64 protein-coding genes and 2 pseudogenes (1 of these 66 running past the window's edge) are annotated in these 54,035 nt (G+C 55.0%); 44 read left to right on the top strand and 22 right to left on the bottom strand.

The window, feature by feature from the left end; all coding sequences use genetic code 11:
- Together AC2FEE_RS22210 and AC2FEE_RS22205 are read left to right on the top strand one after the other, a co-directional pair.
- On the top strand, positions 1–1,298 hold the 3' portion of the coding sequence (locus tag AC2FEE_RS22210) for a trimethylamine methyltransferase family protein (protein WP_496867568.1). It extends 265 nt beyond the left edge of the window; only the last 1,298 of its 1,563 coding nucleotides appear in the window; the start codon falls outside the window, past its left edge; its stop codon occupies positions 1,296–1,298.
- 12 nt (positions 1,299–1,310) lie between these two features.
- The gene (locus tag AC2FEE_RS22205; RefSeq protein WP_496867567.1) at positions 1,311–2,402 is read left to right on the top strand and encodes an aminomethyl transferase family protein; all 1,092 of its coding nucleotides are present in this window, start codon (positions 1,311–1,313) and stop codon (positions 2,400–2,402) included.
- A 512-nt stretch (positions 2,403–2,914) separates the two neighbouring features.
- Here the strand turns inward: AC2FEE_RS22205 and hflC are convergent.
- From hflC to AC2FEE_RS22175, 6 genes are all read right to left on the bottom strand, one after another.
- Positions 2,915–3,934, bottom strand: a complete 1,020-nt coding sequence (hflC, locus tag AC2FEE_RS22200) for a protease modulator HflC (protein ID WP_496832988.1) — start codon at positions 3,932–3,934, stop codon at positions 2,915–2,917.
- The gene (gene hflK / locus AC2FEE_RS22195; RefSeq protein ID WP_282121195.1) at positions 3,931–4,998 is read right to left on the bottom strand and encodes an FtsH protease activity modulator HflK; all 1,068 of its coding nucleotides are present in this window, start codon (positions 4,996–4,998) and stop codon (positions 3,931–3,933) included. Before hflK ends, hflC begins: the two co-directional genes overlap by 4 nt.
- A 75-nt stretch (positions 4,999–5,073) precedes the next feature.
- Positions 5,074–5,565, bottom strand: a complete 492-nt coding sequence (locus AC2FEE_RS22190; RefSeq protein WP_496867565.1) for a hypothetical protein — start codon at positions 5,563–5,565, stop codon at positions 5,074–5,076.
- Positions 5,566–5,581: 16 nt separating this feature from the next.
- Positions 5,582–6,040 (bottom strand): hypothetical protein, encoded by a 459-nt coding sequence (locus AC2FEE_RS22185; protein WP_496867564.1) that lies wholly within the window; start codon positions 6,038–6,040, stop codon positions 5,582–5,584.
- A gap of 8 nt (positions 6,041–6,048) precedes the next feature.
- Positions 6,049–6,435: a hypothetical protein gene (locus tag AC2FEE_RS22180; RefSeq protein WP_496867563.1), complete on the bottom strand. Its 387-nt coding sequence runs from the start codon at positions 6,433–6,435 to the stop codon at positions 6,049–6,051.
- A gap of 38 nt (positions 6,436–6,473) precedes the next feature.
- Positions 6,474–6,740, bottom strand: a complete 267-nt coding sequence (locus AC2FEE_RS22175) for a hypothetical protein (RefSeq protein WP_496867561.1) — start codon at positions 6,738–6,740, stop codon at positions 6,474–6,476.
- A 245-nt stretch (positions 6,741–6,985) separates the two neighbouring features.
- Here AC2FEE_RS22175 and AC2FEE_RS22170 point away from each other — a divergent pair, with 245 nt between their 5' ends.
- From AC2FEE_RS22170 to AC2FEE_RS22160, 3 genes are all read left to right on the top strand, one after another.
- A complete protein-coding gene (locus AC2FEE_RS22170) occupies positions 6,986–7,510 on the top strand; it encodes a hypothetical protein (protein WP_496747800.1) in 525 nt (174 codons plus the stop codon).
- The gene (locus AC2FEE_RS22165; RefSeq protein WP_496867560.1) at positions 7,507–7,905 is read left to right on the top strand and encodes a hypothetical protein; all 399 of its coding nucleotides are present in this window, start codon (positions 7,507–7,509) and stop codon (positions 7,903–7,905) included. Before AC2FEE_RS22170 ends, AC2FEE_RS22165 begins: the two co-directional genes overlap by 4 nt.
- A 324-nt stretch (positions 7,906–8,229) precedes the next feature.
- Complete coding sequence (locus AC2FEE_RS22160; RefSeq protein ID WP_113788272.1) at positions 8,230–8,418, top strand: hypothetical protein; 189 nt, start codon at positions 8,230–8,232, stop codon at positions 8,416–8,418.
- A 78-nt stretch (positions 8,419–8,496) separates the two neighbouring features.
- Here AC2FEE_RS22160 and AC2FEE_RS22155 read toward each other — a convergent pair whose 3' ends face one another.
- Entirely contained in the window at positions 8,497–9,231 is a 735-nt protein-coding gene (locus AC2FEE_RS22155) for a Crp/Fnr family transcriptional regulator (protein WP_496867559.1), read from the bottom strand.
- A 100-nt stretch (positions 9,232–9,331) separates the two neighbouring features.
- Between AC2FEE_RS22155 and AC2FEE_RS22150 the strand changes: the two genes are divergently transcribed.
- The 10 genes from AC2FEE_RS22150 (at position 9,332) to argE (ending at position 18,839) form a co-directional block, all read left to right on the top strand.
- On the top strand, positions 9,332–10,012 hold the full coding sequence (locus AC2FEE_RS22150) for an IS6 family transposase (protein ID WP_496684685.1): 681 nt from the start codon (positions 9,332–9,334) through the stop codon (positions 10,010–10,012).
- Between the two features lie 55 nt (positions 10,013–10,067).
- On the top strand, positions 10,068–10,862 hold the full coding sequence (locus AC2FEE_RS22145) for a C45 family autoproteolytic acyltransferase/hydrolase (RefSeq protein WP_496867558.1): 795 nt from the start codon (positions 10,068–10,070) through the stop codon (positions 10,860–10,862).
- Positions 10,863–11,439: 577 nt separating this feature from the next.
- Positions 11,440–12,360: a LysR substrate-binding domain-containing protein gene (locus AC2FEE_RS22140; RefSeq protein WP_496867556.1), complete on the top strand. Its 921-nt coding sequence runs from the start codon at positions 11,440–11,442 to the stop codon at positions 12,358–12,360.
- Between the two features lie 237 nt (positions 12,361–12,597).
- Positions 12,598–13,641 (top strand): threonine aldolase family protein, encoded by a 1,044-nt coding sequence (locus AC2FEE_RS22135; RefSeq protein ID WP_496867555.1) that lies wholly within the window; start codon positions 12,598–12,600, stop codon positions 13,639–13,641.
- 1 nt (position 13,642) lies between these two features.
- Positions 13,643–14,413, top strand: a complete 771-nt coding sequence (locus AC2FEE_RS22130; RefSeq protein WP_496867554.1) for an amino acid ABC transporter ATP-binding protein — start codon at positions 13,643–13,645, stop codon at positions 14,411–14,413.
- A 29-nt stretch (positions 14,414–14,442) separates the two neighbouring features.
- Positions 14,443–15,243 carry an ABC transporter substrate-binding protein gene (locus AC2FEE_RS22125; protein ID WP_496867553.1) on the top strand — a complete coding sequence of 267 codons (801 nt, stop codon included), beginning with the start codon at positions 14,443–14,445 and terminating at the stop codon, positions 15,241–15,243.
- Between the two features lie 59 nt (positions 15,244–15,302).
- On the top strand, positions 15,303–15,992 hold the full coding sequence (locus AC2FEE_RS22120) for an amino acid ABC transporter permease (protein ID WP_298855859.1): 690 nt from the start codon (positions 15,303–15,305) through the stop codon (positions 15,990–15,992).
- A 9-nt stretch (positions 15,993–16,001) separates the two neighbouring features.
- The gene (locus tag AC2FEE_RS22115) at positions 16,002–16,691 is read left to right on the top strand and encodes an amino acid ABC transporter permease (RefSeq protein ID WP_496703902.1); all 690 of its coding nucleotides are present in this window, start codon (positions 16,002–16,004) and stop codon (positions 16,689–16,691) included.
- Between the two features lie 131 nt (positions 16,692–16,822).
- On the top strand, positions 16,823–17,626 hold the full coding sequence (proC, locus tag AC2FEE_RS22110; protein ID WP_496867551.1) for a pyrroline-5-carboxylate reductase: 804 nt from the start codon (positions 16,823–16,825) through the stop codon (positions 17,624–17,626).
- A gap of 58 nt (positions 17,627–17,684) precedes the next feature.
- Positions 17,685–18,839: an acetylornithine deacetylase gene (argE, locus tag AC2FEE_RS22105; protein ID WP_496867549.1), complete on the top strand. Its 1,155-nt coding sequence runs from the start codon at positions 17,685–17,687 to the stop codon at positions 18,837–18,839.
- 161 nt (positions 18,840–19,000) lie between these two features.
- Here the strand turns inward: argE and AC2FEE_RS22100 are convergent.
- The 3 genes and pseudogenes from AC2FEE_RS22100 to putA form a co-directional block, all read right to left on the bottom strand.
- Positions 19,001–19,168 (bottom strand): annotated as a pseudogene (locus tag AC2FEE_RS22100) (IS6 family transposase); the annotation flags it as partial.
- Positions 19,169–19,376: 208 nt separating this feature from the next.
- The gene (locus AC2FEE_RS22095) at positions 19,377–20,816 is read right to left on the bottom strand and encodes a Glu/Leu/Phe/Val family dehydrogenase (protein WP_496867547.1); all 1,440 of its coding nucleotides are present in this window, start codon (positions 20,814–20,816) and stop codon (positions 19,377–19,379) included.
- Entirely contained in the window at positions 20,816–24,289 is a 3,474-nt protein-coding gene (putA, locus tag AC2FEE_RS22090) for a bifunctional proline dehydrogenase/L-glutamate gamma-semialdehyde dehydrogenase PutA (RefSeq protein WP_496867545.1), read from the bottom strand. Before putA ends, AC2FEE_RS22095 begins: the two co-directional genes overlap by 1 nt.
- A gap of 133 nt (positions 24,290–24,422) precedes the next feature.
- On the opposite strand from putA, the gene AC2FEE_RS22085 reads away from it, so the two are divergent.
- Positions 24,423–24,896 carry an Lrp/AsnC family transcriptional regulator gene (locus tag AC2FEE_RS22085; RefSeq protein ID WP_496867543.1) on the top strand — a complete coding sequence of 158 codons (474 nt, stop codon included), beginning with the start codon at positions 24,423–24,425 and terminating at the stop codon, positions 24,894–24,896.
- Between the two features lie 13 nt (positions 24,897–24,909).
- Here the strand turns inward: AC2FEE_RS22085 and AC2FEE_RS22080 are convergent, their stop codons facing one another.
- Positions 24,910–25,110, bottom strand: a complete 201-nt coding sequence (locus AC2FEE_RS22080; protein ID WP_496867542.1) for a hypothetical protein — start codon at positions 25,108–25,110, stop codon at positions 24,910–24,912.
- Positions 25,111–25,128: 18 nt separating this feature from the next.
- Here AC2FEE_RS22080 and AC2FEE_RS22075 point away from each other — a divergent pair, with 18 nt between their 5' ends.
- Positions 25,129–25,626: a LysR substrate-binding domain-containing protein gene (locus AC2FEE_RS22075; RefSeq protein ID WP_496867541.1), complete on the top strand. Its 498-nt coding sequence runs from the start codon at positions 25,129–25,131 to the stop codon at positions 25,624–25,626.
- Between the two features lie 173 nt (positions 25,627–25,799).
- Here the strand turns inward: AC2FEE_RS22075 and AC2FEE_RS22070 are convergent, their stop codons facing one another.
- Complete coding sequence (locus tag AC2FEE_RS22070) at positions 25,800–26,306, bottom strand: MarR family winged helix-turn-helix transcriptional regulator (RefSeq protein ID WP_496867574.1); 507 nt, start codon at positions 26,304–26,306, stop codon at positions 25,800–25,802.
- A gap of 96 nt (positions 26,307–26,402) precedes the next feature.
- Here AC2FEE_RS22070 and AC2FEE_RS22065 point away from each other — a divergent pair, with 96 nt between their 5' ends.
- The 10 genes from AC2FEE_RS22065 to AC2FEE_RS22020 all read left to right on the top strand — a co-directional run bounded on the left by AC2FEE_RS22065 (position 26,403) and on the right by AC2FEE_RS22020 (position 33,463).
- A complete protein-coding gene (locus AC2FEE_RS22065; protein ID WP_496867539.1) occupies positions 26,403–27,359 on the top strand; it encodes a catalase in 957 nt (318 codons plus the stop codon).
- A gap of 127 nt (positions 27,360–27,486) precedes the next feature.
- Positions 27,487–28,398 (top strand): catalase, encoded by a 912-nt coding sequence (locus tag AC2FEE_RS22060; protein WP_496867537.1) that lies wholly within the window; start codon positions 27,487–27,489, stop codon positions 28,396–28,398.
- Between the two features lie 92 nt (positions 28,399–28,490).
- Positions 28,491–28,910, top strand: coding sequence for a group III truncated hemoglobin (locus tag AC2FEE_RS22055; RefSeq protein ID WP_496867536.1), 420 nt, complete (start codon positions 28,491–28,493; stop codon positions 28,908–28,910).
- Positions 28,907–29,647 carry a DUF2189 domain-containing protein gene (locus AC2FEE_RS22050; RefSeq protein ID WP_496867534.1) on the top strand — a complete coding sequence of 247 codons (741 nt, stop codon included), beginning with the start codon at positions 28,907–28,909 and terminating at the stop codon, positions 29,645–29,647. Before AC2FEE_RS22055 ends, AC2FEE_RS22050 begins: the two co-directional genes overlap by 4 nt.
- The gene (locus AC2FEE_RS22045; protein WP_496867532.1) at positions 29,648–29,938 is read left to right on the top strand and encodes a TehB-like domain-containing protein; all 291 of its coding nucleotides are present in this window, start codon (positions 29,648–29,650) and stop codon (positions 29,936–29,938) included.
- Positions 29,928–31,547, top strand: coding sequence for a cytochrome-c oxidase, cbb3-type subunit I (gene ccoN / locus AC2FEE_RS22040; protein ID WP_496867531.1), 1,620 nt, complete (start codon positions 29,928–29,930; stop codon positions 31,545–31,547). Before AC2FEE_RS22045 ends, ccoN begins: the two co-directional genes overlap by 11 nt.
- Positions 31,548–31,553: 6 nt before the next feature.
- A complete protein-coding gene (ccoO, locus tag AC2FEE_RS22035) occupies positions 31,554–32,285 on the top strand; it encodes a cytochrome-c oxidase, cbb3-type subunit II (RefSeq protein ID WP_496867529.1) in 732 nt (243 codons plus the stop codon).
- The gene (locus AC2FEE_RS22030) at positions 32,282–32,449 is read left to right on the top strand and encodes a cbb3-type cytochrome c oxidase subunit 3 (RefSeq protein WP_226689158.1); all 168 of its coding nucleotides are present in this window, start codon (positions 32,282–32,284) and stop codon (positions 32,447–32,449) included. Before ccoO ends, AC2FEE_RS22030 begins: the two co-directional genes overlap by 4 nt.
- Positions 32,440–33,312, top strand: coding sequence for a cytochrome-c oxidase, cbb3-type subunit III (ccoP, locus tag AC2FEE_RS22025; protein WP_496867528.1), 873 nt, complete (start codon positions 32,440–32,442; stop codon positions 33,310–33,312). The genes AC2FEE_RS22030 and ccoP overlap by 10 nt, the downstream gene beginning before the upstream one ends.
- A gap of 25 nt (positions 33,313–33,337) precedes the next feature.
- A complete protein-coding gene (locus AC2FEE_RS22020; protein WP_496867526.1) occupies positions 33,338–33,463 on the top strand; it encodes a hypothetical protein in 126 nt (41 codons plus the stop codon).
- A 32-nt stretch (positions 33,464–33,495) separates the two neighbouring features.
- Here AC2FEE_RS22020 and AC2FEE_RS22015 read toward each other — a convergent pair whose 3' ends face one another.
- Positions 33,496–33,960: an RrF2 family transcriptional regulator gene (locus tag AC2FEE_RS22015; RefSeq protein ID WP_496867524.1), complete on the bottom strand. Its 465-nt coding sequence runs from the start codon at positions 33,958–33,960 to the stop codon at positions 33,496–33,498.
- 105 nt (positions 33,961–34,065) lie between these two features.
- Here AC2FEE_RS22015 and AC2FEE_RS22010 point away from each other — a divergent pair, with 105 nt between their 5' ends.
- The 7 genes from AC2FEE_RS22010 (at position 34,066) to AC2FEE_RS21980 (ending at position 38,960) form a co-directional block, all read left to right on the top strand.
- Positions 34,066–34,575: a cupredoxin domain-containing protein gene (locus AC2FEE_RS22010; protein WP_496867523.1), complete on the top strand. Its 510-nt coding sequence runs from the start codon at positions 34,066–34,068 to the stop codon at positions 34,573–34,575.
- The gene (locus tag AC2FEE_RS22005) at positions 34,576–36,036 is read left to right on the top strand and encodes a cbb3-type cytochrome c oxidase subunit I (RefSeq protein ID WP_496867522.1); all 1,461 of its coding nucleotides are present in this window, start codon (positions 34,576–34,578) and stop codon (positions 36,034–36,036) included.
- Positions 36,036–36,635, top strand: a complete 600-nt coding sequence (locus AC2FEE_RS22000; protein WP_496867521.1) for an SCO family protein — start codon at positions 36,036–36,038, stop codon at positions 36,633–36,635. Before AC2FEE_RS22005 ends, AC2FEE_RS22000 begins: the two co-directional genes overlap by 1 nt.
- A complete protein-coding gene (locus tag AC2FEE_RS21995; protein WP_496867520.1) occupies positions 36,632–37,192 on the top strand; it encodes a hypothetical protein in 561 nt (186 codons plus the stop codon). The genes AC2FEE_RS22000 and AC2FEE_RS21995 overlap by 4 nt, the downstream gene beginning before the upstream one ends.
- A 6-nt stretch (positions 37,193–37,198) precedes the next feature.
- Positions 37,199–38,014 carry a formate/nitrite transporter family protein gene (locus AC2FEE_RS21990; protein ID WP_496867518.1) on the top strand — a complete coding sequence of 272 codons (816 nt, stop codon included), beginning with the start codon at positions 37,199–37,201 and terminating at the stop codon, positions 38,012–38,014.
- A gap of 13 nt (positions 38,015–38,027) precedes the next feature.
- Complete coding sequence (locus AC2FEE_RS21985) at positions 38,028–38,555, top strand: hypothetical protein (protein ID WP_496867517.1); 528 nt, start codon at positions 38,028–38,030, stop codon at positions 38,553–38,555.
- 69 nt (positions 38,556–38,624) lie between these two features.
- Positions 38,625–38,960, top strand: coding sequence for a c-type cytochrome (locus AC2FEE_RS21980; RefSeq protein WP_496867515.1), 336 nt, complete (start codon positions 38,625–38,627; stop codon positions 38,958–38,960).
- Positions 38,961–40,136: 1,176 nt separating this feature from the next.
- Here AC2FEE_RS21980 and AC2FEE_RS21975 read toward each other — a convergent pair.
- The gene (locus tag AC2FEE_RS21975) at positions 40,137–40,994 is read right to left on the bottom strand and encodes a LysR family transcriptional regulator (RefSeq protein WP_496867513.1); all 858 of its coding nucleotides are present in this window, start codon (positions 40,992–40,994) and stop codon (positions 40,137–40,139) included.
- A gap of 258 nt (positions 40,995–41,252) precedes the next feature.
- On the opposite strand from AC2FEE_RS21975, the gene AC2FEE_RS21970 reads away from it, so the two are divergent.
- Positions 41,253–41,501, top strand: coding sequence for an EF-hand domain-containing protein (locus AC2FEE_RS21970; protein WP_496867511.1), 249 nt, complete (start codon positions 41,253–41,255; stop codon positions 41,499–41,501).
- An 18-nt stretch (positions 41,502–41,519) separates the two neighbouring features.
- A complete protein-coding gene (locus AC2FEE_RS21965) occupies positions 41,520–41,885 on the top strand; it encodes an SPW repeat domain-containing protein (RefSeq protein ID WP_496867510.1) in 366 nt (121 codons plus the stop codon).
- 47 nt (positions 41,886–41,932) lie between these two features.
- Here the strand turns inward: AC2FEE_RS21965 and AC2FEE_RS21960 are convergent, their stop codons facing one another.
- From AC2FEE_RS21960 to AC2FEE_RS21945, 4 genes are read right to left on the bottom strand one after another with little or no spacing between them, the layout of a single operon-like run.
- Positions 41,933–42,967: a succinylglutamate desuccinylase/aspartoacylase family protein gene (locus tag AC2FEE_RS21960; RefSeq protein WP_496867508.1), complete on the bottom strand. Its 1,035-nt coding sequence runs from the start codon at positions 42,965–42,967 to the stop codon at positions 41,933–41,935.
- Between the two features lie 5 nt (positions 42,968–42,972).
- Positions 42,973–43,878 carry a 30S ribosomal protein S6--L-glutamate ligase gene (gene rimK, locus AC2FEE_RS21955; RefSeq protein ID WP_496867507.1) on the bottom strand — a complete coding sequence of 302 codons (906 nt, stop codon included), beginning with the start codon at positions 43,876–43,878 and terminating at the stop codon, positions 42,973–42,975.
- Positions 43,875–44,375, bottom strand: a complete 501-nt coding sequence (locus tag AC2FEE_RS21950) for an ATP-dependent zinc protease family protein (protein WP_496867506.1) — start codon at positions 44,373–44,375, stop codon at positions 43,875–43,877. The genes rimK and AC2FEE_RS21950 overlap by 4 nt, the downstream gene beginning before the upstream one ends.
- Positions 44,376–44,380: 5 nt before the next feature.
- The gene (locus AC2FEE_RS21945) at positions 44,381–44,620 is read right to left on the bottom strand and encodes a hypothetical protein (protein WP_496867504.1); all 240 of its coding nucleotides are present in this window, start codon (positions 44,618–44,620) and stop codon (positions 44,381–44,383) included.
- Between the two features lie 135 nt (positions 44,621–44,755).
- On the opposite strand from AC2FEE_RS21945, the gene mgtE reads away from it, so the two are divergent.
- The 5 genes from mgtE to AC2FEE_RS21920 all read left to right on the top strand — a co-directional run bounded on the left by mgtE (position 44,756) and on the right by AC2FEE_RS21920 (position 49,331).
- Positions 44,756–46,120, top strand: a complete 1,365-nt coding sequence (gene mgtE / locus AC2FEE_RS21940; protein ID WP_496867502.1) for a magnesium transporter — start codon at positions 44,756–44,758, stop codon at positions 46,118–46,120.
- Between the two features lie 63 nt (positions 46,121–46,183).
- The gene (locus AC2FEE_RS21935; RefSeq protein WP_496867501.1) at positions 46,184–46,633 is read left to right on the top strand and encodes a CBS domain-containing protein; all 450 of its coding nucleotides are present in this window, start codon (positions 46,184–46,186) and stop codon (positions 46,631–46,633) included.
- A gap of 21 nt (positions 46,634–46,654) precedes the next feature.
- Positions 46,655–47,128, top strand: coding sequence for an NUDIX hydrolase (locus tag AC2FEE_RS21930; RefSeq protein ID WP_496867499.1), 474 nt, complete (start codon positions 46,655–46,657; stop codon positions 47,126–47,128).
- A 175-nt stretch (positions 47,129–47,303) separates the two neighbouring features.
- Positions 47,304–48,278 (top strand): alpha/beta hydrolase, encoded by a 975-nt coding sequence (locus AC2FEE_RS21925; protein ID WP_496867498.1) that lies wholly within the window; start codon positions 47,304–47,306, stop codon positions 48,276–48,278.
- A gap of 78 nt (positions 48,279–48,356) precedes the next feature.
- Positions 48,357–49,331: a zinc transporter ZntB gene (locus AC2FEE_RS21920; protein WP_496867497.1), complete on the top strand. Its 975-nt coding sequence runs from the start codon at positions 48,357–48,359 to the stop codon at positions 49,329–49,331.
- 27 nt (positions 49,332–49,358) lie between these two features.
- On the opposite strand, the gene AC2FEE_RS21915 is transcribed toward AC2FEE_RS21920, so the two are convergent.
- The 4 genes and pseudogenes from AC2FEE_RS21915 to AC2FEE_RS21900 form a co-directional block, all read right to left on the bottom strand.
- Positions 49,359–50,618, bottom strand: a complete 1,260-nt coding sequence (locus tag AC2FEE_RS21915) for an MFS transporter (RefSeq protein ID WP_496867496.1) — start codon at positions 50,616–50,618, stop codon at positions 49,359–49,361.
- A 114-nt stretch (positions 50,619–50,732) separates the two neighbouring features.
- Positions 50,733–50,927, bottom strand: a pseudogene (locus AC2FEE_RS21910) (mechanosensitive ion channel family protein); the annotation flags it as partial.
- 297 nt (positions 50,928–51,224) lie between these two features.
- Complete coding sequence (locus AC2FEE_RS21905; RefSeq protein ID WP_496867495.1) at positions 51,225–51,413, bottom strand: hypothetical protein; 189 nt, start codon at positions 51,411–51,413, stop codon at positions 51,225–51,227.
- Positions 51,414–51,431: 18 nt separating this feature from the next.
- Positions 51,432–51,878 carry a hypothetical protein gene (locus AC2FEE_RS21900; protein WP_496867494.1) on the bottom strand — a complete coding sequence of 149 codons (447 nt, stop codon included), beginning with the start codon at positions 51,876–51,878 and terminating at the stop codon, positions 51,432–51,434.
- Positions 51,879–52,183: 305 nt separating this feature from the next.
- On the opposite strand from AC2FEE_RS21900, the gene AC2FEE_RS21895 reads away from it, so the two are divergent.
- The 3 genes from AC2FEE_RS21895 to AC2FEE_RS21885 all read left to right on the top strand — a co-directional run.
- A complete protein-coding gene (locus AC2FEE_RS21895; RefSeq protein WP_496867492.1) occupies positions 52,184–52,735 on the top strand; it encodes a 2OG-Fe(II) oxygenase in 552 nt (183 codons plus the stop codon).
- A gap of 297 nt (positions 52,736–53,032) precedes the next feature.
- Complete coding sequence (gene groES / locus AC2FEE_RS21890; RefSeq protein ID WP_496867491.1) at positions 53,033–53,344, top strand: co-chaperone GroES; 312 nt, start codon at positions 53,033–53,035, stop codon at positions 53,342–53,344.
- 50 nt (positions 53,345–53,394) lie between these two features.
- The coding region (locus AC2FEE_RS21885; protein ID WP_496867489.1) for a TCP-1/cpn60 chaperonin family protein at positions 53,395–54,035 on the top strand (641 nt) is incomplete at its 3' end.

The following is a 54,035-nucleotide window of genomic DNA, read 5'->3' as shown; positions in this document are numbered from 1 at the left end:
ACGGGGAGCGGGTCCGGTTTGAACCGGGCCATGCGCGCGCGCTTTGCGCCACGGCGCCGTTGGAGTTCAAATTGCACAGCCGGGATCCGGCCAGAACCGTGACCCTCGGCGGCGACAATATTGTTCTGATGCCGGGATACGGGTCACCCTTTGTCAGCGATCTGACCAATGGTCGACGGTACGCGACGCTCGAAGACTTCCGCAACTTTGTAAAACTCACCTACAGCTCCCCTGCGCTGCATCATTCCGGCGGCACGGTGGTCGAGCCAACGGATGTGCCGGTGAACAAGCGGCATCTGGACATGTTGTTGGCCCACCTCACCCTGTCGACCAAACCCTTCATGGGGTCGGTCACTGCACCTGACCGCGCTCATGACAGTATCGAAATGGCGCGATTGGTCTTTGGACGCGACTTCATGAACCGCAACGCCGTCATGCAGGCCAATATCAACGTCAACTCTCCGCTCGTGTTCGATGACACCATGTCCTCCGCGCTCCGCATCTATGCCAAAGCAAACCAGAGCGTGTGCGTCTCTCCGGCGATTTTCGCTGGGGCCATGGGGCCGCTCTCGCCTGCGGCAGTGGCAGCCCAAACGCTGGCCGAAGCGATGGTCGGCATCGCCCTGACACAGCTTGTCCGCCCCGGTTGCCCGGTTGTCATGGGGTCGTTTCATTCCAGCATGAACCTGCGCACGGGTGCGCTGACCTTCGGATCGGCAGAAGCGAACATGGTCACCATGGCACTGTCGCAACTGGGGCGCAGGCTCCGCGTTCCGGTGCGTTCAGGCGGCGGACAAATCACAGCATCCAACGCACCCGACGGGCAGGCGATGCAGGACAGTACGGGGGCCATGTGGTCCACCCTTCTGTCCGGTGCGCATCAGGTCTGGCATGCGGCGGGTTGGCTCGAAGGCGGGTTGGTCATGTCCTACGAGAAGTTCATCATGGACGTAGATCACTGCGGCGCGATGCTGAAACTGTTGCAGGGTTTTGAAGTCGACGACGAAGCCTTCGGCCGCGATGCCTATCTCGAAACCGGCCCGGGCGAGAATTTCCTCTCTTCCAGCCACACGCTGCGCCACTACAGATCGGCGAATTTTGAACCGCAAATCCCGGATGCCGGCCCTTTCGAGACCTGGACGGAGAACGGCGCGCTCACGTCAGACCAACGCGCCACGACGCGGTGGCGCCAGATGTTGGACGACTATCAACAGCCCGACATGGACCCCAGCACAAAAGCAACGCTTGAAGACTTCGTGTCTGAACGCAAAGCACGGATGCCGGACGAATGGTACTAGAAAGGAAGACTCATGACCGAAGAACTTAGCCGCACATCCGCCCTTGCATCGCGCCATACCGCGCTTGGCTCCGGGTTGGAGGACTGGAACGGCATGGGTACGGCCTGGACCTATAACTCCGATCCCAATGATGAGCACGATGCGGTCCGAGAACGGGCAGGTATGTTCGATATGTCTCCCCTGAAGAAAGTGTTCGTTCGAGGCCTAGATGCCCAGGTGGTGCTGGATCATCTGACCACGCGCGATCTGACCAAAGTCGGACCGGGCAAGGCTGCCTACCTCTGCGTTCTGAACGATGACGGCGGGATCGCCGACGATGCGATCGTGTCGAACAATGGTGGCAACGAATGGATGATCGTGCACGGCTCCGGCGACACCATGGCGCTGCTGGAAGCCTCGGCGGCTGGGCGTGACGTTCAGATCAATTTTACCGACGAACTGCATAACTTGTCGGTGCAGGGCCCTGCCTCTTTGGAGATTCTGAACGCCCACACGGATATCGACCTGTCCGAAATGGCCTATTTCGAACACGCGCCTGCGGTTCTGTTCGGCCATTCCTGTCGTATCTCACGCACGGGCTATTCCGGCGAACGCGGTTATGAGATTTTCGCAGATGGGACAGTGATTACGGATATCTGGGACAAGCTCGTGCAGGAGGGCGTTATGCCCTGTTCTTTTACTGCTCTGGACAAGGTGCGGATCGAGGCCGGGCTCTTGTTTTATGGCTATGACATGACCGAGGACAACACCCCATGGGAGGATGGCTTAGGCTTTACCGTCAGCACAACCAAGGCCGATTATCGCGGAAAAGCGACCGTCGTGGCGGCAAAGGGGGCCGAAAAAATAAACAATGTGTGCCTGGATATAAATCACCCCGACATTGTGGCCGGTGGTGAAATGCTGTCGTTGGATGGTGAACCTGTCGGCGTAATCAACAGCCCCTGCTACTCACACCGGATGGGTAAATCCCTTGCCCTTGCGCATGTTGTTCCAGGACTGGCCGTTGGAACGACGCTGGCCGTGTCAAGCGATGGTCTGAACACGCAAGCAACCATCGCAGCAAACCCCATCTACGATCCAAAGAAACAGCGCACACACGAATAAAGAGATCGTTGCGGGTTGCTGTAGAGCGCGGCCCATTCCTGCCGTTGGCCACGGTAATTCGATGCTGCGGTCGCAGCCCAATTTTCGGACATTCGGCGCAGGTGCAAAACGTCGAAGTCAGCGAACTCACGATTTGCGGGCCAATCCGCTATTCGCGGGACAGTCGGTCAAATTCCGCCACAAGGCGCAACGTTTTTCTTTATTGGCCCAACTGACCCGAGCGTGCATATTTGGGCGTCATGAAAAAAAATAGTGAACATGTAAACCAGTTGCCATTCGTTGTGCCCTATGCGAACCGATAAGACGCGGACAAACTGGACTTTTGCGTTTGCGGCGGATGCACGTGCCGAAAACCCAAATCTTTGAACCTATTAAACGCGGATGGAGTGGATGGCGTCTGCTCCCAAACACCGCGTTTGCGGCAACGGGTGTCGGTCGCAATCTGGCGTTCGGCGCTTCGCCTTTCGTCTAAATCCACCGGTCCTTCCGTCATCTCTTTGTCCTCCGATTCATCAGCGTTCGGCCGCAGCCGTCAGGCCGGGAGGGAGAGGAGACGTGCTCTCGACCGGCTCTCCGGCCTCCATTCCTCTCAGAAACCTGAAAAGTTCGCTGTCCGTTGTCAGGACCAGCGTCGTTCCGCCTGAAATCATGTCCTTGTAGGCCTGCATTGTCCGGGTAAACGCATAGAATTCGGCTGCTTGGGCGTTGATGTTGTAGGCTTCCGCGTAGATCGCAGCCGCCGAGGCGTCAGCCACACCGCGGATTTCCTCGACGGCGCGATACGCTTCGGATTGTATCTTGTTCAGATCGCGAACCCGATTGCCGCGAATTCGAGCGGCTTCGCCATTGCCTTCGGAAAGAAAACGTTCAGCGATCTGGCGGCGCTCGGAGATCATGCGGTCGTAGATCTTCGGACGCACACTCTCATTGTAGTTGATCCGCTTGAAACGGATATCGAGAAGCTCGATCCCAAAAACACGAACCTTCTCTGAGGCGGCTGCGAAAATCTCTTGTTCCACAAGTGCGCGGCCTTTCTGGATAGGAACCAGAGAACCTATGTCCTGCGCACGCTCCTCATCGGTTAGAAGCGTGTCCCGCAACGGGATCCGGCCCTTCGTGGTCCGGATGATCTCTATCAACTCGTGTTTGGCGACGGCATTGCGGGTTTCGCTGCCGAGAATATCGTCCAGACGGGATTGCGCGCTGCGCTCATCGCGCAGCCGCAGGAAATATTGCAACGGGTCGGTGATTTTCCAGCGGGCGAACAGATCGACGGAAATGTAGAGCTTGTCCTTAGTGGGCATGTCGGACGGATTGCCATCCCACTCAAGAACCCGGCGGTCGATCCGGTTGACTTCCTGAACGATGGGCAGCTTTAGCTTTAAACCGGCCGTTATGACTGGTTCTCCCACGGGTTTGCCGAATTGGGTGATAATGGCCTGTTCGACTTCGCCAACTGTGTAGAGGGAACCGGAGGCAATCACGCCAACTGCAGCCGCAATCCCTGCAATGAGACCCAGTCTGATGTTCATGACGGATCCTCCTGAAGCCTGTCGAGGTTCAAAAGCGGCAGGATGCTCGCAGTCGATCCTTCGACAATGATTTTTGACAGGATTGTGGGCAGAACATCCTGGAGGGTTTCTATGTATATCCGCCGTCTCGTGACCTCAGGCGCCTTGACGTATTCGGCCAAAAGCGCGGTGAACCGCGCAGCGTCGCCTTCCGCCTCGTTGATGCGTTTCAGGCGATAACCGTCAGCCTCGCGGATACGCTGATCTTTCTCGCCCTCGGCCAGCGGAATGACTTTGTTATATTCGCGGCGCGCCTCATTGATCAGGCGCTCCTTTTCCTGCTGGGCCTGGTTGACCTCATTAAACGACGCCTGAACGGGTCCCGGCGGGTTGATGTTTTTCAGCTGCACCTGGTCGATGCTGATGCCCATGGCGTATTTCGTGGACAGAGCCTGCATCTTAAAAAGTGCCTCGCTCTCGATCTCTTGCCGGCCGATGGTGATGACCTCGTCAACCGTGCGGTCTCCGACGACCTCGCGCATCACCGACTCAGAGACGTAGCGCAAAGTCGCGCTTGGCTCGCGTACCTCGAACAGGAACTTCAGGGGGTCCGAGATCCGATACTGCACCACCCATTCCACAAGCGCGGCGTTCAGATCTCCCGTAACCATTTCGGTTTCACGTCGGCCGTCAGACGGGCTTTGGAAGGGATCACTCCTGCCCGGCGTGGTGAATCCGAATTCCTGCTTCAGCTGCCGTTTCACGGGCACCAGTGTGGCAACGTCGATGCCAAACGGGAATTTGAAATGCAGGCCAGGCGGAACCTCAGCAATGTATTTGCCGAAACGCTGGACAACGGCGACCGAGTCGCTCGGGACTGTGTAATAAGAAGACCAGGCTGCAACCGCCGCCAAGACTATCGCTCCTGCAACCAGTACCCCTCTCAGAGGCGGCCGCCCTTCAGGGAGTAATCCGCTCAGGCGGTCGCGGCCTTGACGAAGAAGATCGTCAATCTCGGGAGGATTGCTCTTCTGTTTGCTTTGCCATGGCCCACGGTCTTCCGGGCCGCCGTTCTGGTCGGGCATATCGTTTTCTCCCTTGCTCGTGCGAACCGGCACCCGGCGCAGACCTTGGCGGTCGGCGGGGTGGATCCAAGTGTCTTATTCCCTCTGTGTCGGCATTCCTTCGTTCTCCGCAGCCTGTATTTGTGAGTTTTCTTGTGGCGATGTACCTGTTGTATCCGCATCCCGTGCCTCTTTGTCCGCCTGAGATGCGCGCCCGCCCGCGTAGAGATGCCGAAGCTGCATCTCGGAAACACCGTCGGCCTCCATCACCAGCCGAACCATCGGGTCTGCCAGCATTTCTTCGAGGAAAATTTCGGCCAGATCTTTTCCGGTCAGCTTGTCCTTTGCTAGGGCGTCATCGAGGTCGGCCAGTGAAACGGTCAAGGTTCTCGCCAGGCTGGGGTGGGATGCCCGAGAATGCAGCCTCACCGCTACAGATGCTTTCCAGACTTCCGGGTGCAGCTGGTCGGGCGGTGAACACAGTTCCGTTTCAATGTCATACTCTCCTGCCGGAAGCCTCTCGTCGAAGTCAGGCACACTGAAAGGCCGGGCGAAAACCGCAATGGACTTTCTGACTAACTCGTTCATAGGAGATGTCCTTTCTTTAAAGCGACAAGCGGGCCAAGGCTGCGGCTGCCAGAGCATTGCCCTTGTCGTGGTAGTCCCCGTGGAATACGCCATCCACCTTGACCTCCCAGATCCCATTCCTCTCTCTGACACGGACACGATCAGCTTGCGCAGTGGGATAATAGGGGTGTGCCGAAGTTTGTCTCTTTTCCGGTTGGTGCAATGGCTTAACGAGTACGCTGGAGCTCGCCGCCTTTGGCAATTGCGTTTCTCCAAGGGCCATCACGGCGCGAATAAACTCCTCCGCGTAGTCATCCGCGTTCCGGTGGTCATGCTCGTGCCGCACCATGGCCATCGGCTCAACAAAACGCTTCTTCAGGTGCTCAAGAAAACGCGGTTCCGTGTACGACATGTAAGCAATGAGCGACTGGAGAACCCGTTCATGGGCTAGAACGCGCCGTTCAAGATCGGTTGTTTCAGGCAGAGGTGGTGACATGGCGCTGCTCATCCTTCATTGATCGTGTTTTCCGGACGCTCCGGTGACTTGTTTACGTCAAGGGCTGCAAGGCAGGCTTGCGCGATGTCCCGGTTCGGGGTCTCTGTGCCTGGTACCGTCGCCCAGCCAGCCGCCATAAGGGCCTCTCGCTGCCGGAAGGTAGAGGCTGCCCGGATCGCCGCCATCTTGGCAGCCCGTTCCGGATCGGATCGGGCCATGTCCAGACAGACAGGCACCAATGCGGTGGCAACATGTTCACGGGCCATAGCCACGGACCTGTCGTTCGAGGTTCGGCCGGTTACCCAGCCGCCCCAAGAAAATCCAGCTACACTAACAAGTACCGCGCCGATGACGGCGCCGTAGAGGCCGGGTTTAAGCCATTCGGGAGTGTCCATTGTAGTTCCTCCAGCGGCAACGCGCCGCCTCGCTATCTTCAGATGTCATATTGAATGCCGCGGCCAAGTGCCGTTTCCAGGTCGGTCCAGGAAATTGGTCGCATTTCTGTTTGGCCCAGCGAACGCCCTTTGCCGTTTATGGTCAGGAAAATCGCTGTTCTGCGGTATTCCGTGAAACTCAGCGTCTCGATAAGTTCTTCCTCAACCAATACTTCGTATTCACCGGCAGGCAGCTCGTCCGAATATCCGGATAGGGTAAACGGGCGCGGGAAGGTCACGGTGGATCTGATTGAACGCAGCGCCATCTCCGGTCTCCGCGATGTATACGTGCCTTCCGCGCTGCAAGGGCTGCGGTATCCTGATTGCTGAGAGGTAGCCTGCATTTGCGGTCATCATACATTATCCCAGAACCGGGCGATGCGCGCTGACCCATGTTAGCGCCGCTGGGACCCGGGCCGTGCGAGCGAACCTTGGAGCTGCCCTGATGCTTGACTTCAGAGGTTTGGACACCGGCTGATCTGCGTCAGCGCGTGCTCCAGGCGATGCGGGTATGATCGAAACAATCCGAAACATTTTGATCTTGCCAGAGGAGACCCCGGTCAGTCGGCACGTTCGCTCCCAAGATCCAAAAAACATTGAAAAGGAGGAAGTGGTGATGCCCGCAGGTGGCATTCTTTACCCGCATAGCCCTGAGTTCGATCGGTTTTTGCAAGCCTTCGTTGGTGAGGACCGGAAAGGCAATGCTGTTACGGTACTTTCGGCCCTTGCAAGGCTAGAACTCGAACCTTGGGAAGAGGCAGCCGCGCTTGCCGCTTTGGAGGAAGAGGCCGCTGGTTCGCGACTGGAGATGCTGTTGTCGCAATTCCGTGACGTGCCTGAACTCAAACAGGATTACAGATCGGTCGCGCGGGAACTGACCCGTCTTCTTCCCAAACGCCGCAAGCGTTTAAGGGCTGTTTCTGGTGGCGCGGAAAACCGGCCGGCAAATTTACCTGGATTGATATGGGCGGTACTGACGATCTTCTTTCTGATTGTGCAATTAATACTCGCTGGCACTCCGGGAACGGGCCAATGACCTTGGGCAAAGCACAAGACGGCGACTGCAGGCAGGGCGGTCTACCCGGTCATGACAATGCGATCCTCTGGGATCTGGAGGCGCGGCACTGGACCAGCGGCGCGGACAGCGCTCGCACGGTGACTGCAACAAATGCAGTGATGATACTTCCCTATCCGCCAGGCATCCTTCAGGGCGGACAGATCCTGGAGCATATGAAGAAAAACACGGGCTGGCGAACCGTGGAAATGAGAGACCGCAGCCAAATCAGGCAAGGAGCCATTGCCGTGCTCGCCTATCGCGTATTCGCTGAAAAGTCGGGTTCACCAATCTATGAGGCGCTCTGCGCGTCCACATATTTCCTGGACAACGGTCGGTGGCTGCGGCTGTCACATCAGCAAACCCCCACCACCTGACTCCAGCAGGGTGAATCTTCACCTTGGGGCGAAACCTCTAACGAACTTATTGACATGTGAACCGGCCCCTGGGGTCTGGATTCAGAACCAGAACTTGACCACTACAGCCGATACCCAAGCGGACAGTACAACTTTCGAGTGTCCCAGGCTAACCTGCGTCAGTGCAGCGGAGCGGAGAAGATGAGTACATCGCTTCGTGCCTGCCGAATCTCCGGCGGCACTCATTTCCGAGCAAAATAGAAGCGCGTGAAGCGTGCGGTTCTTGAAACGAGCCGCATTGCCCAGCGTTTCCTATTCTCGGAATGTCCAGGAAAGGACATTCTAATGACGCCTGAACAAACCAATGTCACCGAGAAGATGACCTCGGTCAAAGCAGCTTGTGACAAAGCGCCTGCCGGTCCCAGAAAGGATCGGGCGCTGGAACACTACCAGGCTGCCGAGAAAGCGCACGAGGCGAATAACTACGACGAGACGGACAGAGAACTCAACGCGGCTGCAGAAGAGATTATCTGACTTATCTCGTCTTATTACTGACTTATCTCGTCTTAGAAGAAAATCAGGCCGCCCAAGTTTAGCGAAGGGCGGCCTCCTTCATTTCAAAAGTGGGCCGGTCTGATCCAGATACGCCGTATCGAAACCTGAAATGGCCACCAATCCGTCATAGTCGTCGAACGTCACGCAGCCGTCCCGAAAGGTCAGCAGCCGTTTTTCGCGAAGCTGCCTCAAAACACGGTTCACATGGATGGCGCTTAAGCCGAGTGCATCAGCAAGATGGTACTGCGTCAAAGGGCAAGCGAATCCTTTCTTGCTCCCCATTCCGACCAGCCTCAGCCGTTCCGCCAGTTCCAAGAAGAAATGCGCCATGCGCGCATCTGCGGCGCGTCGGCCAACCCCAACGAGGTGCTCGACGACCATGGCTTCGTCCCGTGATGCTGCCCAGAGAACGGCTGCCGCCAGGCGAGGCGTTTTCTCGAATGCTTCCAGAAGGTCGTCCTCCAGAACCTCCACCGCCTGAATGTCCGTGACCGGCTCGAAACTGTGGTCGGAGGTGCGCAGCAGGACGCTGCGCAATCCAAGAAAATCCCCTGGTATCTGGAAGTCTACGATCTGTCGGGTTCCGTCCGGCTGAAGCTTGTAGGAACACACCCAGCCGGCGGCCAGAATGTAAGCGGCCTGATCAGATTGCCCCTGATGTACAAGATCACGCCCCGCCGTGAAGGACCGGCGGCGCAGATGCAGACGCTTCAAAACATCCAATTCATCTTCAGACAAGGCGAGGAAGACTTGTAACTTCTTTGTAAGCGGGCTTTCTAAGATATCCGTCATCGGGGCCTCACAAGCGGATCTGTTGCAAACTTTTGACCATTGACCTTTGTGGTGCTAGCGCCTGGGTAGCGAACGGCATTACCCAGTTGAAGGTTAGTTTATGATTTCTTTCAAAGGTGCACAGTATCCGAAAGACGTGATCCTGTTCGCAGTGTTCTTTTACGTTCGCTACGGTGTCTCCTATCGAGACCTGGAAGAAATCATGGCCGAGCGCGGTGTTTCAGTGGACCACACTACGCTGAACCGATGGGTAACACGGTATTCTGGTGCAATCGCTGAAGCAGCACGTCGCCGCAAAGGGCCATGCGACCTTTCTTGGAGGATGGACGAAACGTATATCAAGATTAAAGGCGCGTGGGTTTACCTCTATCGAGCTGTCGACAAACACGGCAAAACCCTTGATTTCATGCTTTCACGACGTCGAAACAAACCTGCAGCCACAAGGTTCTTCGCCAGGATGTTGGAGACAAATGGATTGCCGAGGAAGATTGTGATCGACAAGAGCGGTGCCAACACCGCTGGCATCAAGGCCATCAACAAAATGCTCAAAGGCTTTGGCTGCCCGATCCCAATTGAGATGGTGAGGCGGAAATACTTGAACAATATCATCGAACAGGATCACCGTTTCATCAAAAGGCGTATCCGGCCGATGCTGGGGTTCAAAGCCTTCACTTCAGCAGCGGCAACGTTGGACGGCATCGAAGTTGCTCACATGATCCGCAAAGGTCAATTCACGCCCGGACTCTGTCCATTTCTACAATTCGCAGAACTGGCCGCCTAACCCATCGGCGCAAAAGCAGGATTCCGAACAACCACAAATTTTTGCAACGGAACCGGTGGTTGAACTTGTGGGTGGCAGCGACAGCCAGGCACGGTTCCTCAGCTTTTACTGCCCACCCAAATACCTGTCTGGCTGCAGTCAAGCGATCTGGCGCGGCAAGACACCAATATTAGTGCGCAACTATGACTATCACCCAAGAACATTTGACGCCGCCTTGTTGAAAACCCGATGGGACGGGCGCGGTGTGATCGGGATGAGTGACGGAGTTCTGGGCCTGCTTGATGGGATCAACGATGCTGGTCTGACCGTCTCGCTGACCTTCGGCGGTCGGCCCGAGGTGGGCGACGGGTTCGGCGTGCCGTTGATCCTGCGTTATGTGTTGCAAACCTGCGAAACCACAGCCGAGGCCGTCGATTGCCTGTGTCGCATCCCTTGCCACATGAGCTATAACGTCACTGTTTTGGACGCTAAGTACAACCACAGTACGGTGTACCTTGCCCCCGACCGGCATCCGCAGATCTCGGACGTGCCAGTGGCTACGAACCATCAGGGCCACGTCGAATGGTCCAGGCACGCTCGGTTTACCGCGACAGTGGAACGAGAGCGCTTTCTGCTGAACCGCCTCAATCATCACCCGGAGAGCGAACAGCGCTTCATTGATGCTTTTCTGCGTCCTCCGCTTTATTCAACTGCATTTAAGTCAGGGTTCGGTACACTCTACACTGCCGCCTACCGACCAGCCAAAAGACAACTTGAGCTATTGTGGCCAGGTGCAAGTTGGAATTTCTCGTTCGATAGTTTCAGTGAAAGTGAACGCAGTATTCGGCTACCTGAACAGGAACTACTGTAAGAGTAGCAGTGTCCGTCATCAGGGTTTTTGCGACGCAACCGTTAAAACCGCTAGGAGTTCCGCGATTTCTCGCCAGCCTAGTGTCACCGCGAGCTTCAAAGCCCGGAAGTTGTTGGTGTTCGACCTATGCCCAACCGTAGCGATTGTGAAAATTGGGTTCAATCGTTCAGCAGTTTGTTGCAACCAAGCAGAATCCTATGATCAGAGGTATGTTAATACTTAACTCAAGTAATGCCTCGTTTTCCTTAACCATCCGTTGTTCAAAAAAAATCGGAGATCAAACTAATATCCGTCAATCTGCCAATGTGACAGCATCAGAACCCATCGTAAGAATCTTACGACCATCCGAGGTCGGCTCTGAGCCCAGTTCGCGGATGCTGCATTATTATGGAACGACTACAGCGCATTACGAAGCTGACATTGACGTAAGCATCTTACGCAGGCATCGTTCACTCCGTGGTTGCAACTGGTCTTGAGCGGTTTAGTTGCTTTTCTAGGATCTGATTAGCCTACCAAAGCGGTGCCATGCTTGTGGGCGCTCAAATAACTAACGAGATTACATGGTTGGGCTCGACACATGCAACTGAATTCACGTCTTCTCGAGTGTTTCCACGCTACGATGACAGTAGGCACAGTAACAGGTGCTGCCGAACTGCTTAACAGTTCCCAACCTGCGGTAAGCAGATCGTTGAAGCAACTGGAAGATGCAACCAGGATGACGCTGTTTGTTCGAACCGGCAACCGGGTTACGCCCACTCGTGAGGCGCAGTTGCTGTATGAAGAAGTCGACCGATCGTTTCGCGGCCTTAAACGCATCAGCCGGGCGGCTGATGAAATTCGAAACCTGCAACAGGGGAAAATCCACATCGCCTGCGCACCTGCTTTTTCTCAGGGCTTTCTGGTCGATACAGTCAAAGCATTTCGTAAAAGCAGGCCTGGGGTGCAAACCGTGGTCACGACCCGCATGACGCCGACAATTGCGGAACTGGCTACGTCACAGCAATGCGACCTAGGGCTGGCGGCTTACGCAATTGAACCAGAGGGTACTGAATTCGAAACCTTCACCGATTCCCCGGAAATCTGCATTCTGCCTGTTGGGCACCACCTGTGCAAAAAAAGCGTCATTTCTCCCGAGGATCTGCATGGTGTGGATTTTGTCTCACTCGGGCAGATTGATCCTTATTCGCAACGCCTTCAACGGTTGTTAGAAGAAGAAGACGTAACAACCTTAAACGTGATGGAAGTTCAAAATTCTCTGATGGCAGGTGAGGCGGTCGCGGAAGGTCTGGGCGTCACGATCATTAACCCGTTCTCCGCGCTCAGTTTCCGGCATCGTGCAATTGTGTTTCGACGCTTTTCCGTGAAACTCCCTTTTGCCACCACGTTACTGCGCTCCAAGTTTCGACCGGTAAGCGCGCTGATCGGCGAATTTGAAAAATGCCTGGCTGAGACCCGTAACCGCTATCTCGATGTGCTTGAAGATCTTCTGAACAAGTAGCCACTCGCCAGAGCACGGAGCCAAATCTAAAGCAACAAAACTGATGAATTGGGGGAAGCTATGGCCACCCCAACCAACTTGGAATTCGAAGTAGCTTATTCCCAGCATATCAAAAATGAATACTAGATATCATTAATTATATTTTTTACATGCTCACCGGCATGACATGACTCCCCCTACACAACTTGTAACGCGCCCGGCATCAAAGCTTCGACGGGCCTAGGGGAGAAGACCGCGATGTACGATTTCTACGCTGACACGAAGACCAAACCGACGCCCGAGATGCGCCGGACCGTGTTGGATTGTGTCGTAGGGGACGAACAAAAGGATGAAGATCCCACAACGACCGAGCTTTGCGCTCGGGTTGCAAAGCTTCTAGGGAAAGAGGCAGCTGTCTTTCTACCATCAGGTACGATGTGCAACGAGATTGCGATCAAAGTGCACACTAACCCGGGTGATGAAATCATCTGTGAGCAATCCTGCCACATCATCAATTTCGAAACCGGCGGACCCGCAGCAATTAGCAGCGTGATGATTAAGGCATTGCATGGTCGCAATGGCATGTTCACACCCGATCAGCTGCTGGGCGCCATTCGTCCGGATTCTCGATACATGCCACAAAGCACCCTGCTTTGTGTTGAGCAAACGGCGAACATGGGCGGTGGTGCTATCTGGCCGCTTGAACAATTGCAGGCCGTTTCCGCTGTCGCGAAAGACGCCGGATTGGCCACGCATATGGACGGAGCACGGCTGATGAACGCCGTTGTCAAAACGGGCATTCCTGCTGCCACCTATGCCGAAGGCTTCGACACCGTTTGGATCGATTTCACCAAGGGGCTTGCCGCACCGGTGGGGGCCGTGCTGGCCGGATCACACGAGTTTATAGCAAAAGCGTGGCGCCTGAAGCAGCAGATCGGCGGTGCGATGCGCCAATCCGGTATTGTTGCGTCTATGTGCCTCTATGCGCTGGATCATCATGTGGACCGCCTGGCCGACGATCATACGCTTGCGTCGAACCTGGGGGATCAGATTTCGCAGCTTGCCCTGGTCAAGGAAGTCCTGCCGGTCGAGACTAACATCGTCATTTTTGACCTGAAGGATGCGGCACCTACTGCCGCGGAAATAGTCGCGCGGCTTCGCGCCGACGGAATTCTGGCGGGTGCGTTTGGGACACGCCGCATTCGCATTGTCACCCATATCGACGTCAACGCCACCGCAGGTGAAGCGCTGATGGAGTTATTGAAAAAATATCTTGGCACAGACGCAAGGGAGGTCGCGTGATATGGACAACGGCTCTGCACAAAAAGGTGATGTACTGGTCAAGGTGGAAGGCCTGTCGAAGATCTTCAAAACCACCGACGGGCGTATAATCAACGCGCTGACAGATGTGAACACAACCGTGGATCGTGGCGAGGTTGTTGCCATCATCGGGCCCAGTGGCTCGGGCAAAAGCACACTGCTGCGGACCTTCAATGGGCTCGAGACGATCTCGAAGGGTCACATCTATATCGATGGGATCGACCTTGCGGACAAGAAAACCGACATGAATGCATTGCGCGCTGATGTTGGCATGGTCTTTCAGCACTTCAATCTGTTCCAACACAAGACATCTCTTGAAAACATTACGCTGCCGCAAACCCTGGTGCGCAATTGCACGAGTGCCCAAGCGGATCAGATCGCAATGGATCTTTTACGTCAGTTGGGGCTCGATCATCTGGCCAACAACTATCCGTCGCAGCTCTCTGGTGGTCAGCAGCAACGGATCGCGATCGCGCGAGCTCTGGCGATGCAGCCCAAACTAATGCTTTTTGACGAGGCGACGTCTGCGCTCGACCCGGAAATGGTTGGCGAGGTGCTTGATCTCATGAAGGGTCTTGCGACCGACGGCATGACGATGTGCATCGTGACGCACGAAATGAACTTTGCCCGGGAGGTTTGTGACCGGGTGATCTTCATGGATGCCGGTGAACTGGTGGAAACCGGTCAACCTGCGGAATTTTTCCAGAATCCGTCCACGGACCGCGCCAAGCAGTTCCTGGACAAAGTTCTCTAATCATCATCAACCAAAGGGAGAAGCCTCTGATGAATTTCTTGAAAACCCTCGCTGTCGGGGCGGTAGCATTTGCAGCTGCCCACACAGTAACACCGGCCCCTGCCAGTGCCGATACGGTGCAGGACATCGTGAACAGCGGCACACTGAACGTCGCTGTGCAAACTCAAGGCCCGCCGTTCAGCTTTGTCGACAAACATGGGGAGCGCACTGGTTTTGCCGTTGAAGTTGTCAAACTGATCGCACAGGACATGGGCGTTGAAATCGAATTCCACGATTACGAGTGGAAGGGCCTGATCCCATCGCTGCTGGCGGAAAAGGTTGATTTCATCGCCGCCGACATGACCCCCACACCCCAGCGCGCGTTGCAGTTGGTCTTCACCGAACCCTTCTACTATAGCGACGTGGTCGCCTATGTTGCTGGCGGGTCAGATGCGGCCAAATGGGAAGACCTGAACGTCGAAGGCGTCAACATCGGCGTTCCGCAAGCCAGCTCGCACGTCAAGTTCGTCCGCGACAACATGCCCAATGCCACAGTTGTCGAACTCTCTGGCGGCAGCCCTGCCGTGGCGCAGGCTCTTTCGGTTGGACGTGTAGATGCAGGTGTCACGTCGCGCGAAATCGCGACGCAGTTTACAGCCGAATTTGAGGGCGTGCGGCTTCTGGATGGAACCATCGTGCAATCGCCGCTCAGCTTTCCTGTCCGTCCCACCGATACGCATCTTGAGGCGTGGCTGAACAACTGGTTCCGCATCAAGAAAGCAGATCGGACAATCGAGCGTATGCTGGAGTATTGGGTGCATACCAAAGCCTGGGAAGCAGATCACAAATAATAAATGTAGGCCGTGAGGGACTATACCTCTCACGGCCAGCCTAACAAGGGAGGTGTACCATGAGATTGATAGAATTTTATAACTACAGGGTTGTTCTACAATACCTGCCCGAATTCGCCTGGGGGCTGTGGGCGACGCTCTGGATTTCTTTTGTCTGTCTTGTCGGTTCGCTTATCCTTGGCACTCTTGTCACCGTCGCGCGTCGATCTCAAAAGCGTTGGATATCAACCCCAGTGGCGGCCTATGTCGAAGCAGTACGCAGCACGCCATTGCTGGTTCAGCTTTACATTGTCTACTACGGGCTTTCGCAAATCCCGGTTCTGAATGTTCCGGTTCCGGCGCTTGCCTGCGGTATCTTTGCACTGACAATCCACACTGCCGCTTACATGAGCGAAATCATTCGCGGCGGCATCGAAGCTGTAGATCGTGGCCAATTCGAAGGCGCTAAAGCAGTCGGAATGAGTGAGCGGCAGACGATGATCCACATCATCTATCCGCAGGCCTTCGCGAAAATCATCCCGTCGCTTCTTGGACAGGCGGCGGTGCTTGTGAAAGACAGCTCCATCCTCAGCTTTATCGCTGTCTTTGAACTACTTGGTGCCGGGTTGATCATACTCTCCGACCGCGTCATGCCGACCGAGGCGTTCATGACCGCGGCCTTTGGGTATCTGCTGATCTATCTGCTGATGCTGGTGGCGTCGAATAAGATTCAAAAGAAGCTGTCGGGCAATGCCTGGAACAGCAGGTAGGAGGTCACAATGCTTGAACTCACGCTACAAACCATGCCCTTCTTGCTTGAGGGTTTTCTCAACACGATCCTGATTTCGCTTGTCGCGATCTCATTGGGCAGTTTCGTAGGCCTTGTGCTTGGACTTGGCCGCACGGTCGGGCCTAGGCTGGTTTACAACATCATCGGACTTTACGTGCACCTGGTGCGGGCGACACCATTCCTGGTGCAGATCTACATCGTCTACTACGTACTGCCGACGACGAAACTGCCGATTTTTGACTTCTCGAACTTCACGGCAGCCGTGATTGCACTGACAATCTATACATCATCCTACACGGCCGAGATTGTGCGCGGCTCATTGGAAGCCGTACCAAAAGGGCAATGGGAAGCGGCCGCAGCAGTTGGCATGAATATGCGCCAGCGTCTTCTGAACGTGATCCTTCCCCAGGCTTGGAAACTCACCTTGCCGCCCCTTGCCGGGGTTTATGTTCTGGTCATCAAGGGCACGTCGATCCTGACCGTTATCGGCGTGGTGGAACTTATGCGCCAAGGCGAAGACGCCATTCACCGGCATCCGGCGCACATCATGTGGATCCTCTTTCTCGTCGCGAGCCTCTATTTTATCTACTGTTTCCCGATCTTGCGCGGCATCAAACACATGGAAAAGCGGATTGCGGCCAAAGGTGCACGAAGCGTTGCCGGAGACGCTCAGTGGTAAGGCAAAACGTCACATGACTTTGATAGAGCAGCATCCTAGATGCTGCTCTACCACAATGAACCCTCCCTGTGAGGCAATAATATGGGCGGCCTGTCGAGCAGGCAAACCAATCAACTACGGGATCTAGAGCCATGACAAAGACAGTAGATAAAACCCTGTTTATCGGCGGCGGCAACATGGGGCGTGCTATCCTAAGAGGGTACAAAACTGATGGCGGCGACATGTCGAAAATCTCGATTATCGACCCCTTCATGGATGCGCAAGACGCCTCTGAACTCGGGATCGGAGCGCTCCACAGGGCGTATGACGACATTCCCAGCGACCTGAAATTCGCAACAATTGTTCTTGCCACCAAGCCACAGGTTTTCGAGGACGCCAGCCGCCCGGTGGCCAATGTCCTAAGTGAAGATGCACTTGTTATTTCCATCATGGCCGGCGTGACCAGCGCCAGAATCATTCAGAATATTGGCAGACAAGTACCTGTCGTGCGTTGCATGCCTAACATGGCCGCAGCGGTTCAGAAATCCGTCAACGTGGCCTTTGCGACGGATGCGTCCCGCAAAGACCAGTTTGAAGCGCTATTTGCTGGGTCTGGCCCAGTCAGTTGGGTCGACGACGAAGATCATATACACGCAACAACAGCCGTTTCGGGAAGTGGCCCGGCCTATTTCTTCGCCTTTGTCGAGGCCATGGGGAAAGCCGGAGAACATGCAGGATTGGATCCCCAATTCGCTTTGGACCTTGCTACCGACACGCTGATTGGAGCCGCCGAACTTCTGAAACAGGACCGCGTGCCATCTAAGTTGCGAGAAAGCGTGACCTCAAAGGGTGGGACAACTGCAGCGGCGTTAGAGCAATTTGCCCTGAACAACAACCTGAATGCGATTGTGTTGGAGGCCGTCAAGGCAGCACAAAGCAGATCGAAAGCGCTTTGAAGTAGTAAGGCTTAGATTTTTCAAATTGTCAGCCTGATGCTTTTTGCGGTGGTGCACAATGCAAGATATTCTGACTATCCTTGACCGGCTCTGCGCTTTTGATACGACCAGTCACAAATCCAATCTGGAGTGCATAGATTATTGTCGTCATCTGCTGGTGTCCGCAGGGTTCGATGTCACCATTCTGCCCAATGCTGACGGCACAAAGGCGAACCTGCATGCTGTCGCGGGTCCAATCGACGGTCCTGCTCTGGTCTTCGCAGGGCATACTGATGTTGTCCCTGTTGACGGTCAGAATTGGTCAACGGATCCGTTCAAACTGACGCGAAGGGATGGCAACCTCTTCGCTCGCGGCACAACGGATATGAAGGGGTTTGTCGCGGTCGCCCTTTCCACCGCGACAAATCTGGATCTGCACGCGCTTGGGCTCTCGCTGCATCTTGTTCTGACCTATGACGAAGAAACCGGATGTTTCGGCGCGCGGGATATCTCCGAATATCTGCGATCGGCGGTTCCCCCAGGGAGTTTCTGCATGGTTGGGGAACCCACAGATCTGCGGCCCATCGTGGCGCACAAGGGCATCATCGGCCTGCGGGCAACGGTGACCGGTTCCGAAGGGCATGCTGCCACCATCGCGACCAAAGCCAACGCCATTCACTTTGCATCCGATCTGGTGCAGTACCTGTTGCAACAGGCTCAGGTCTATGCAACCAAACCCAACAAAAATGACTACGTCACACCCTTTTCAACGATCCAGATCGGCCTGATAAACGGAGGTCAGGCGCGTAACATGATCGCGAAACAGTGCGATTTGGAGTTTGAATTCCGGCACGTGCCGGATGATCTAAGCGTCGAATTTTTGGAGGACCTAGAGGCGTTCCTGTCGTCAGACCTGAGGCCGAGAATGATCAGGAATGATGAACTCTCATCGATTCACATCAAAAAGATGTCGCATGTTCCCGCATTCAGAGCCAGTAAGAACAGCCCTTTCCTCAGCGCTTTGAAAGCAAATCTGGGGTCGGCCGACATAGGGTTCTGGGATGGTGTAACCGAGGCCGGGTACTATCTGGATGCTGGCCTGGATACCATCGTGTGTGGACCCGGAACCATTTCTCAGGCGCACCAGCCGAACGAGTGCGTTTCAGTGAGTGCCCTGAACGAGTGTAAAGATCTCCTGCGCCGTTTGACTTCCCAATTAGCTGCTGCTTCATAGGAAAGACCGGACATTGCGAAAGCAACAACGAGCTCACAGTTTGTCCGCATTTTGATTGTTGATGACGGTTGCAGCGAACGGTAGCTCCTCGTCAATTTGATGCAAAAAGCAGTTCTGTCCCAGATTTTTGGAGAGTAGCAAAACCGGAGCTTTTGAGCCGATTAACCTGCCAATCGGACGAACTGCTGAAATGGAGTGAGACTGGGCGTGAACTGACATTTGCGGATCATGTTGACCAGTTCAACGCCAGCCAGGGCAGAAGCAGCTGACTCAAAAGGCTTGAACCCCAACATGGGCCTGATCCGACGTTTGATGAACCCGTTATCTTGCTAAACCGGGACCGTCCACACATGGCAATGCCATCAACCGTCTTACAATCATTAAAATAGAGATGCGAAGGCGCCTGGGAGGGAGCAGAGGGTTGGCGCCTTCGCAGTTTAACTGGCTTGCTTTTCGTCCACTTGGGGTGAACATGTGACGACCATGTCAGCACGATTTCAATGAATATTCGGCTGCATGCCCTTTTGGATTGGCCAGTTAAATTCCTTTTGCCCTGTACGCCAAAGCCACCTCTTCGATCGCTATGGCATAGGCTGCGGTTCTAAGATCATCGATCTTGTTGTTGGGATCGTTGCGCAAATTTGACATTTTGGCATAGGCGTTGCGCATCATTTCATCCAATCCCGATCGCACCAGATCAATTTCCTGCCGAACGGCCAAGAACGCATCGGAATGCTCAGATGGGAAGTTTTGTCCGGTCATTTTTTCCATTGATTGTGCCATCAACAGATGATCGCTTTCATGATAGCGCCTCTCCATCAACCCAAATGGAATATGCGTAAGGTTCTTCACCCATTCGAAGTAACTGACCACGACACCGCCCGCATTGGCAAAGAGGTCCGGGATGATTTCGATACCTCGGTTTTTCAGGATCTTATCGGCAGAATAGGTCGTGGGACCGTTTGCTGCCTCGACGACAAGACGCGCCTGAATGCGCTCGGCGTTTGCCGCCGTTATCGCACCTTCGCCTGCTGCAGGGATTAGAATGTCACAAGGAAGCTCTAAAGCTGACAGGTTGTTTTCAATGTAATCGCCACCCTGATATCGTTTAAGCCCGCCGGAGTTGCTTAGATGGTCTTTCAGCGCTTCGATATCCAAACCGTCTTTATTATACACCGCGCCATCGCGTTCTGCCACGGCGACAATCCGACAGCGGTGTTCTTTCTCAAGAAACAGAGCAGCATGGAAGCCAACATTGCCAAGGCCCTGCAAGATCACCTTGCGATCCTTGAGTTCAGGCGTCTCAAATCCTGCTCTTTGATAATCTGTCGGCGTTCTGAAGAAGGCATTGATCGCATATACAATACCTCGGCCCGTCGCCTCGGTTCTGCCTTCGATCCCGCCGCCGCCAATGGGTTTGCCTGTGACACAGCCAAGCGCGTTGATATCCTGAGGTCGCTGACGGCGATATTCGTCGGCGATCCACATCATATTCAATTCATTGGTGCCCATGTCCGGGGCAGGGACGTTCATGGCGGGGCTAAGGAAGTTGTGTTTGATGAGTTCCTGGGCGAACCGGCGCGTGATCTTCTCCATCTCCGCTTCGGTCCACTCTGATGGGTCGATTGCCAGAGCGCCTTTTGAACCCCCGAAAGGCAAGCGCATCAAAGCACATTTGAAGGTCATCAAAGCGGCAAGCGCTTCAACTTCTCCTACATTCGCATCTGATGAGAACCGAATACCGCCCTTGGAGGGGTTGGTGTGGTCCGAATGTACCGAGCGCCAGCCTTCGAAAGTGAATAACCGATCCCGCAGACGCACCCCAAAGCGAGTTGTGTAGGTCGAATTACAGACTCTTATTTTTTCAGCAACGCCTTCGGGAAGGTCGCAATGCCCGACCGCTTTGTCGAACATTGCATTCACATTCTCTAAGAAGGTGGAGTTTCGCCCCTTTGTTTCAGGGTTCTGGACCAGCATCAGCTCGCCTCCGCCAACAGGCTGGCGTTGCCACCCGCGGCAGTTGTGTCGACGCAGACATGGCGTTCCATCATGCAGCGTTCTCCAAAGTCTTCCTCGGTTACCAGCGGGATAAGGGCGCCATCACGATCAGCCAGAGCTTTTCTGACAGCGCGCTGTTGTGTTTCCGATCCCCAGAACACAGCGAGGTCAAAGCCATTAAGCGAAGTCAGCGAAGCCGGATCCAGAACGCCGTCTACCGCGCCGGCCCCCTGTGCCCCTGGAGCGACCGTGATTGCGGCGCAGCCATGGGCACGTGCAATTGACGCTTGCTGAAGAGCGGCGGCAAGATTTGGTCCCAGACAAAGAACCTTACCGCGACCGTAGGTCGACAGAACGTTGGATTCTCCGGTCGGCCCCGGCAGTTCAGACGTGCTAAGTGCCAGCCGTTCAGGCGCGGCTGTTTCGTCAATCGCCTTCTGCACATCGGCCAGCGAGGCCACGGTACCCGTTTCCGCCGAAAACTGGCTGGAGGTTCCTTGAGTAAAGCGCTTTACATAAGAAGGACCGCCTGCTTTTGGCCCGGTTCCCGAAAGACCCTCGCCCCCGAACGGCTGCGACCCAACGATTGCGCCAATCTGGTTGCGGTTGATGTACATGTTGCCGGCATTCACCCGCGATGTGACCTGCTGAATCCGGTCATCAATCCGCGAATGCATGCCGAAGGTCAGTCCGAACCCGGTTTGGTTGATCGCGTCGACCACCTGATCCATCTCGGAGGCTTTGAAGGTCGCGACATGCATGACCGGGCCGAAGACCTCTTTCTCCATGTCGCCGATACCCGACACGCGCAGCACGGTTGGTGGAACAAATGTGCCGGTGTCAGGTACAGCAAGCTGTTTCAGGACACGGCCCTGACCGCGGGCAACCTCGATATAGTCCAGGATTTCCTTTTGAGCGCCACCCTCAATGACCGGGCCGACATCGGTGCGCAGATCCCATGGGTTGCCGATGACCAGTTCATCCATCGCGCCATAGAGCATCTCCAGAACCGTATCTGCGACATCTTCCTGAACATAGAGGATACGCAGGGCCGAACAGCGCTGACCAGCAGACTGGAACGCCGATGCGACGATGTCCTTGATTGCTTGCTCGGGAAGCGCTGTGGAGTCGACGATCATTGCGTTCAATCCGCCGGTTTCTGCGATCAGCGGTGCTCCGGGTTCGATCTCCCGGCTCATCGCACGGTTGATGGTCTGGGCCGTAAAAGTCGATCCCGTGAAACACACGCCGTTAACGCGGGGGTCAGACGTCATTTTGGCACCGACAACGGAACCGCGACCGGGGATCAGTTGCAGGCTGCTGAGGGGTACACCCGCCTGATGCATCATGCGCACGCCGATTGTTGCGATGATCGCCGTCGGCTCGGCAGGTTTAGCAATCACGCCGTTACCGGCTGCAAGTGCCGCAGCAATCTGACCAGAGAATATCGCCAGAGGGAAGTTCCAGGGCGAAATACACGCAATCACACCGCGCGCCGGACGGTTCAATTCCAAAGCGCGCGCCGCATAGTAGCGCAGGAAATCGACGGCTTCGCGCAACTCGGCGATGGCGTCCATCGGGGTTTTACCTGCCTCCCGGGTCAGGGCCGCGAAGATCTCACCGAAGTTTTCTTCGTAGAGATCAGCAGCCTTTTGCAAAACATCGGCGCGCGTTTGGGCGTCGGCGCTCCAGGCCTTTGCCGCACTCAGCGCCGTTTCCATGTCTTCTGCGGCTGCCTGCTTTGCAGTTCCCAGCTTGTCCGAGTGATCCGCGGGGTTGATCACGTCAAGGTCGCGATCACCAACAACCTCGCCTTCGATGATCGGACCGACATTCCAAACTTTGCTCTGGAACGGGGACCGGGCCTGTTCGATATCTGCCAGATCGGTTGTGTCATGCAGATCCCAACCGCGCGAGTTCGGCCGTTCGTTCCCGTAGAGGGCAACAGGCATCACGACAGACGGATTACGGTCCGGGGTAACGATCGTTTCAAACGGATCGGTGGCGATGGCTTCTGGCGGGACGTTCTCATCGACGATCTGGTTCACGAAAGAAGAGTTCGCTCCGTTCTCCAGCAATCTGCGGACGAGATAGGCCAGCAGGTCGCGGTGTGCGCCAACCGGGGCGTAGATCCGGCAGCGAGTTCCTTCGCCCTCAAGCACTATATCGTGCAGCGAATCACCCATGCCGTGCAGGCGCTGGAACTCAAATGCCCGCTTGTCATTGGCCATTTCCAGAATGGCCGCGACGGAATGCGCATTGTGCGTCGCAAACTGCGGATAAATCCGATCGGTCATTTCAAGCAGTTTCTTGGCACAGCAGATATAGGAAACGTCGGTCGCTGCTTTCCGGGTAAACAGTGGAAACCCGCCAAGGCCTTCGACCTGTGCCCGCTTGATTTCCGTATCCCAATAGGCGCCTTTGACTAGACGGACCATGATCTTGCGGTCCAATTCGGTCGCCAGTGTGTGCAGCCAGTCCAGAACAAGCGATGCGCGTTTTCCGTAGGCCTGAACCACAACGCCAAAGCCATCCCAGGCTGCCAAAGAAGGATCACGCAAGACGGCCTCAATCACGTCGAGCGACAAGTCCAGCCTGTCAGCCTCTTCGGCGTCGACATTCAGGCCCATGCCCGCGTCTTTGGCCTGTTGCGCAAGTTTCAGGGTCAAAGGCACCAACTCTTCCATTACGCGATCTTTTTGTCCAACTTCGTAACGAGGGTGCAGCGCGGACAATTTGATCGAGATGCCCGGGTTCTCACGAATGTCCTTGGACCGGCACTCGGCGGCCAGAGCTGCGATCGCATCCTGGTAGGCAACAAAGAAGCCTTTAGCATCTGCAGCAGTCAGCGCCGCCTCACCCAACATGTCATAAGAATAGGTGTAGCCCTGCGCTTCTTTCTTTTTGCCACGCTTGACCGCCTCTTCGATGGTCTGGCCAAGAACGAACTGAGCGCCCATTTCTTTCATCGCTCGGCCGACGGCAGCACGGATGACGGGCTCGCCAAGCCGTTTGACTGCGCCCTTCAGGGTAGCAACAAGCCCGCTGCCTTCCTGAAGAACCTTGCCGGTCAGCATCAAGGCCCAGGTCGATGCATTGACCAGGGAGGAAGAAGAGTTGCCAAGGTGTTGGCCCCAGGCCGAAGGTGCAATCTTGTCCTCGATCAGGGCGTCAATCGTATCCGCATCCGGCACACGCAACAACGCCTCTGCAAGACACATCAGGGCAACGCCTTCGCTGGTAGACAGACCGTATTCGGCCAGGAACACTTCCATCAGGCCGGGTTTGTCGTCCGCCCTGATTGTTTTAACCAGTGTAACAGCGCGGTTACGCGTCGCCGCTCGATCAGACGCTGTGAGTGCTGCATTCGTCGTGAGTTCCCTCAAAACCTCGGTTTCGTCGCGTAAGTGGTTTTTGCGGATTCTGTTCCTGATAACAGCTAGCTCTGGCATGGCAGCTCTCCTCCGTTTCCCTAGCCTTTATGCTTGCGGCGTATGCTAGCAAACTTGGGTATTTCATGTTGCCTAAAAAATTGGAAACTGGTAATCAGAAGAACCTTATTATTGCATTTTTGAGGTCAAAATATTGGATAAGATAGATTCTGATAGGCAACTGGACCGATACGATCGCGAGATACTTACGATTCTCAGCCGTGAAGGCCGGATACCTGTGACAGAACTGTCTGGGCGTGTTGGCTTATCTAAGACCCCTTGCCAGGTCCGGCTCAAAAGATTGCAAGAGGAAGAATTTATTTTGGGGTTTCAGGCAGTGATAAACCCGGCAAAGCTGGATTTGGAGCAAGTGGCTTTTGTTGAGGTCAAACTATCTGACACCACTGAACCCGCTCTGTCTGCGTTCAATACTGCCGCCAGAAAAGTTCCCGAAGTTGAGCAGTGCCACATGATTGCTGGCGCGTTTGACTATCTTATCAAGATTCGCACCTCGAATATGAGGACCTTTCGCGCGGTTTTGGGAAAGACAATTTCAACCCTTCCTTATGTAGCCAGCACGTCGACACACGTATCTATGCAATCCGTCAAAGATCGTGAAACTGTCTAGATGTGATCATACTTCAGTTCTTCGTATTCTGGTAAACTGTGCCGCATGCGAACCCGTGCGGGTACCCGCCGATCAGCGCCTCAAGTTGCGTTTGTTTGACCACCGCATCGACCATAGTTTGCGGCATCAGCGCAGACCCAGAAGCCAAAAGGTGGGTGGTATTTTGTACCCCAGGTGTTTCGTCGCTGACTTTTTCAAGATCAATTGAACCCAAGGCTCCGCCCCTGCTTGCTTGTTTGTTCCTAACAGTGACGGTGCGGCAGATTTTTACTTCGACTATCTCTTCCGTCACTCTAACTGTCGCGCTAAAACCCACCGGTTTGAACAAAGAGAACAATTATCTCTGGTAGATCTTGCCGAAGAGGCGCTGATCGTATTTCCGCCTCATGACCCTTACGGGAAGAGGTTGGATGAAGCGTTCGAGACTCTGGGTCTGGAACCCTTCTATCGCATCGAAACGCCAATGTCCGAGACCGTCGCGGCGATGGTTTCGAATGAGCTAGGTGTTGCGATCATCAACCCGTTCACTGCGATGAGTTTCCCGGGGCATCACAAGCTGGGTGTTCGTACAATATCAAATGCCGGGACATTCACGGTAAAGCTGTGGCAACCGCTACACCGGCCAACCTCTTCAATTGTAAAGTCATTTTCCAGTTACTTGGTTGAATGCCGGGATGCATGCCTAAAACAGCTTGAGAAGGAAATTGGAATACCATCGCGCAGTGATTGACCAGGCTTCCCCTTTCAATGAGATGAAGGCCAACTTTGCGGGCTTTCCAGGTCTCAAATCCTGAACGGGATGGGCAGAGCGTGGCGCCAGTTTGCCGCCGCTGAACCGGTTTTGCGCCGCTCTGTAAGTGCCTGCAAGCCGAAAGCCTTTGTCTTGATGAACTCCGGGGGCATTCAATGGCGGTTGCATGCGGGTATTTTCTGCGCCGGTTGCAAAGGTTGCTTGTCCGCTATCTTTTTGCAGATCCGAATAATCTCATCTGCTTCGCGTTGGGTTAGTCCGATCTGGGAAAAGACTTCAGACGAAATCCCGCAGCTCTTGATCCAGATTCCGCGCCCGGCTTCGGTCAGGGTCACGATCTTTTGACGCTCATTTCCGTCCTGCACTTCCCGCCGCAGTAGCTCTTTTTCCTCAAGGCGCCTCAAAATCGGCGTCATCGTCGCGCCTGAAACGTCCAGACGCCTTGCCAGATGGGAAATCGAAACGCCGTCTTCCTCGGACAATGCCATCAGGACAAGATACTGGGTATAAGTAAGCCCCTGAGCCTTCAGGAGTGTTTGGTAGTGCTGCTCGATCTTGTGCGATGCGGCATAAACGGCAAAGCACAGTTGATTGTCCAGCCGGACATCCGGTGAGTTCTTTGAGTTTTTGGTTCTGGGCAAGGTCACGCCTTCCTTCATCAGGGTCACTCTTTCACTAGCATCAAAAGTTTTACTTGCAAATAATAAGGTACCTAAGTATTAGGCAGGCAATAGTTATGACCGAAGGAGAAATCAATGACTAAACCCAGCCTAATGGCACTGTGTTTCTCAGTTGCGGCGTTTCCAGTAGCTGCCGAGGATGATTTTGACTTTGAAAGCGGCTTCGCAGCCTTCGAGCAGCTTTTTGGTGTGACCGAGGGCAAACGCCGGAACCATACCAAGGGATTTTGTGTTGAGGGGACGCTCACGCCGGTGGATGCTGCGATCAAAGAGTATTCTAACAGTCCCTTGTTCACCGAAACGTCCTCTGTAATTGCGCGGGTGTCTCACAAAGGTGGCAAGGCCAATCCCGCGGATGACAAATACGGTCTGTTGGGGTTGTCGATGCAGATTACGACACCTGGTGACGATCTGCATGTGATTGCGATGAATACCGAGCATTTCTTTCCGGTGCCGACCAGCGATGCTTTTATCGGGCTGTTGCGCGCCAAAGCATCTGGTGGCGATGCAACAAAAGCCTTCGCCGCAGCAAACCCATCGCTGAAGAAATACAGCGAATATCACGGCTCGTTGGAAAAAACGCTGCGCCCCTATGAGGGGGCCAAATACTTCAGTGTGAATTCCTTCCATCTGGTAAATGAAGCCGGAGAAGAAACGCCAATACGCTTTGATTTTCGCCCTTCGGGCGAGCAGGGTATAGTGGTTGAGACCCACCCTGACTTCTTTCTTGAGAACATGGAGGCTAACATCGCCAATGGCGGCGTGTCCTGGGATATGGTGATCACTCTGGCAAATCCCGGCGATGTGATCGACGATCCCTCCATTCAGTGGACTGGGGAGCACACGGAAATCGTTGCGGCCAGGTTTACTGCAGAGGTCGCGATGGCCGAAGCGGACGGACAATGTGATGAAATCAACTTTGATCCTCTGATCCTGAGTGAAGGCTTCGCTCCTTCCAACGATCCGATGCTGGAGGCGCGTTCGCTGATCTATGCGCACGGTGTTGGTCAGCGACTTTCCGAAAAAGAGTAACGGTTCAGAGTGAACCCACTCGCCTGGCAGACTTCCAGATAAATCACCTTGTGCGCCAGAGCGCTGCGGAAGGAAGTCTGCTTGGGTGGTTTCACTTGCTGAATGATAGTTCCAGAAGGAGACAGCAATGACACAGGCGGCAAAACTGATTGACGCATTGAACGGTACATTCGGCCGTCATGAAGGCTATCGCGCCTCTCATGCCAAGGGGTTTGCAGCGAGAGGGCGCTTTATTCCCTCAATCGAGAAAACTGATGCGCAGATTCCGATGCTGTTAAGCGAACAACCGGTCGTCGCGCGATTTTCTGTTGGCGGTGGAAAGCCTGGGATCAGTGATAAAAGCCCGACAGTGCGCGGCATTGGGTTGAAAGTCGGGCAAGGTGCCGAGTCCTGGGTGATGGCGCTGATTTCAAATCCTGTATTCTTTGCAAACTCACCTGAACAGTTTCGGGCCTTTCTGGCCGCACGCGTTCCTGATCCGGCAACCGGGGCACCAAACCCAGAACTTGTTCAAATGTTCAATGATGCCAACCCAAACACAATTCCCCATCAGGCGTACCTGAAATCAGTCGCACCCTGCAGGTGTTATTCCCAGGAAGAATATCACTCGGGCCATGCATACCGCATCTTGGTCAGTGATCGGTCGATGGCCGCGCGGATCATGCTGAAGCCGAAGGGTGGGCGGATTGGATTGTCTGAAGAAGAAATAAAAACGCTTCCTGATGATTTTCTGTACGACCGGCTTCTGCAAAAGCTAGGGGATTCTCCGGTCAGCTGGACATTGAATCTGGTGGTCTCAAATAACGCGGATAATGTCTCTGATCCCACTGTCCCGTGGGACGGCGCCCATGCCGAGATTGAACTTGGGACTATTCAGATTGAATTGCCGGATGATCGTGCAGAAAGCGCTAATGGGGTGTTTGACCCAGCCCATATGCCGCGCGGAATTGAGGCGCCGGAAGATGAGGTTTTCCCTCTGCGCAGCGAAGCTTACGCAGAGTCTGTGGGCAGAAGGTCCAACTATTTGGCAGGCCGCTGATCACTGCTGATCGTGCTATGCACGCTATAATAGGTATTGACAATACCTATTATAGCGTGCAGATAGTGAGGCGTATCGTTAAGGTAGATCCGATGACTCGTACCATGCCAATTCGACCACATATGTTTGACATCACTGCGGATGAAATCGCGACTTTGGTCAACCGGTTCTATGCGCGCATCAGAGTGCATCCTGATCTGGGGCCGGTATTTGACAGGGCAATCGAAGATTGGTCGGAACACGAAGAAAAGATCGCAGCCTTTTGGCGCGGCGCCATTCTTCGTGAACCTGGTTATTCGGGAAACCCGATGCGGGTTCACCTGGCGAACTCTGAAATCCAGCCAGAACATTTTCGCTTGTGGCTCGACCTGTTCGAAGACACCGCAAAAAAAGCCCTTAGACCTGCAACCGCCGAAGCGTTCTCACATTTGGCCAGCAGGATCGGTAAGGGCTTGTCATTCGGAATTGAGAACTTTCGTCGAGAGGCTGACGCTCCGCCGGTGTTGTCATGACGGCCTCTGTCTATACCAAAGCACAGGTCATCTCTGATCCTCCCGCACGTGTTGTCAAACGTTGGCTGCAGGCGGGCTGGGGCGACGTGAAACGCAACCCGGGATATTCCTTGCTATACGGTGGTTCACTCGTAGTTCTGGGGTGGATTTGCATTGCGGCCCTGATGCTCAACGATCTTGGTTGGGTTTTGTTGCCTTTGCTAGCTGGCGGCGTTTTGGTCGGACCAGTTGCAACAATTGGTCTTTATTCCCTAGCCAGCGGCAGAACAGGGCTCAAAGAGGCCACAGGTCAGATTACTTTGGTGGGCGTTATACTGATGGTTTTTGCCCTCATCTGGATTCGCGCTGCCACGGTTATGTTCGCCATAGTCTACGGGCTTCGCCCATTCTCAAGCTTTGCAGATACGCTGCATTTGCTGATTACTACGCCTTCAGGTTGGGCGCTGTTGATCGCCGGCTCAGTGGTTGGTGGGCTGTTTGCGGCATTAGGATTTGCGGTATCAGCGTTTTCATTGCCAATGCTGATTGACCGCAAGATCGATGGCTTCTCGGCTATGGGGCTCAGCTTCAACGCCACCACTCACAACTTCAAGCTCTGCTTGTGCTGGGGAGCCATCATCACTCTTCTGACTTTGGTTGGAATACTGTCCGGGCTACTGGGTTTGGTCGTGGTGTTCCCATTGCTCGGGTACGCGACCTGGCATGCTTATGCCGAGCTTTTTCATGGAGATGCATAAATGACCGAAGCGCTTCCAAAAGGCGTGGTGCACTATGCGACCTCGCGGTTCACGCATGAGACATTGCCAGAAAAGCTGCGCAAAGATCACAGCACCAAAGCGGGTGTTTGGGGTCAATTGGCCGTGCAACATGGGCAACTTCTACTGAGCCGGGATGACAAGGGTGATCTGGTTCTGGGCGTTGGGGATACTGCTGTGTTCGCACCACAGGAAACTCATTCGGTGAATCCGATTGGCGAAGTCGAGTTTGAAGTACGCTTCCACCGGCAGGAGGCGCCCGATGCTGCGTGAGAGTTTTCTTGAGGATGCTGCCGTCCTGTGTGCCCTTGCTTTGATCTTTGTCGGTGGCATATCCATACTTGGCTGGGGGGTTCCTACCGCCTACGTGCTGCACGGTTGGTTGATCGCAATAGCTGCTGGTTGGGGGTTGATGTGGATGATCAACCGTTTGAGCGAGGCCCCAAAGGATATCCCTTTAGAATACAATGACAAGGTCATTCGGTTTGGTGTCATCGCCGCGCTGATTTGGGCAATCATAGGGTTCACGGTTGGCGATATCCTCGCCTGGCAGTTGGCGTTTCCAGAATTGAACGGTGATATGTTCTGGTCGAACTTCGGCCGGTTGCGCCCGGTTCATACATCTGCCGTGATTTTTGGTTTTGGCGGCAACGCGTTAATCGCGACGTCGTTTTATGTGGTCCAACGTACCGCGCGCGCCAGATTGGCCAGTGAATCACTGCCCTGGATGGTGTTCTGGGGGTACAGTCTGTTCATGGTCCTTGCGGCGACCGGCTACCCCTTGGGGATCACCCAATCCAAGGAATATGCCGAACCGGAATGGTATATGGATATGGTTTTGCTGATCGTCTGGGTTGGTTATCTTGGTCTATACCTAAAGACGCTCTCTCGCCGGGTCGAACCGCATATCTATGTGGCAAACTGGTACTACCTGGCCTTCATCGTTGTCATCGCGATGTTGCACACGGTGAACAACCTCTCGGTTCCGGTTTCCATCGCTTACCCCAAAAGCTATTCGCTGTTTTCCGGCACGCAGGATGCCATGACACAGTGGTGGTACGGGCATAACGCAGTCGGATTCCTGCTTACGGCAGGGTTCCTGGGGATGCTGTACTACTTCCTGCCCAAAGCTGTGAACCGGCCGATCTATTCTTATCGCATGTCGATTGTCGGGTTCTGGGGGATCACCTTTCTGTACCTCTGGGCCGGCTCGCATCACCTGCATTATACAGCTCTGCCTGATTGGGTTCAGTACCTTGGTATGACCATGTCGATCATTCTTCTGGTCCCTAGCTGGGCCTCAGTTTTCAACGGTATCCTCACGATCAACGGGGCTTGGGATAAGGTCCGGACGGACCCGGCGGTCCGGTTCATGATGGTCGCAATTCTGTTCTACGGATTGTCTACATTCGAAGGGTCGTTTATGGCGATCCGTCCGGTCAATTCGCTGAGCCACTACACCGACTGGACTGTCGGCCATGTACATGCAGGCGCGTTGGGTTGGGTTGCCTTCATCACCTTTGGTGCCATGTACAAACTGGTGCCCTGGATATGGAAGCGGGACGGCGTGTATTCCTTGCGGCTGGAGGCCTGGCACTTCTGGCTCGCCCTGAGCGGGACACTGATTTATGTCGGCGCGATGTGGAACAGCGGCATCACGCAATCGCTGATGTGGCAGACCTATGATGCGGATGGTGCGTTCCTTTATTCCTTCCTCGACAGTGTGATCGCCATGCACCCCTATTATATCGCTCGAGCGGTAGGTGGACTGCTGTATCTGATCGGAGCCTGCATCGGTGCCTATAACATCTACATGACTGTCAGTGGGCCACGGCAAACCGAGACCAGGCAAACCGGACCTTTGGTTCAGCCGGCGGAGTAGAGACCCATGAGCACACAACACCAAAAGCTCGAACGCCACTCACTGGGCTTTGCCATGGCCATCCTGCTGGTTGCATCGATCGGTGGCATTGTTGAAATCGCCCCCCTGTTCACCATCGAAAACACGGTGGAAGAAGTCGAAGGTATGCGGCCCTACACGCCGCTGGAACTTGCCGGGCGTGACATCTATGTCCGCGAGGGGTGCTATGCCTGCCACAGCCAGATGATCCGCACCCTGCGGTCGGACATCGAACGCTATGGACATTATAGCCTGGCTGCCGAAAGCATGTATGACCATCCGTTTCAATGGGGCTCGAAACGTACAGGGCCGGACTTGGCGCGCATTGGTGGAAAATACTCTGATGCATGGCATGTAGCGCATCTGGAAGCGCCGCGAGAGCTGGTCGAGGGGTCAATCATGCCCGGATATGCGTTTTTGTCCGAGACGCGTCTTGCGACTGGACATTTACCTGCCTCGCTGAAAGCCCTCAGCCGGGCTGGTGTGCCCTATACGGACACCCAGATCGAAAACGCCGAAAAGGACGCCGCATGGCAGGCGGATGCTGAGCAGTACTTTGAAGGAGAGTTGCAGGCAAGTTACGGTGAAAACGTTCAGGTTCGGGACTATGACGGGCAACCGGGCAGGCTGACGGAAATGGATGCCCTTGTAGCCTATCTTCAGGTTCTTGGCACATTGGCCGATCTGGATTCGTTAAACCTTGAGGAGGTTCAGCGATGACACATGATACGGTTCTCGTTTTCTCCAAGACTTGGGGCGCAATCTACCTGCTGGCCGTCTTTTTAGCTGCAGCTGTTTGGACCTATTGGCCCTCGCGCCGGAAGGTTTACGACGATGCCGCCCAATCCCCACTCGATCGTGAGGAGGATCAGCCATGTCGATGAAGGAAAAGGATCCCGTTTCCGGCACCGATCTGACTGGCCACGAATGGGACGGTATCAAAGAGTTGGATACACCTGTTCCTAGGGCTGCCCGATGGGCGCTGTGGATCAGTATCATCATAGCAGCGCTGTATTGGGTGTTTTACCCATCTTTCCCGAGTGTGCGTGACTACGCGAAGGGGATGCTCGGCTATTCCTCGCGTGCAGAAGTTGCGACGGCACTTCAACAGGCGGATGCGAGTCGAGAAATGACATTCGCGCCTTTCGCGTCCGGGGATATAGAGAAGCTGGCTGCCGATCCGACGCTTGAGGCGCGATATAGCGCGTCGATTTCCAAGCTTTACGCCGACAATTGTGCGGCTTGTCACAGGAATGATCTTAAAGGACAGGTTGGCTTTCCCAACCTGGTGGACGGTCATTGGCTGTGGTCAGGCTCGCCGGAAGAGATAGAGGCTACCATTCGATATGGGATTAATGGGCAGCATGACGATACACGGATTGCACAGATGCTTGCCTTTGGTGCGGATGGCATGATCGAAAATCAACAGGTTGAGGAAGTCACGGAATTTGTCTTGTTCCTCTCTGGACAGCAGCATGATGCGACGGCGGCCGAAGCCGGTAAATTGGTTTTTGAAGAAAACTGCGCGGCATGTCACGGAGATGACGGCCGCGGGGGCTACGAGATCGGCGCGCCAGATTTGGGCGATGAAAGTTGGATCTATGGAGGCGACCGGGACGCCATCTATCACAGCATCCATTTTGGCCGACGGGGGGTGATGCCGGCGTGGGACGGACGTTTGAGTGACGCTCAGATCCGAATGCTGACACTGTACTTACTCTGGAATGCAGAAGATGTACCAAGCTGAAGAGAATCCACGATTCCGAAGGGCAATGTATCTGATGATAATGGTCCTGTTGGCCGGCTACATCGGATTCAAGGCATGGCACCTTTCCATGGCATTCGAGGCATGGGAAGGGCAGGCGATTGTAGGTGCCGTGCCGGGCGCAGCTAAATGAAAACCGTGATTTATACGATTTTAGTTTGCGTATTAATGATCTGAAGCCAGTGCATGACTAACTTCTAGCGCTCGGATCAAGTTTTTCATTCCGCGATTTCCTTCTAAAACGTCCTGCAATGTCTTGCTGTCCAAGGCAGTAAAAAACGCCTCCTGAGCTTCGTTTAGAATGGGTAGCAACCCACAAGCGGGCGTCATCACGCAACAGCCACCGTCTTCCTTCATGCATTCCACCAAAGGGGTTCCGCGTTCGGATTTTCGCAGCAGGCCGCCAATCGAGATCGCATTGGGAGGCAAGGCCATTCGCATGCCTCCGTTGCGCCCACGCACGGATTCTACGTAGCCCTCGTGTGTAAGCCACTGGGAGATCTTGGCCAAGTGATTGAAGGGCAAGTTTTGCATTGCCGCGATTTCACGGGTCGACATTAACCCTTCTTCATGGGTGGCGAGGTGGATCAGGATGCGCAAGGCATAGTCGGAAAACTTTGTAATTTGCATAGCTATACTTCTCATAAAAAATAGGCTTTGAAAATGCATATTTTATTGACATCATTTTTCAGCGCCTATAATAGGTATTTGAAATGCCTAATAAGGAGATGGCTTATGCAGCCTGTTGTATTATTGATCTCGCTGATCCTGATGGCAGCGCTGTCACTTGCCTTCTGGATGGCTGCACGTGCCTCGAACGGGGCGGAACCAGGACCCAATGCCAACTCGAAGCGTGCGGGCTTGATCTGGGCAATGACGATTGTCGGAGTGGTCGTGGCAGTCGGCTCATTGCGACCATGGCCGCATGCTTTGGCCAGTACAGACGATGCCATCACCGTTTCTATCACCAGCGGGCAGTGGTGGTGGGATATCGACACAGTTGAGATCCCTGCGGGAAGGCCCATCAATTTCAGCGCTACCACCGAAGATGTTACCCACGGATTGGGCATTTACACTTCAGACCTCCGCCTCCTGACGCAGGTCCAGGTGATCCCCGGTTACACAACCGAAGTTTCTTACACGTTCGATGAACCCGGCACTTACCAAGTCCTGTGCATGGAGTTCTGCGGGGTGGCGCATCAGGACATGGTCAACGAATTCGAAGTCGTCGCGGTGGAGGACTAAATGAGCGCTGTATCTGAACTTGTCGCGGAAAAATCAATCGTCACTGAACCCCAGGCCAGGGCAGTTAAGCTGACCATGATCCTCTCAGGCGCGGTCTTTGCCTTGATGATGGTCTTCGGCCTGATCATGCGCGCGGCACAGGGTCAATGGATCGAAGTGGATCCGGCTTTGTTTTATCAGTTGCTGACGGCCCATGGCGCCGGAATGGTTGGTACAGCTGCACTGTCTGGCGCTGCAATCATGTGGTATTTTTGCGGCCGTCACATAGTTCTGACGCCAAGAATTTTTTGGGCTTTCCTTGCCCTGTTTTTGTTGGGCGTGGCCTTGATCCTGGGCTCGATCTTCGTCGGCGGATATGGCGGCGCATGGACATTCCTGTATCCGTTACCGGCAATGTCCGGCGGAGCGTGGGAGGCAGGTGCAGCGGCAGCGTTTATGCTTGGATATGTTTCGATCGGCGTAGGCTTTCTGTTGTATTATCTGGAGCTCGGTCGCCAGATTCATGCCCGCTATGGAAGCCTTGTACGGGCCTTGGGCTGGAACCTGATCCTTGGGCGTGAGGACAAGAACCCTCCACCGCCAACCATTGTCGCAGCAGCTGCGGTGACCATATTCAATTCGATCGGGATCATCCTGGGCGCGGCGGTGCTGGTGGCGAGCCTTGTCCACCTGCTGGTGCCGGGTTTTGAAGTGAACGCGCTGCTGGCCAAGAACCTGATCTATTTCTTTGGCCACGTATTCATCAATGCCTCGATCTATATGGCGGTGACGGCGGTTTATGAAATCCTGCCGGAATACACCGGCAAGCCTTGGAAATCGAACCGTCTGTTTGCGATAGCCTGGAATGCGATACTGATCTTCGTGATGGCTGTTTATTGGCACCATCTGCTGCAAGATGTTGTCATGCCACCCTGGATGCTGGTGGTCGGGCAACTGGTTTCGTACTTCAGCGGCATTCCCCTCATCGCGGTCACGGCGTTTTCCACATTCCTCTACGTGCGCGGCTCAAAAATGACCTGGGATCTGACGTCCTCGCTACTGGTTCTGTCCGTGGCAGGCTGGGCGGTTGGCTCAATCCCCGCGTCGATCGACGGAATGATCAGCGTGAACAAGGTAATGCACAACACTATGTGGGTCCCGGGGCATTTTCACACCTACCTGCTGCTGGGCGAGGTGGCGATGGCCTTTGGTTTCATGGCCTGGCTGGTTCGCGGTAAAACCATCGCCCAGATGAGCGGGCTGGACCGTGTCGCCTTTGTGACCTACCTCGCGGGTGCCGCAGGGTTTGTGACGGTGTTTCTTTTCTCTGGCGCGGCTTCGATTCCACGTCGCTGGGCAGTGCACTATGAAGAATGGCTGATGCACGACCGTATAGGCACTTTGTTCAGCGTGCTGATCGTGTTGGCAACATTGGCTTTTGTTTTGCGCTTTGTGTTGCGTCTTGGGCGGAGTAACGGCTGATGATGGCGCGCGCTCTTCCATCGGTTCTGGTCGCAAGCATGGGCCTGGGAATGCTCTGGCATGCCACAGACGGAGGGCGGGCATTCACCAGCGAAGCCGCACGGAGATTGGACGTGGTGCGCGCACCACGTCCAGTTCCGGCCCTGCAATTGGAAGATATGTCAGGTCAGTTGCTGCCCCTGTCGCCGCAAGGGGAAGAGGTGGTTCTGGTCGAGTTTATCTACACTGTGTGCGGTGACATCTGCCAGGTTGCAGCGGCGGATTTTGCCGAGATCCGGGATCAATTGGAGCTGCGCGAAGTGCCCGTCCGGATGATCTCGGTCAGTTTCGATCCCGTGCGGGACACGCCAGAGCAGATGGCAGTTTATGGAGATGCCCATGAGGCGGACGGCAAAATGTGGACCGTCGCGCGGCCGAGACCGGAAGAATTATCGGCATTGTTGAAGCTGTTTGACGTGACCGTCATTCCCGATGAATGGGGCGGGTTTCAGCACAATGCCGCAATCCATGTGATTGACGGCGATGGACGCTTTTCGGCGGTGTTTGACACTGATGCGATTGACGCTGTTCTGACCCATTTGGAGGAGCACAGCTCATGAAGTTGCTTGGCCTTGCATTACTCGCGGCTGCCGAAGCTGTCGCACTTCGTTATGCGGTCATTGAAAGCCCGATCCAGCATGTCTTGGTTCAGATGCCGTTGCTGGTTCTTGCCGGGGTTTTGATCGTATGGAACAGGCAGGTCCGACGTGAATGGGCGGTTCCATTGCTGCTTGTCGCCTTAACCGTCTTTCTGTTCTGGATGCTTCCGCGAAATGTCGATTGGGCGCTGACATCGACGGGCGAAATTGCCAAATACCTAAGCTTGCCACTGTTGTTGGGCGTTCCTCTAAGGGTGTCCTGGCCATGGCTGGGCCCGGTCCTGAGGGGGTTTCTTAAGGCGAACGCGTTGTCGATGTTGGGCGTGCTGGGATTTCTGTACACGCACGCACCTGTCAGGATCTGCAACTCTTACCTGGTCTCGGCTCAGAAGGATCTGGGCATGGCCTTTCTCTACCTCGCTGCTGGCTTAGGCGGTCTCTGGGCTATCCCGATCCTGTTTGGAAATCCAAGTGGCCAAAGGTCGAACGCGACCGGCTGCGCAAGCTGTGGAGTGTAATACGAAATGACCTATGCTGACACAGTCATTGGGTTCGCAGAACTGGCGCAAAAGAAGGGCGTCAACCTGCGAGCAGATCCAATTGCCTTTCTGATCCTCGCTGTCAAAGCAGGTGCGTTTGTTGGGGCGGGCATCTTGCTGATCTTTTCTGTCGGACAGGGCGCGGATCCATCCATCCGTCCCATCGTCATGGGGGCTAGCTTCGGTATAGCCTTGACCCTTGTGGTCTTTGCAGGGGCCGAGCTGTTCACTGGTCACACCATGTACATGACGCACGGATTGCTGGCCAAAAGTACTGCGTGGTCGGATGTGCTGCGGTGCTGGTTTGTCAGTTGGGCAGGAAATCTGATCGGCGCCATGTTCTTGGCATTACTGTTCGTCGCAGGCGGTGGTGGACTTATCTTGGGGGCAGGCGAAGACGCTTTGCTATACAAGGTGGCCATCAAGAAGATGCACGGTACCGAGTTGGAGCTGTTCGCCAAAGCGATCCTGTGCAATTGGCTGGTTTGCCTCGCCTTGTGGTGTTCGGCGCGCGCAAAAGACGATGTTACCAAATGCATCGTCATCTTCTGGTGCCTGTATGCATTTATCGCCGCCGGGTTTGAACACAGCGTTGCGAACATGACCGTGTTTTCACTAGCGCTGCTCTCAGATCATCCCGGCAGCATCACTCTGGCTGGAGCCGCCCACAATTTGACGTATGTCACCTTGGGCAACGCATTCGCCGGTGCCGGGATCATGGGCTACGGCTACTGGCGAGCGGCGTCGAAGCCCACGGTTGAGAGTGTCGCGACGCCCGCGTCAACCAAAAATCCTGTCTAACGAGGGCGCGATCATGAGCGTGACACAACCTGTCAAAATCTCCGTCTCTAAAAGCCGACTGGCCAATGCCGAGCCACTTTTTGAGGCCGCGCGCATTGCACTCATTGCGACTATCTCTGTTTGGATGGGCGCTGCAATTAGCGGTAACTTGATTGCGGCTCCGGCCAAGTTCCAAGCCCCGTCATTGATATTGCCGGTCGCCTTGGACGTTGGGCGGATGCAGTTCCTGTGGATTGGCGTATTCGAAGCGTTTTGTGCGCTGTTGATTGTAGTTCTTCTTCTGTCGTCCCGGCAGAAACCGTCTTTGCCATTAATTGCCGCCCTTTGCGTGTTTGGGTTTCAAAGGCTTTGGCTCCTACCTTTGCTGAACGCGCGAACGCTATTGATCATCGCGGGTCAACCAGTCGAGGACAGCTCATTGCATCTGCTCTACGTCGCCGCTGAACTGCTGAAGATCGGTTTTCTTTTCTGGGCTGGCATTCGGGAAATGCGCAACCTGTTCCGAAAAACAAGACCGACTGAAGTTTCGGTCCAAGTCTGAACTCTCAACTATCTGTAATCAAAAGGAAGGAACGATCTCATGAGGGGTATTCTTGTGGCTATCACAATAGTGCTGGCGGGTGCTCAAAACGTTGCCGCAGAAGGCGACGCGGCGGCAGGCGAAAAAGTTTTCAAAAAATGTGCCGCATGTCATGCAGTTGACGAAGGTAAGAAAAAGGTAGGTCCAACGATGTTTGGCGTTTGGGGCCGAGAAGCTGGCGCCGTTGAGGGTTACAAATACTCAAAAGCGATGGGGGAAGCCGGATTTGTTTGGGATGAAGAACACTTATCCGGGTTCCTGGCGTCTCCCAAAAAGTACCTGCCGGGCACGAAAATGTCCTTCCCCGGAATAAAGAAACCGGAGCAAATCTCAGACCTGCTGGCCTATCTGGAATCCCTGCAGTGACAGACCAACGGCGTTTCTTTGATGGCGTCTTGCACGCTTGCCCTCAAAGAAACGCTAATTTGCCTTCTCCTTGGTTGGTCAGGCTCTAAGTTTTTCCGTTCAAATACCGCGCCATTTCCGGGGCAGCCACAAGGGTCTGAATGACAGTCCCGAAATGTTCAAGCGACCCCGTGCGCGGATCACTGTCGCGCCATGCCAGTCTGATGGAACGGCCAAACACCCCATCCGCAATGGGATGTGTTGTTGCCAGGCCACCGAAACGGTCAGGGCCACTCTTTGTCCAGGTCGGTCAATCCGGTCGCAAACGCAACGGTCTGATCTTGTAGGCAGTTCTCCTGAGAAAGCAGAACGAGCTGAAAGGACAGAACCTTGGACCAGCGAACTTATTCATTGGGTCTGAAGCCCAGTTCCTTGGGGCAGGCAAAAAATTGTTCGTGAAACAGTCGAAACGCTCTCATCATCGTCTGTTTTGGGTCGGTTGCAATCCGCAAAGTGTTGACCGAAGCGAATGATATACAGCCGAACTGCTTCCCGGCCGACGAACACGCCCCTCGCAGCCAATAAATCCTCAAACCTTTCTGCTGCTCAGTTCAGAACATTTGCGGCGGTAACCACCGTCATTCGGCCTTGGGAAACCTGGCTCAGCACTTCAATACGATTAAGCTCGCGTTCGCTCATGACAACCAATCCCACCGCCACACTCCAATCCTGCCTGCTCGACAAAGAAGTGTGACACTTCTACTTTGCTAATGTGGGACATTTTAACTTTGCTGCTTCAGGCTAACGCGGCGTAAGGTAAATTATGTGAAACATGCAGCCGCGAGCTTATTCAAAGACGAAGCAGAGCGTTTTAGCCGCACTCAAGGATACCTGTTCCCCAATCTTTGATCACGGTGACATCCGGTTGCTCAACGACCTCGCTTGCGCTCAAGTTGAACTCTCTCGCGAGGTCCGTAATCTGAACCGCACCACTGGCTGGATGAAACCGCTGGCCGAACTTGTCTTAGTCGGGTATCTGCGGACCGAGTGGAGTTGCTCAGATGTGCTGATCACACCTTTTTGATAGCCACCACTGGTCTGTGGATAACCGAGTGCCAGGGTCACAAAATCGGGTCAATTGTCCAAGAATGTATCTGCGTCCAGTAATTAAAGGCACGGTGACATCTACCAACGGTGTTATGCAAGTCCAAGCGACGTTGCTGCGTCGCTAAGCCGTCGCGCGGCCTGACCTGGGAATCCATCCACCTCGCTCTCATCAAACACCGCATAAGCCGCGTAGGCAAACCTTGGTGCTGGCTCGATCAACTTAAGCCACCCGTCCTGGAGCTCCGTTTCGATCACGCGCCTGGGGAAATAGCCAGCTGCAGGAACAGACTTCAGATACTGCAGGCCCAGGGTTCCGATGCCCAGCTGGAGGCGCGGTGCGTCAAGCTCCGGAAAGTTCAGAAAATGGTCAGCTCGGAATTCTGGACCCCAGTCTATCAGGATGTAAGCGTTGCCCAGAGCGGCGGGCTCTGCATCCGGGCCGCTGCTGACCAGCACGAACTCATCCTCAAAGAGTTGAAGTGCGGACAAGCCCGAAGCGTTCCGCGGTCGGTACATGACGGCGAGGTCGAGGATGCCCTCTTCGATCTCGCGAGACAGCGATTCGGAGGAGGCCGCCGAGGCTCTGACAGCGACGTCCGGCAGCGCTTCCATCAACTCGGGTAAGGCCTTGATGAGATACCCGTCCCAGAGGCTCGGCGCCGCGCCGATTTCCAACGCTGCGGCCATAGAGGCTGGGAGACCAGCGTCCAACTTTGCCTGTGTCCAGGTGCGCACCAGAACCTGAGCATGTTTGAGGAAATGCCGCCCTGCAATGGTCAGGGTTGCGCCCGACTTACCACGTTCGAACACAGGCTGACCAAGTTGCTGCTCGAGCGTTCGAATCCGCATGCTCACTGTCGATTGCGTGACATGGACTTTGTTGGCAGCGTCGAAGAATGTACCGGTTTCAACCACCGCGAGGAACGTTCGAGCAAGTTCAATGTCCATGGGCCACCTATTCGAATTTCCGATATTATCCGCGAGAATAATTCGTTATTCAACACGATACCTTTGTGCCATATTCCCAACGTAGCGCGAAAGTGCCCCCACCAGATCGGAACGCTAATCAACAGTTCTCATTTTGTAGTGGAGATCCCGAGCTGAGGGACCGTTGCAATCTGAATCCTGTAGATTTGCCACCAACACCGGAGCGCTGCACCAACCCCACAATGGGCAAGAAGCCCATTTTCTCATGGAGAAAACAAAATGAGTCGAGTTTCTATTGTTGCTCTTCTCTCTTCGCTGTTTGCTGTTCCGGTATTCGCCATGCCCGCTGATCTTGACATGGACGGTGATGGCCTGGCGTCGCTGGCAGAGCTTCAGACCAAGTATCCTGAAGTCTCGGATGATCTCTTCCTGGAGATCGACGCGAATGCCGATGGTTTCATCAATGACGACGAATTGGTTGCCGCCGTTGATGCAGAGCTTCTCCCTGGTCCCGCAGGGGATCAGTAAGCAAAGGTTGTCACGGTTATGAGGAAGCCCATCCCGTCCTATAAATGGCTGCTTGCCGCGATGGGTATCTGGTTAGTTCTGTCCCCCTTTATCCTTTTCCGTGAGGAAACCCTGTTGCAGGGCATGGCTGAACTTGAAGCTCTTGCCTTCATGGCAATTGGCATTGGTGTTCTGGTCCTGTCCGGCGCTGACGGCCGGAGCCACCTTCTCGCACGGGTGGCTCCGGTATCGGCACTGGGGGCTTCTTTAATCGTCGCACCGGCAGCGCTGAACTTCACCGGCCACATTGTGGCAACGGCCAATGCATGGCTAACGGGATCGGCGCTGATCGCGCTCACCGTATGGGAGGTAATGGCGAGCCGCGGATTGCGAGCGGTCTCGTAAACTGGCGCGGGGCGGGCAACTGCCCCGCGCTCTCACATTCAGGCCACCTAAATGATCTCGTCCTCATCGAACATTGGATCACCGTCGAGCTGATTGGCGATCATGTCCACCCGCATTTCAACATCTGCGCTCGTCGTTTTGGCGATATGAAACAAGGCGTCGCCCTCGTGCACAAATGGCAAATTGGTGCGGCCCACAATGATGCCGTCCGCTTCTCCAAGAACGTCCATTCTGATTTCACCAAACGGATCCGAGATCCGGCCGAGCAAGTCGCCGACCTCTACATATTCGCCCGCTGCCTTGAATGTTCTTAGCAAACCACCGACCGGAGCGCGCACCCAGGAACTCGTTCTTGCGTGAACCGGCGCCTCACGCACGGTAGCGATGCCACGCTTGGCAACCATGCCCATGGCGTTCATGACCCGAAGAATACCTGCGAGTCCCGCCCGCGCCGAAAGCTCGTCAAAACGAAGCCCTTCGCCACCTTCGAACAGCAACACATCGACGCCGAGTTCTTGTGCCGCCTTTCGTAAGGACCCGTCGCGCAACTTGGAAATCATGACGACCGGTGCACCGAACGCATCAGCGTATCTGATCGTCGCATCCGAGGCAGGAGAAACTCGAATTTGAGGCAGGTTGGTGCGGTGAATAGCGGCAGAATGAAGATCGATACCGAGATCGGAACGCTCAACAATTTCGGTCATGAAGATATGTGCGAGGCGGCCCGCCAATGATCCGCCCTCGCTACCGGGAAAAGACCGGTTCAGGTCGCGCCTGTCCGGAAGGTACCGGGATTGGGTCATGAAGCCGAACGCGTTTACGATGGGCACAACCAGCAACGTGCCCGCGATCTTGTCGAGTTGAGGTGCCCGTAGCAATCGCCGTGCGATTTCGACGCCGATCACCTCATCGCCATGAATTGCCGCGCTGACAAACAGGACTGGTCCTGGGCGGCGGCCATGAACCACATGCACTGACATGCTCACCGGGGTATGATCGGACATCACGCTCACCGGCAGGTCCAGCGTGGCCCGCGTTCCTGCCGGGACGCTGAAGCCGCCGATTTCAAAAGGCTCGCGCATAGCCTTTATCCACGCCCGCGTGTCTTGGTGTTTCCCTTGGTGGCGTTCTTTTCCAGGAACTCGATGATCTTGCCCGCAACATCGATCCCGGTCGCCTTTTCCACCCCTTCCAATCCGGGTGAGGAATTCACCTCCATGACCACCGCCCCGTGATTAGCGCGCAGCATATCTACACCGCAGACATTCAGCCCCATCGTCTTGGCCGCTCGTACAGCTGTGGAGCGTTCCTCGGGAGAGATCTTGATGGACTTGGCGCTTCCTCCCCGATGTAGATTGGATCGAAACTCACCCTCGGCACCCGTCCTTTGCATTGTCGCAATGACTTTTCCACCAACCACAAGAGCTCGGATATCGGTGCCACCTGCTTCTTTGATGAATTCCTGCACCATGATGTTGACCTTTGCGCCGCGAAAGGCCTCGACAACAGATTTGGCTGATCGGTTTGAATCAGCAAGGACAACTCCAATGCCTTGCGTCCCTTCAAGAAGCTTGACCACCAATGGTGCGTCGCCCGCAAGCTTGAGAACTTCTCCGGTTTGCTTCGGATCATGAGCGAACGTCGTTACCGGCAGGCCAATGCCGTCCCGTGCCATGAGCTGCATGGAGCGCAGCTTGTCGCGCGATCTGCCAATCGCCACTGACTCGTTGAGTGGAAAGACCCCCATGATCTCGAACTGTCGTAGCACGGCCAACCCATAGAAGGTGACCGATGCTCCGATCCGGGGGATCACCGCGTCATAACGCCCAAGCTTCTTACCGTCATAGTAAACCTCGGGTCTCCGCGACGCGATATTCATATAGCAGCGAAGGGTGTTCACGATATCAAGCTCATGTCCACGCTGCTCTGCGGCTTCCTTGAGACGACGATGTGAGTAGAGGTCAGGGTTTCGAGCGAGCATGATCAGTTTCATTCGCGTTGTCCCTTTGTAACCTTGAGTGTCGTATTGTTCTTGATTTTGGTCGGCGTTTTTCGAGCCCCCAGCAAATAGGAGTGGCCCGGATCGACAAGAATTCCGCGGCGCCGAATGGCCGTGCGACCGAGGATGAGATCGAACTCCATTTTGGCGCGATTGGCCAGCGAAACATCGATATGCCAGCGGTACGGTCCAAGCAAGAGCAGCGTGCGAACAATCAATCGGAGTTCCGGGACACCACCGGTATTCTTGATTTCGCGCTCATCGACAACCCGCGTGCGCACTCGATTTGCCGACCGACGGTTTTGAACTGGTATCATGAACTCGACCCATCGCTCCCCGTCAATCTCGAAGACCGTCTGATCGACGGCGTGGAGCGCTGCGGTTCTTGCACCCGTGTCTATCTTGGCCGGGATATTCTCTATTCCGAACTCGGGCAGGCTGATGCGTTCGCGCCAACCTATGATTTCCGGGGTCCGCGGGTGTTTGACCATGGCAGCTATCTCACGCAATCATCGTTGGCACGGCGGTAATTCACAAATGAGTTGGCACTCATCACGACGTAAAACGTATCCATATCGATCAAAACATATCCCAGTTCGAAAAGCGCGGCGGACAGCGCACGGATATCCTCTTCATACAAACGTTTTCGCCCGGCGATACGGCGCACCAGTTTGTCGGGAATGCGGTACCGGCCGCTTGCCTTGCCGCCGAACTCGCGATCATACAGCGCTGCCAAATGCCCGGCCGTCGAAGATATCCAATGTGTTGCGTGCATGATTATTGCCTATACTAGTGTAAAAATATTGTCTATAGCCAAATAAAAACTGCTATACCGCCTGTATTGGCCAGAAACTCCAACTTTGAATCAATCATGAGCGACACAGACACTTTACCTCGGGAAATGGAAGCGCAGCTGCAGCAAGCGCTGTCGGAACGGGACGGGGCTGCGTTGGCAATCCTGCTTGATCCGCTGCCCTTGAGTGACGCGCTGCGCGAATTGCTCAATCTGCCGATCGAACAGCGGAGCATCGCGCTGTCGTTGCTACCACCAGAAGTTGCCGCCGACCTCGTTGAAGAAGCGCCGAATGCGCTGGCAGTCGATCTGGTTGAGCATATGGTGACGGAGCAGGCCGCAGAGGTCATCGAAGAGCTGGATTCGGATGTTCAGGCCGATGTCATCGGTGAACTCGAAGACGCAGACGCCGAGGCGATCCTCGCGCGGATGAACCCTGAAGATGCTGCGGACGTTCGCCGATTGGTGGAGTATGAGGACGACGTTGCTGGCGGCCTCATGGTCGCAGAGGCCTTCACCTTTTCCGAAACCGATACAGTTGGAAAAGTGCTAAGACGGTTTGCCGATGAGGAATTCGATCTCGAACGTTACCGAGGTCAGCACCCTTATGTTTTGAATGCCAATGGCGTACCAATTGGTGTGGTCTCGCTGCGTGGCCTCTTGTCCACCCGTCGTAGCGCACGTCTCACGGACATCACGGTGCCACCCATCACTGTTCCTGCCACCATGCCGCTGGAGGAACTGGAAGACCTCTTCGATGAACACCCGTTCCTGGGGTTACCCGTTATCGAAACGGACGGGCATCTGGTTGGTGTCATCTCACGGTCCGCGGTTGATGAAGCCCTGCTGGAGCGCGCGGAATCGGCCAGTCTGAAACGTCAGGGGGTCTTCGGAGACGAACTGCGGTCGATGCCTCTGCGGCTTCGAGCACGACGGCGGCTTCAATGGCTCTCGGCCAACATTGTTCTCAACGTCATCGCGGCCAGCGTGATCTCGGCCTATGAAGAGACCCTTGCTGCCGTGATCGCGCTTGCCGTGTTTCTCCCGATGGTGTCGGACATGAGTGGTTGCTCGGGCAACCAGGCCGTTGCCGTCAGCATGCGCGAGCTGTCCCTGGGCCTTTTGCGGCCCATTGATGCCATGCGCGTTTGGATCAAGGAGGTGTCGGTCGGGGTGGTCAACGGGTTCGTCCTGGGCCTTTTGATCGGTGTCGTGGCCTGGATGTGGAAAGGAAACCCGTTTCTGGGGCTGGTTATTGGCGGCGCGCTCGGTCTGAACACCATCATCGCGGTGTCGCTCGGCGGCGTTCTTCCATTGCTGCTGAAGCGCATCGGTCAAGACCCGGCGGTCGCAAGCGGCCCCTTGCTTACAACAATCACCGACATGGCGGGGTTCTTCCTTGTTCTCAGCCTCGCCACCGCGATGATGCCCCTACTGGTATGATTTTCCCCTGCGCCTTGATCATTGGTTTTGCACAGGCGCACTCCTTTCAGAGGAATAACAAGAATGACGATCTCAAGCATTGTCGAGACACAGAAACTGAAAAGGCGCCCGTTCTGCGACGCCGACATGTCTGTGTTCGAAGCCGCTGTATCAATTGCGTTTCTTGAGGTGAATGCCCTCGCGGTCTTTAGAGATGAGAAGCTGGTTGGGATCATTACGGATCACGATGTGCTGCTGTGTCTCGCGGATTCCGGTTCTGCGTTTTATGAGCAGTCCGTAAACGACTGGATGACCGAGAAACCAGTTACATGTGCAGCGGGTTCAAAGCTTTCCACCGCCCTCAATCTGATGGCCAAACACGACATTCGAAATTTGGTCGTCACCCATCGCGGAGAACCGCTCACCGTCGTGAGTGGCAAAGAAATCCTGGCGCTTATTCATGAGGAAGACGAACTGGAACTGAGGGTACTGCGCGACAAGGCACAGGGCACGACAGACCGATCCATTGTCTGACGCGGATTGATGGTAACGATCATGGGTAAAACAGGAAAATTCTCTGGAACGGCGGGAGAGCGCCACGCGCAAGTCGCGGCCCTTCCCTTTCGTTTGTCCCGAGATTTAGAGCTCGAGATCCTATTGGTGACGTCCAGGGACACGGGGCGCTGGATTCCACCGAAAGGGTGGCTGATGAAACGTAAGTCATTATGGTCAGCCGCCAAAATCGAAGCGCAGGAAGAGGCAGGAGCCATTGGTGTTATCTCCAAAACTCCCCTTGGAACCTATGGTTATCTGAAACTCCTGGACAACGGCACGACAATTGATTGCCTTGTCACGCTTTACCCTATGTATGTTCGAAAACTACGCAAACACTGGGATGAAAAACACGAGCGAAAGCGGCGCTGGTTTACGCCAAAGAAAGCCGCTCAGCGAGTCCAGGAGCCAGAACTGAGCAAATTGATCCTTCGCATGGACGAACCGCCAAACTGGATACGGGCCATGTCAAAGTAACAGTAACGCGAAGCTAGCCGCCCTGCTGGACTTCATGAACCGTCAGCACGTCGGGCAATTCCAATAAGGCTGCATCGCACTTTGCCTATCCGAGCCTTCGCACGGATCGCAGAATTACGAGGCAAGCAAACTCGCGGCGGTGAAACAACGCCGCATTGCAAATAGTGAGGTATCAATGCACATAAAACGGGCCGTCTTGTTGTTGATGCTACTCTCGGCCTGCGCCGTAGAGCCGACGTTTGTGCAACTTCCGTTCGAGAGCTCCGGTAGTAAGGAGCGCATCTACTACAGTACCCTTCGCAGTCGGGCGGAAAACAGTGATATCTTTGGACCAGACCGGGCCAAAACGCCGTCTTTCGGTCAGTTGGATGTCTCGATCCCGATATCCCACGAGGTTGGAGCCATCGAATGGCCGGATGGCAGCCCGGATCCCGCGCAGCACTTTGTCGTGAGCCAGCACGCGGTATTTGCTGGGGCGAAGGAGTTTCGCGCGCAGATCAACTCGCAACGGGGGCCCGTGACGCTCTTTGTCCATGGCTATAACACCAGCTTCCCAGAAGCCGTTTTTCGGCACGCCCAGATCGCTCATGACTACGAACTGAAAGGGGATCAGATCCAGTTTTCTTGGCCCTCAAGCGGTGTTCCGTCCGGGTATCTCTATGACCGCGACAGTGTGTTGGCTGCGCGTGACACGCTCACAGAACTGATAGTGGACCTGTCACGTGACCAACCCGGTCAGCTCACGATTGTAGGGCACTCGATGGGGAGCTTTCTTGTCATGGAAGCATTGCGGCAAATAGGATTATCGGTCGATGCCAAGACACTTTCCCGTCTCAACCGGGTTATCCTGATCTCACCTGATGTCGATGAAGCCGCTTTCATGACGCAACTTGAAAAAATCAATCCACGCCCGTCCAATAAAACCGTTGTGGTGAACAGCAGCGATCTGTTGCTGTCGGTCTCCGGTCGATTGTCCGGCGGGGCATCCACACGGATTGGAACTGGGCGGGACCAGGAAGAACTTCGAGCGCAAGGCATCAACGTGGTAGACCTGTCGGGCATCGACGATGGCGACAGCCCCGGCCACTTTCTCGCCGCGACCTCTCCGACAGCGATCGCATTTCTTAGAAGCCTTGCGCCCATTGAATAAAGCCCTTGTTCCGGTGTGACGCAGCCCGTCGCGGCAGATGTCTAATTGCATTGACTTTGGCGGCGGAGGGGAAAAGGAATGGCTATGACCACTCAAACCGTCACCCCGATTTGTGCCTTCGACATAACGGATGGACACGCGGCCCCTGTCTCGTCTGCCTGGCCTGGGCCCGTACCCGAAGGTCAAAACGCCTATCGTTGGCTTCATTTCGACGTGGCCGATGAAGGTCTGGAGCAATGGGCGAAAGAACACCTGCCCGAGATTGCGGCGCAGGCTTTGCTGCAATCGGAAACACGACCGCGATGCGATCCACATGAAGACGGACTCATCCTGAACCTGCGTGGGGTCAATTTGAACCCAAATGCCTCTCCCGAAGACATGGTATCGTTGCGACTCTGGGCCTCAGAAAGAACTATTGTTTCCGCACGTGTGAGAAAGGTTTGGGCGGCTGACACTATCAAGGTCGCTGCCGAGAAAGGCGCTGGACCAAAGAGCGTCGGTGCCTTTCTGGCCGAGCTCGCTTATAGGCTGACGAAACGTGTCGAAGCGGTTTCTCTGGAACTGGAAGGTGATACGGACGCTCTTGAGGAAGAGGCCCTTGGCGGTGGCACGCTGAACCCAGACCAGATCGCGCGGTTGCGCCAGACCGTGATCAAGCTCCGGCGCTATATCAGTCCTCAACGAGACGCGCTTGACGCTTTGTCAGCGGCTGAGGGGGAAATACTCGATGAGCGTGCGTCCATTCTTCTGCACGAGACCGCAAACCGCACCCGTCGAACACTCGAAGAGTTGGATGCAAGCCGGGATCGCCTGACGGCTCTGCAGGACCAGATGGATGCTGAACATGCCAACGCGATGGCGAGGAACGGCTATCTTCTGTCCGTGGTTGCCGCGATCTTTCTTCCGCTTGGGTTTCTGACAGGCTTGTTCGGTGTCAATGTGGCAGGCATGCCCGGACTGATTGCACCTTTCGCCTTTTGGGCGCTTTCCCTCGGGTCGGTCACGATCGGTGTTGCGCTCTATGTCGTCTTCAAACTTTCAAAGTGGCTGTAAATGGGAATGTCACCGAGCATTTGACACCTAAAGCTCTCTGTTTTCCTCTGCACCGACCTCTTCTTCTGAAGCAAGGTTTGCGGTCTCCGGTGTTGCCGCTCTGGGTAGTGGAGAAGCCTGGAAGGCAACCTTATCTTCTTCGGCGACCGGCGGTGCAGTCCTGAGCCTGAAGAGAGCAAACAACAGTAGCAAGGTATGCGCTGAGGCAGTCGTCACGAACAGGCTGCTCGTTCCGATGGTCGTCATCGCAAAACCCGCGATAGTCGGTCCCACAATAGACCCAACTCCATAGACAAGAAGCAGACCGCCACTCACCTGAATAAAGGTTCCGGGTTTGGCATGGTCGCTCGCGTGGGCGACAATCACGGGATACATGGAGAAGACCGTGGCGCCAAAAACAGCGGCCAGCAGTAGCAGAGCTGTTTGCTCGGAGGGTGCAAACAGCACAAATAGCCCATCTGCAACCAGGGCGATGACGGCGACACCAATGAGAACAAGCCTTCGATCGAAGCGATCCGAGAGAGATCCCACCGGGATCTGAGCAACGGCCCCCGCCAGGATCGGTATGCTTGCAAAAAGTGCGATACCAGACACATCCAGCCCTACGCGCGACGCATAGACCGCAGCGAGTGTTCCGAATGCTGCGTTGGAGATACCAACCATGAAAACTGAAAAGACCGCCACCGGCGAGTTGCGCCAAAGTCCCGGCAAATCAAGCGAGACGCTAACCAGCGCTGCGGGAGCCGCGCCGGCCGAGATTGCAGTCGGCAGCAGGGCGGCGCAATAGACAATGGCGGCCAAAACAAAGAAGAGATAGCCGGACGTATCACCTGTTACCAGCAGCATCTGACCAGCGGTCGACGCCGCGAGGTTTACCATTGTGTAGATCCCGAAGATCTTCCCGCGCGAAGTGCTGTCCGCCCGCTCGTTCAACCAGCTTTCCACAATCATCGCAGCACCAGCGAAGCAGAAGCCGGAGAGCGCCCGTAACGGAATCCACACCCAAGGTGTCAAGAAAAGAAGCGACAGCAACACCGTAATCGCCGCCAATGCGCACATCACGCCGAATGATCGAACATGCCCGACCTTTGCCACCAGATAGGGCGTTTGCAAACAGCCCAGTACATATCCAATTGCCCACCCGGTTCCGAGAAGACCAAGCGAGGCGGCTGAAAACCCTTCCTGTTCTCCCCGTATCGGCAAGATCAGACCATTGATGCCCCCTGCAAGCAGGAGGAACCCAGACCCCAATAGAAGAGCGGCCAGTGGAAGAAGCTGTCGCGCCATGGTTTAATCCTTGTTGGGGCGACGCGCGATATCAAGAAAAATGACCAACATTCAGTACCAGCGGCTCGTGGGTTACCATCAGAAGAATTATCGCCTGATGTGGGTTATCCCGTGCTAGAATTTCCCTCCTGATAGGGTTGTTTTCGCCGCTGTCAACAGGATTTCTATTCCGTTGGTTTTGAAATTTTCCCATATCCGCAGCATCACTTCGCTTGCCATATTGGCAACGCCGCTTTCGGGATCATTGATCCAGATGCACAATTCCAAATCGATAGAATTGTAGCCAAACCCTCTCATGAGACATGCCGGTACGGGGGGGGTGTCAGCACCCGCGGCACTTCCCTGGCGGCCACGATGTAGAAACTTCGAGCCTGCTCTATATCGGCATCATAAGATATGCCGACAGTGATTCGACGGCGCGTAGGCTTGTCGGAATGGGACGAGGTGGTCAGCGGACTGGCAATGAGAAACTGGTTCGGAATGAGCGTTTCCGTCCCGTCCCATGTTCGGAAGGCGACATAGCGGGTTGTCATCTTCTGAACCTATCCATAGGTCGGGCCGCTAGCGGTTTCGACTTCGATCACATCGCGGGGCATTACGGACTCATCAGCCAGAGGCGTATAGCTTGCCAAGAGATTTTCGTGTGTGCTTCGCAGGCCCAGACCGATGCCGATACCCGCTAATCGCGAAGGCGGTCAGATCAACACTAATGGCGTGCAGCGCGATGACTACCGCCACTATCTGCAACACCATACGCAGCAACCGCGTCACCAACAGCCGCAACGCAGAACTCATTCCGTCGACAGTCTGAAGTCACCGTTCGATGGCAACCGAGAGTGCATTGGCACACCAGATCAGCAGTAATCCTTTGACGATTGCCCAGCTTGATACTGTGACAGGGCCAAGTAAAAACCCGGAATCGCGCAACCACTCGGTGACGATATCCAGCAATCCAACCGCGTTAAGCGCGGCCGCAGACCAAGCGACCGAGACCACGGGCAGTGAGATGGCAGCAACTGTGCGAACAAGAAGCTGCACCGCCGGCCCAAGCGACGTTTGTCGGCTGAGACTTTCCACAACGCGTTCGAACCTCCGCCGCAGTAGCAAGGCGAGAAACCAGGACACTGCGATCACTGCCAGTTGATAGAGCGATACAAAGGTCAGTAGATAGTTGCGCACCCAGGCAAACATGCGCAGGAGGTGATCTGTAACAGTCGTTGCGATCTTTTCAACTTCCTGCTCGACAATCAGACCTTTCATCGCACCACTTAGAACGATGAATAACGCTGCCAGACGGAGATCAATAGGTCCAGGTCTGTCGAGGGCAATCGTGCTACTCCTGATTTGAATGCGCCGGAAACTTTGGTCCAGCGAGGTTTTGCCGTTTTGAAATTCAAGATGGATGGCAGATAAATGGGCACACAGCCTTGGGGCCGATAGGCCCCCAAAACTATCTGTCTAAAACGCAAAAAAGACGTCGCTTTCGGACGCTTTGGTCGAAAACGGTGCAGCGAAACTTGCGCGTTGTCGCAATATCCACCAACAGTCTGGAAATGGTGTTCAGAATGATGGAAGTACATTCAATTCCCGGCGCTTTTACGGCGCGGGAATGCGAGCAGATTGTTGCCTCATCAAAGCGGGTCCCGGCAAATGATGCATTGCTGGTCGGCCAGAACAGAGATCACAACTTGCGCAAGTGCGATGTGACTTGGCTGGACGACGTCATCGGCACCGAGTGGGTAATGGCACGTCTGATAAGTTTGGTGCGCCGCTCCAACACTGATAGGTTTGACTTTGATCTGCGGGAATTCTCCGAAAGCCCGCAGGTCGCTTGCTACAAGGCCTCAGACGGTGGCCATTTCGCCTGGCACTCCGATATTGGAGACAGTCCCACCGCTCGAAAACGGAAACTGACGCTGGTTGTTCAGCTCAGCAAACCCGGATTGTATGACGGGGGTGACCTGGAAATCATGCCGGATGCCTACGCCGTGACGGCCAGTCGATATCAGGGATGCGCAACCGTCTTTCCGAGCTTCTTGCTACATCAGGTGACGCCGGTTGAGCAGGGCGAGCGATACTCGTTGACAGTGTGGGCACATGGCCCAGCCTTCCGTTGAGCAATACATACAGCGGGCCGTTTTCTGCTCTTTGCGTACGTGCCACGTGGTGCTGTTTGAACCTGTCCCGACCGGTAGTCGGAAAACAATCCGGCGTCGACCTGGGCGCCTACTCGCCAATAATCGATCACCTTTTAAGCTTTTGAATAAAAACGTTTATATCGCAACTTCGCAATGCCAAAAATTTTTTCAAGCTTGTCTCTTGAAACTATGCTTTCACATCCCAAAATCTCGTCCGTTAGCACTCATCAGTCGAAAGTGCTAACTTGTTGAATCGCCAATTGAGGAGCATTCAGAATGGCATTCAAACCTCTACATGACCGTGTGCTGGTCCGTCGCGTTGAGAGCGAAGAGAAAACCGCAGGCGGCCTGATCATTCCCGACAGCGCGAAAGAAAAACCCAGCGAAGGCGAAGTTGTCGCAACCGGCGAAGGCGCGCGCAAGGACAATGGCGAGCTGATCGCAATGTCAGTCAAGGAAGGTGACCGTATCCTGTTCGGAAAATGGTCCGGCACCGAAGTGAGCATCAACGGTGAAGAGCTGCTGATCATGAAAGAAGGCGATATCATGGGGATCATCGAGGATATTGCAGCGGCGAAAGCCGCCTGACCCGACACCACATCTGGATACAACAAAGAGTTATCTAAGGAGCAAGCCAAATGGCTGCAAAGGACGTCAAGTTTACTACCGATGCCCGCAATCGCATGCTGCGCGGGGTCAATACATTGGCCGACGCGGTCAAGGTGACCCTCGGCCCGAAAGGCCGCAACGTGGTTCTGAGCAAATCCTTCGGCGCGCCGCGCATCACCAAGGATGGTGTGACAGTGGCCAAGGAAATCGAACTGGAAGACAAGTTCGAAAACATGGGCGCGCAGATGGTGAAAGAAGTCGCCAGCCGCACCAATGACGAAGCCGGTGACGGCACCACCACCGCGACCGTTCTGGCGCAGGCCATCGTCAAAGAAGGTCTGAAGCAGGTTGCAGCGGGCCTGAACCCGATGGACCTGAAGCGCGGCATCGACCTGGCAACTGCCAAGGTTGTTGAAGGCATCAAGTCGGCCTCGCGCGAAGTGAAGGACTCGGCAGAAGTTGCTCAGGTCGGCACGATCTCGGCCAACGGCGAAGCCGAAATCGGCCAGCAGATCGCAGACGCGATGCAGAAGGTTGGCAACGAAGGCGTCATCACCGTCGAAGAAAACAAAGGTCTGGAAACCGAGACCGACGTTGTCGAAGGTATGCAGTTCGACCGTGGCTACCTGTCGCCTTACTTCGTCACCAATGCTGACAAGATGATTGCAGA

The sequence above is a fragment of the Ruegeria sp. YTSC199 genome (genome assembly GCF_059609725.1).
This window is presented reverse-complemented; position numbering and strand designations above follow the sequence as displayed.

What these genes read in the sequence shown, in the direction of transcription:
- hflK (WP_282121195.1), bottom strand. Translation starts at nt 4,998, where the DNA reads ATGCCCGACCAGAACGGCGGCCCGGAAGACCGTGGGCCATGGCAAAGC.
- ccoN (WP_496867531.1), top strand. Translation starts at nt 29,928, where the DNA reads ATGCTGCGTGAGAGTTTTCTTGAGGATGCTGCCGTCCTGTGTGCCCTT.
- AC2FEE_RS22150 (WP_496684685.1), top strand. Translation starts at nt 9,332, where the DNA reads ATGATTTCTTTCAAAGGTGCACAGTATCCGAAAGACGTGATCCTGTTC.
- AC2FEE_RS22120 (WP_298855859.1), top strand. Translation starts at nt 15,303, where the DNA reads ATGAGATTGATAGAATTTTATAACTACAGGGTTGTTCTACAATACCTG.
- AC2FEE_RS22205 (WP_496867567.1), top strand. Translation starts at nt 1,311, where the DNA reads ATGACCGAAGAACTTAGCCGCACATCCGCCCTTGCATCGCGCCATACC.
- AC2FEE_RS21965 (WP_496867510.1), top strand. Translation starts at nt 41,520, where the DNA reads ATGAGGAAGCCCATCCCGTCCTATAAATGGCTGCTTGCCGCGATGGGT.
- AC2FEE_RS22055 (WP_496867536.1), top strand. Translation starts at nt 28,491, where the DNA reads ATGACTCGTACCATGCCAATTCGACCACATATGTTTGACATCACTGCG.
- hflC (WP_496832988.1), bottom strand. Translation starts at nt 3,934, where the DNA reads ATGAACATCAGACTGGGTCTCATTGCAGGGATTGCGGCTGCAGTTGGC.
- AC2FEE_RS22045 (WP_496867532.1), top strand. Translation starts at nt 29,648, where the DNA reads ATGACCGAAGCGCTTCCAAAAGGCGTGGTGCACTATGCGACCTCGCGG.
- AC2FEE_RS22125 (WP_496867553.1), top strand. Translation starts at nt 14,443, where the DNA reads ATGAATTTCTTGAAAACCCTCGCTGTCGGGGCGGTAGCATTTGCAGCT.
- AC2FEE_RS21995 (WP_496867520.1), top strand. Translation starts at nt 36,632, where the DNA reads ATGAAGTTGCTTGGCCTTGCATTACTCGCGGCTGCCGAAGCTGTCGCA.
- rimK (WP_496867507.1), bottom strand. Translation starts at nt 43,878, where the DNA reads ATGAAACTGATCATGCTCGCTCGAAACCCTGACCTCTACTCACATCGT.
- AC2FEE_RS21895 (WP_496867492.1), top strand. Translation starts at nt 52,184, where the DNA reads ATGATGGAAGTACATTCAATTCCCGGCGCTTTTACGGCGCGGGAATGC.
- AC2FEE_RS22130 (WP_496867554.1), top strand. Translation starts at nt 13,643, where the DNA reads ATGGACAACGGCTCTGCACAAAAAGGTGATGTACTGGTCAAGGTGGAA.
- AC2FEE_RS22140 (WP_496867556.1), top strand. Translation starts at nt 11,440, where the DNA reads ATGCAACTGAATTCACGTCTTCTCGAGTGTTTCCACGCTACGATGACA.
- AC2FEE_RS21930 (WP_496867499.1), top strand. Translation starts at nt 46,655, where the DNA reads ATGGGTAAAACAGGAAAATTCTCTGGAACGGCGGGAGAGCGCCACGCG.
- ccoP (WP_496867528.1), top strand. Translation starts at nt 32,440, where the DNA reads ATGTCGATGAAGGAAAAGGATCCCGTTTCCGGCACCGATCTGACTGGC.
- AC2FEE_RS22165 (WP_496867560.1), top strand. Translation starts at nt 7,507, where the DNA reads ATGACCTTGGGCAAAGCACAAGACGGCGACTGCAGGCAGGGCGGTCTA.
- AC2FEE_RS22010 (WP_496867523.1), top strand. Translation starts at nt 34,066, where the DNA reads ATGCAGCCTGTTGTATTATTGATCTCGCTGATCCTGATGGCAGCGCTG.
- AC2FEE_RS22185 (WP_496867564.1), bottom strand. Translation starts at nt 6,040, where the DNA reads ATGTCACCACCTCTGCCTGAAACAACCGATCTTGAACGGCGCGTTCTA.
- AC2FEE_RS22000 (WP_496867521.1), top strand. Translation starts at nt 36,036, where the DNA reads ATGATGGCGCGCGCTCTTCCATCGGTTCTGGTCGCAAGCATGGGCCTG.
- AC2FEE_RS21900 (WP_496867494.1), bottom strand. Translation starts at nt 51,878, where the DNA reads ATGAAAGGTCTGATTGTCGAGCAGGAAGTTGAAAAGATCGCAACGACT.
- AC2FEE_RS21915 (WP_496867496.1), bottom strand. Translation starts at nt 50,618, where the DNA reads ATGGCGCGACAGCTTCTTCCACTGGCCGCTCTTCTATTGGGGTCTGGG.
- AC2FEE_RS21905 (WP_496867495.1), bottom strand. Translation starts at nt 51,413, where the DNA reads ATGAGTTCTGCGTTGCGGCTGTTGGTGACGCGGTTGCTGCGTATGGTG.
- AC2FEE_RS22115 (WP_496703902.1), top strand. Translation starts at nt 16,002, where the DNA reads ATGCTTGAACTCACGCTACAAACCATGCCCTTCTTGCTTGAGGGTTTT.
- groES (WP_496867491.1), top strand. Translation starts at nt 53,033, where the DNA reads ATGGCATTCAAACCTCTACATGACCGTGTGCTGGTCCGTCGCGTTGAG.
- AC2FEE_RS22170 (WP_496747800.1), top strand. Translation starts at nt 6,986, where the DNA reads ATGATCGAAACAATCCGAAACATTTTGATCTTGCCAGAGGAGACCCCG.
- AC2FEE_RS22190 (WP_496867565.1), bottom strand. Translation starts at nt 5,565, where the DNA reads ATGAACGAGTTAGTCAGAAAGTCCATTGCGGTTTTCGCCCGGCCTTTC.
- AC2FEE_RS22030 (WP_226689158.1), top strand. Translation starts at nt 32,282, where the DNA reads ATGACACATGATACGGTTCTCGTTTTCTCCAAGACTTGGGGCGCAATC.
- mgtE (WP_496867502.1), top strand. Translation starts at nt 44,756, where the DNA reads ATGAGCGACACAGACACTTTACCTCGGGAAATGGAAGCGCAGCTGCAG.
- AC2FEE_RS22015 (WP_496867524.1), bottom strand. Translation starts at nt 33,960, where the DNA reads ATGCAAATTACAAAGTTTTCCGACTATGCCTTGCGCATCCTGATCCAC.
- AC2FEE_RS22060 (WP_496867537.1), top strand. Translation starts at nt 27,487, where the DNA reads ATGACACAGGCGGCAAAACTGATTGACGCATTGAACGGTACATTCGGC.
- AC2FEE_RS22155 (WP_496867559.1), bottom strand. Translation starts at nt 9,231, where the DNA reads ATGACGGATATCTTAGAAAGCCCGCTTACAAAGAAGTTACAAGTCTTC.
- AC2FEE_RS22175 (WP_496867561.1), bottom strand. Translation starts at nt 6,740, where the DNA reads ATGGCGCTGCGTTCAATCAGATCCACCGTGACCTTCCCGCGCCCGTTT.
- AC2FEE_RS22135 (WP_496867555.1), top strand. Translation starts at nt 12,598, where the DNA reads ATGTACGATTTCTACGCTGACACGAAGACCAAACCGACGCCCGAGATG.
- AC2FEE_RS22020 (WP_496867526.1), top strand. Translation starts at nt 33,338, where the DNA reads ATGTATCTGATGATAATGGTCCTGTTGGCCGGCTACATCGGATTCAAG.
- AC2FEE_RS22065 (WP_496867539.1), top strand. Translation starts at nt 26,403, where the DNA reads ATGACTAAACCCAGCCTAATGGCACTGTGTTTCTCAGTTGCGGCGTTT.
- AC2FEE_RS22160 (WP_113788272.1), top strand. Translation starts at nt 8,230, where the DNA reads ATGACGCCTGAACAAACCAATGTCACCGAGAAGATGACCTCGGTCAAA.
- AC2FEE_RS21990 (WP_496867518.1), top strand. Translation starts at nt 37,199, where the DNA reads ATGACCTATGCTGACACAGTCATTGGGTTCGCAGAACTGGCGCAAAAG.
- AC2FEE_RS21935 (WP_496867501.1), top strand. Translation starts at nt 46,184, where the DNA reads ATGACGATCTCAAGCATTGTCGAGACACAGAAACTGAAAAGGCGCCCG.
- AC2FEE_RS22005 (WP_496867522.1), top strand. Translation starts at nt 34,576, where the DNA reads ATGAGCGCTGTATCTGAACTTGTCGCGGAAAAATCAATCGTCACTGAA.
- AC2FEE_RS21960 (WP_496867508.1), bottom strand. Translation starts at nt 42,967, where the DNA reads ATGCGCGAGCCTTTTGAAATCGGCGGCTTCAGCGTCCCGGCAGGAACG.
- AC2FEE_RS22095 (WP_496867547.1), bottom strand. Translation starts at nt 20,816, where the DNA reads ATGCTGGTCCAGAACCCTGAAACAAAGGGGCGAAACTCCACCTTCTTA.
- AC2FEE_RS21925 (WP_496867498.1), top strand. Translation starts at nt 47,304, where the DNA reads ATGCACATAAAACGGGCCGTCTTGTTGTTGATGCTACTCTCGGCCTGC.
- proC (WP_496867551.1), top strand. Translation starts at nt 16,823, where the DNA reads ATGACAAAGACAGTAGATAAAACCCTGTTTATCGGCGGCGGCAACATG.
- AC2FEE_RS21975 (WP_496867513.1), bottom strand. Translation starts at nt 40,994, where the DNA reads ATGGACATTGAACTTGCTCGAACGTTCCTCGCGGTGGTTGAAACCGGT.
- argE (WP_496867549.1), top strand. Translation starts at nt 17,685, where the DNA reads ATGCAAGATATTCTGACTATCCTTGACCGGCTCTGCGCTTTTGATACG.
- AC2FEE_RS21920 (WP_496867497.1), top strand. Translation starts at nt 48,357, where the DNA reads ATGGCTATGACCACTCAAACCGTCACCCCGATTTGTGCCTTCGACATA.
- AC2FEE_RS21970 (WP_496867511.1), top strand. Translation starts at nt 41,253, where the DNA reads ATGAGTCGAGTTTCTATTGTTGCTCTTCTCTCTTCGCTGTTTGCTGTT.
- AC2FEE_RS22050 (WP_496867534.1), top strand. Translation starts at nt 28,907, where the DNA reads ATGACGGCCTCTGTCTATACCAAAGCACAGGTCATCTCTGATCCTCCC.
- AC2FEE_RS21985 (WP_496867517.1), top strand. Translation starts at nt 38,028, where the DNA reads ATGAGCGTGACACAACCTGTCAAAATCTCCGTCTCTAAAAGCCGACTG.
- AC2FEE_RS22070 (WP_496867574.1), bottom strand. Translation starts at nt 26,306, where the DNA reads ATGAAGGAAGGCGTGACCTTGCCCAGAACCAAAAACTCAAAGAACTCA.
- ccoO (WP_496867529.1), top strand. Translation starts at nt 31,554, where the DNA reads ATGAGCACACAACACCAAAAGCTCGAACGCCACTCACTGGGCTTTGCC.
- putA (WP_496867545.1), bottom strand. Translation starts at nt 24,289, where the DNA reads ATGCCAGAGCTAGCTGTTATCAGGAACAGAATCCGCAAAAACCACTTA.
- AC2FEE_RS21950 (WP_496867506.1), bottom strand. Translation starts at nt 44,375, where the DNA reads ATGGTCAAACACCCGCGGACCCCGGAAATCATAGGTTGGCGCGAACGC.
- AC2FEE_RS22180 (WP_496867563.1), bottom strand. Translation starts at nt 6,435, where the DNA reads ATGGACACTCCCGAATGGCTTAAACCCGGCCTCTACGGCGCCGTCATC.